General features: G+C 71.5%; 50 protein-coding genes and 3 pseudogenes. 36 read left to right on the top strand and 17 right to left on the bottom strand.

The window, feature by feature from the left end; translation table 11 throughout:
- Window positions 1-178 precede the first annotated feature (178 nt).
- Entirely contained in the window at window positions 179-943 is a 765-nt protein-coding gene (locus P3L51_RS09640) for a hypothetical protein (protein ID WP_354604693.1), read from the top strand.
- Entirely contained in the window at window positions 940-2,181 is a 1,242-nt protein-coding gene (gene mycP, locus P3L51_RS09635; RefSeq protein WP_354604688.1) for a type VII secretion-associated serine protease mycosin, read from the top strand. Before P3L51_RS09640 ends, mycP begins: the two co-directional genes overlap by 4 nt.
- On the opposite strand, the gene P3L51_RS09630 is transcribed toward mycP, so the two are convergent.
- The gene (locus P3L51_RS09630; RefSeq protein WP_354604687.1) at window positions 2,156-2,866 is read right to left on the bottom strand and encodes a serine hydrolase; all 711 of its coding nucleotides are present in this window, start codon (window positions 2,864-2,866) and stop codon (window positions 2,156-2,158) included. The genes mycP and P3L51_RS09630 overlap by 26 nt on opposite strands.
- Window positions 2,867-2,952: 86 nt before the next feature.
- Here P3L51_RS09630 and P3L51_RS09625 point away from each other — a divergent pair, with 86 nt between their 5' ends.
- Window positions 2,953-3,690, top strand: coding sequence for an SseB family protein (locus tag P3L51_RS09625; RefSeq protein WP_354604686.1), 738 nt, complete (start codon window positions 2,953-2,955; stop codon window positions 3,688-3,690).
- 53 nt (window positions 3,691-3,743) lie between these two features.
- Here P3L51_RS09625 and P3L51_RS09620 read toward each other — a convergent pair whose 3' ends face one another.
- Complete coding sequence (locus P3L51_RS09620; protein WP_354604685.1) at window positions 3,744-4,109, bottom strand: DUF1844 domain-containing protein; 366 nt, start codon at window positions 4,107-4,109, stop codon at window positions 3,744-3,746.
- 380 nt (window positions 4,110-4,489) lie between these two features.
- On the opposite strand from P3L51_RS09620, the gene infC reads away from it, so the two are divergent.
- The 9 genes from infC to P3L51_RS09575 all read left to right on the top strand — a co-directional run bounded on the left by infC (window position 4,490) and on the right by P3L51_RS09575 (window position 14,636).
- Window positions 4,490-5,197, top strand: a complete 708-nt coding sequence (gene infC / locus P3L51_RS09615) for a translation initiation factor IF-3 (protein WP_354604692.1) — start codon at window positions 4,490-4,492, stop codon at window positions 5,195-5,197.
- 121 nt (window positions 5,198-5,318) lie between these two features.
- The gene (rpmI, locus tag P3L51_RS09610; RefSeq protein WP_354604684.1) at window positions 5,319-5,513 is read left to right on the top strand and encodes a 50S ribosomal protein L35; all 195 of its coding nucleotides are present in this window, start codon (window positions 5,319-5,321) and stop codon (window positions 5,511-5,513) included.
- 117 nt (window positions 5,514-5,630) lie between these two features.
- Window positions 5,631-6,017, top strand: a complete 387-nt coding sequence (rplT, locus tag P3L51_RS09605; RefSeq protein ID WP_023542860.1) for a 50S ribosomal protein L20 — start codon at window positions 5,631-5,633, stop codon at window positions 6,015-6,017.
- 169 nt (window positions 6,018-6,186) lie between these two features.
- Window positions 6,187-7,026 carry a TrmH family RNA methyltransferase gene (locus P3L51_RS09600; RefSeq protein ID WP_354604683.1) on the top strand — a complete coding sequence of 280 codons (840 nt, stop codon included), beginning with the start codon at window positions 6,187-6,189 and terminating at the stop codon, window positions 7,024-7,026.
- 95 nt (window positions 7,027-7,121) lie between these two features.
- Window positions 7,122-8,336 (top strand): sensor histidine kinase, encoded by a 1,215-nt coding sequence (locus P3L51_RS09595; RefSeq protein WP_354604682.1) that lies wholly within the window; start codon window positions 7,122-7,124, stop codon window positions 8,334-8,336.
- A 233-nt stretch (window positions 8,337-8,569) separates the two neighbouring features.
- Window positions 8,570-9,700, top strand: coding sequence for a phenylalanine--tRNA ligase subunit alpha (gene pheS, locus P3L51_RS09590; protein ID WP_354604681.1), 1,131 nt, complete (start codon window positions 8,570-8,572; stop codon window positions 9,698-9,700).
- Complete coding sequence (gene pheT / locus P3L51_RS09585) at window positions 9,700-12,249, top strand: phenylalanine--tRNA ligase subunit beta (RefSeq protein WP_354604680.1); 2,550 nt, start codon at window positions 9,700-9,702, stop codon at window positions 12,247-12,249. The genes pheS and pheT overlap by 1 nt, the downstream gene beginning before the upstream one ends.
- 458 nt (window positions 12,250-12,707) lie before the next feature.
- Window positions 12,708-14,045, top strand: a complete 1,338-nt coding sequence (locus tag P3L51_RS09580) for an NsdA family TPR-like regulatory protein (protein WP_354604679.1) — start codon at window positions 12,708-12,710, stop codon at window positions 14,043-14,045.
- Window positions 14,046-14,096: 51 nt separating this feature from the next.
- A complete protein-coding gene (locus P3L51_RS09575) occupies window positions 14,097-14,636 on the top strand; it encodes an NUDIX hydrolase (protein WP_354604678.1) in 540 nt (179 codons plus the stop codon).
- Between the two features lie 27 nt (window positions 14,637-14,663).
- On the opposite strand, the gene P3L51_RS09570 is transcribed toward P3L51_RS09575, so the two are convergent.
- Window positions 14,664-15,524 carry a 3-hydroxybutyryl-CoA dehydrogenase gene (locus P3L51_RS09570; RefSeq protein ID WP_354604677.1) on the bottom strand — a complete coding sequence of 287 codons (861 nt, stop codon included), beginning with the start codon at window positions 15,522-15,524 and terminating at the stop codon, window positions 14,664-14,666.
- A 158-nt stretch (window positions 15,525-15,682) separates the two neighbouring features.
- Between P3L51_RS09570 and P3L51_RS09565 the strand changes: the two genes are divergently transcribed.
- Entirely contained in the window at window positions 15,683-16,996 is a 1,314-nt protein-coding gene (locus tag P3L51_RS09565) for a glycoside hydrolase family 10-like protein (RefSeq protein ID WP_354604676.1), read from the top strand.
- Window positions 16,997-17,112: 116 nt separating this feature from the next.
- Here the strand turns inward: P3L51_RS09565 and P3L51_RS09560 are convergent, their stop codons facing one another.
- Complete coding sequence (locus P3L51_RS09560; RefSeq protein ID WP_354604675.1) at window positions 17,113-18,009, bottom strand: DMT family transporter; 897 nt, start codon at window positions 18,007-18,009, stop codon at window positions 17,113-17,115.
- Here P3L51_RS09560 and P3L51_RS09555 point away from each other — a divergent pair.
- Window positions 18,008-19,474: an aminotransferase-like domain-containing protein gene (locus P3L51_RS09555; protein ID WP_354604674.1), complete on the top strand. Its 1,467-nt coding sequence runs from the start codon at window positions 18,008-18,010 to the stop codon at window positions 19,472-19,474. The genes P3L51_RS09560 and P3L51_RS09555 overlap by 2 nt on opposite strands.
- Here the strand turns inward: P3L51_RS09555 and P3L51_RS09550 are convergent.
- Window positions 19,462-20,574 (bottom strand): ABC transporter substrate-binding protein, encoded by a 1,113-nt coding sequence (locus P3L51_RS09550; RefSeq protein WP_354604673.1) that lies wholly within the window; start codon window positions 20,572-20,574, stop codon window positions 19,462-19,464. The two genes, P3L51_RS09555 and P3L51_RS09550, sit on opposite strands and share 13 nt — an antisense overlap.
- Before the next feature lie 274 nt (window positions 20,575-20,848).
- Between P3L51_RS09550 and P3L51_RS09545 the strand changes: the two genes are divergently transcribed.
- Both P3L51_RS09545 and P3L51_RS09540 read left to right on the top strand, forming a co-directional pair.
- The gene (locus P3L51_RS09545) at window positions 20,849-21,292 is read left to right on the top strand and encodes a GNAT family N-acetyltransferase (RefSeq protein ID WP_354604672.1); all 444 of its coding nucleotides are present in this window, start codon (window positions 20,849-20,851) and stop codon (window positions 21,290-21,292) included.
- 31 nt (window positions 21,293-21,323) lie between these two features.
- Window positions 21,324-21,899 (top strand): histidine phosphatase family protein, encoded by a 576-nt coding sequence (locus tag P3L51_RS09540; protein WP_354604671.1) that lies wholly within the window; start codon window positions 21,324-21,326, stop codon window positions 21,897-21,899.
- A gap of 376 nt (window positions 21,900-22,275) precedes the next feature.
- On the opposite strand, the gene P3L51_RS09535 is transcribed toward P3L51_RS09540, so the two are convergent.
- The 3 genes and pseudogenes from P3L51_RS09535 to P3L51_RS09525 all read right to left on the bottom strand — a co-directional run bounded on the left by P3L51_RS09535 (window position 22,276) and on the right by P3L51_RS09525 (window position 24,190).
- Window positions 22,276-23,253, bottom strand: coding sequence for an SDR family NAD(P)-dependent oxidoreductase (locus tag P3L51_RS09535; RefSeq protein ID WP_354604670.1), 978 nt, complete (start codon window positions 23,251-23,253; stop codon window positions 22,276-22,278).
- A 119-nt stretch (window positions 23,254-23,372) separates the two neighbouring features.
- Window positions 23,373-23,837: pseudogene (locus P3L51_RS09530) on the bottom strand (sigma factor); the annotation flags it as partial.
- Complete coding sequence (locus P3L51_RS09525; RefSeq protein WP_354604669.1) at window positions 23,837-24,190, bottom strand: YciI family protein; 354 nt, start codon at window positions 24,188-24,190, stop codon at window positions 23,837-23,839. The gene P3L51_RS09525 and the pseudogene P3L51_RS09530, both read right to left, overlap by 1 nt.
- Before the next feature lie 285 nt (window positions 24,191-24,475).
- Between P3L51_RS09525 and P3L51_RS09520 the strand changes: the two genes are divergently transcribed.
- Together P3L51_RS09520 and P3L51_RS09515 are read left to right on the top strand one after the other, a co-directional pair.
- Window positions 24,476-25,123, top strand: coding sequence for an HD domain-containing protein (locus P3L51_RS09520; protein WP_354604691.1), 648 nt, complete (start codon window positions 24,476-24,478; stop codon window positions 25,121-25,123).
- Entirely contained in the window at window positions 25,120-26,148 is a 1,029-nt protein-coding gene (locus tag P3L51_RS09515) for a GlxA family transcriptional regulator (RefSeq protein ID WP_354604690.1), read from the top strand. Before P3L51_RS09520 ends, P3L51_RS09515 begins: the two co-directional genes overlap by 4 nt.
- Window positions 26,149-26,354: 206 nt before the next feature.
- Here P3L51_RS09515 and P3L51_RS09510 read toward each other — a convergent pair.
- From P3L51_RS09510 to P3L51_RS09500, 3 genes and pseudogenes are all read right to left on the bottom strand, one after another.
- A pseudogene (locus P3L51_RS09510) lies at window positions 26,355-26,556 on the bottom strand (SDR family NAD(P)-dependent oxidoreductase); the annotation flags it as partial.
- Between the two features lie 193 nt (window positions 26,557-26,749).
- Window positions 26,750-28,132, bottom strand: a complete 1,383-nt coding sequence (locus P3L51_RS09505) for a hypothetical protein (protein WP_354604667.1) — start codon at window positions 28,130-28,132, stop codon at window positions 26,750-26,752.
- Window positions 28,133-28,364: 232 nt separating this feature from the next.
- Window positions 28,365-29,474 (bottom strand): DUF6183 family protein, encoded by a 1,110-nt coding sequence (locus tag P3L51_RS09500; protein ID WP_354604666.1) that lies wholly within the window; start codon window positions 29,472-29,474, stop codon window positions 28,365-28,367.
- A gap of 352 nt (window positions 29,475-29,826) precedes the next feature.
- On the opposite strand from P3L51_RS09500, the gene argC reads away from it, so the two are divergent.
- From argC to P3L51_RS09475, 5 genes are all read left to right on the top strand, one after another.
- Entirely contained in the window at window positions 29,827-30,855 is a 1,029-nt protein-coding gene (gene argC, locus P3L51_RS09495; RefSeq protein ID WP_354604665.1) for an N-acetyl-gamma-glutamyl-phosphate reductase, read from the top strand.
- Window positions 30,856-30,916: 61 nt separating this feature from the next.
- Window positions 30,917-32,098, top strand: a complete 1,182-nt coding sequence (gene argJ, locus P3L51_RS09490; RefSeq protein ID WP_354604664.1) for a bifunctional glutamate N-acetyltransferase/amino-acid acetyltransferase ArgJ — start codon at window positions 30,917-30,919, stop codon at window positions 32,096-32,098.
- Window positions 32,095-33,021 (top strand): acetylglutamate kinase, encoded by a 927-nt coding sequence (gene argB, locus P3L51_RS09485; protein ID WP_354604663.1) that lies wholly within the window; start codon window positions 32,095-32,097, stop codon window positions 33,019-33,021. Before argJ ends, argB begins: the two co-directional genes overlap by 4 nt.
- The gene (locus tag P3L51_RS09480) at window positions 33,018-34,232 is read left to right on the top strand and encodes an acetylornithine transaminase (RefSeq protein WP_354604662.1); all 1,215 of its coding nucleotides are present in this window, start codon (window positions 33,018-33,020) and stop codon (window positions 34,230-34,232) included. Before argB ends, P3L51_RS09480 begins: the two co-directional genes overlap by 4 nt.
- Before the next feature lie 7 nt (window positions 34,233-34,239).
- The gene (locus tag P3L51_RS09475) at window positions 34,240-34,827 is read left to right on the top strand and encodes an arginine repressor (RefSeq protein WP_354604661.1); all 588 of its coding nucleotides are present in this window, start codon (window positions 34,240-34,242) and stop codon (window positions 34,825-34,827) included.
- A gap of 20 nt (window positions 34,828-34,847) precedes the next feature.
- On the opposite strand, the gene P3L51_RS09470 is transcribed toward P3L51_RS09475, so the two are convergent.
- A complete protein-coding gene (locus P3L51_RS09470; protein ID WP_354604660.1) occupies window positions 34,848-35,561 on the bottom strand; it encodes a L,D-transpeptidase family protein in 714 nt (237 codons plus the stop codon).
- A 75-nt stretch (window positions 35,562-35,636) separates the two neighbouring features.
- Window positions 35,637-36,245: a pyridoxamine 5'-phosphate oxidase family protein gene (locus P3L51_RS09465; protein WP_354604659.1), complete on the bottom strand. Its 609-nt coding sequence runs from the start codon at window positions 36,243-36,245 to the stop codon at window positions 35,637-35,639.
- Window positions 36,246-36,305: 60 nt separating this feature from the next.
- Here P3L51_RS09465 and P3L51_RS09460 point away from each other — a divergent pair, with 60 nt between their 5' ends.
- From P3L51_RS09460 to argH, 3 genes are all read left to right on the top strand, one after another.
- Window positions 36,306-36,716: a DUF488 domain-containing protein gene (locus P3L51_RS09460; protein ID WP_354604658.1), complete on the top strand. Its 411-nt coding sequence runs from the start codon at window positions 36,306-36,308 to the stop codon at window positions 36,714-36,716.
- Between the two features lie 61 nt (window positions 36,717-36,777).
- Complete coding sequence (locus P3L51_RS09455) at window positions 36,778-37,971, top strand: argininosuccinate synthase (protein WP_354604657.1); 1,194 nt, start codon at window positions 36,778-36,780, stop codon at window positions 37,969-37,971.
- 88 nt (window positions 37,972-38,059) lie between these two features.
- Complete coding sequence (argH, locus tag P3L51_RS09450; protein ID WP_354604656.1) at window positions 38,060-39,487, top strand: argininosuccinate lyase; 1,428 nt, start codon at window positions 38,060-38,062, stop codon at window positions 39,485-39,487.
- 63 nt (window positions 39,488-39,550) lie between these two features.
- Here argH and P3L51_RS09445 read toward each other — a convergent pair whose 3' ends face one another.
- Window positions 39,551-41,770: an NADP-dependent isocitrate dehydrogenase gene (locus tag P3L51_RS09445; RefSeq protein ID WP_354604655.1), complete on the bottom strand. Its 2,220-nt coding sequence runs from the start codon at window positions 41,768-41,770 to the stop codon at window positions 39,551-39,553.
- A 138-nt stretch (window positions 41,771-41,908) separates the two neighbouring features.
- On the opposite strand from P3L51_RS09445, the gene P3L51_RS09440 reads away from it, so the two are divergent.
- Both P3L51_RS09440 and P3L51_RS09435 read left to right on the top strand, forming a co-directional pair.
- The gene (locus tag P3L51_RS09440) at window positions 41,909-42,457 is read left to right on the top strand and encodes a TetR/AcrR family transcriptional regulator (RefSeq protein WP_354604654.1); all 549 of its coding nucleotides are present in this window, start codon (window positions 41,909-41,911) and stop codon (window positions 42,455-42,457) included.
- Window positions 42,454-44,037, top strand: a complete 1,584-nt coding sequence (locus P3L51_RS09435; protein ID WP_354604653.1) for an MFS transporter — start codon at window positions 42,454-42,456, stop codon at window positions 44,035-44,037. Before P3L51_RS09440 ends, P3L51_RS09435 begins: the two co-directional genes overlap by 4 nt.
- 104 nt (window positions 44,038-44,141) lie before the next feature.
- Here the strand turns inward: P3L51_RS09435 and P3L51_RS09430 are convergent, their stop codons facing one another.
- A complete protein-coding gene (locus P3L51_RS09430) occupies window positions 44,142-44,765 on the bottom strand; it encodes a lysophospholipid acyltransferase family protein (RefSeq protein ID WP_435594415.1) in 624 nt (207 codons plus the stop codon).
- A 288-nt stretch (window positions 44,766-45,053) separates the two neighbouring features.
- Here P3L51_RS09430 and P3L51_RS09425 point away from each other — a divergent pair, with 288 nt between their 5' ends.
- Both P3L51_RS09425 and P3L51_RS09420 read left to right on the top strand, forming a co-directional pair.
- Complete coding sequence (locus tag P3L51_RS09425; RefSeq protein ID WP_354604651.1) at window positions 45,054-46,223, top strand: glycerophosphodiester phosphodiesterase; 1,170 nt, start codon at window positions 45,054-45,056, stop codon at window positions 46,221-46,223.
- Between the two features lie 331 nt (window positions 46,224-46,554).
- Window positions 46,555-47,058, top strand: coding sequence for a GNAT family N-acetyltransferase (locus P3L51_RS09420; RefSeq protein WP_354604650.1), 504 nt, complete (start codon window positions 46,555-46,557; stop codon window positions 47,056-47,058).
- 64 nt (window positions 47,059-47,122) lie between these two features.
- On the opposite strand, the gene P3L51_RS09415 is transcribed toward P3L51_RS09420, so the two are convergent.
- Both P3L51_RS09415 and P3L51_RS09410 read right to left on the bottom strand, forming a co-directional pair.
- Window positions 47,123-47,506 carry a hypothetical protein gene (locus P3L51_RS09415; protein WP_354604689.1) on the bottom strand — a complete coding sequence of 128 codons (384 nt, stop codon included), beginning with the start codon at window positions 47,504-47,506 and terminating at the stop codon, window positions 47,123-47,125.
- 80 nt (window positions 47,507-47,586) lie between these two features.
- On the bottom strand, window positions 47,587-47,946 hold the full coding sequence (locus P3L51_RS09410; protein WP_354604649.1) for a hypothetical protein: 360 nt from the start codon (window positions 47,944-47,946) through the stop codon (window positions 47,587-47,589).
- Between the two features lie 631 nt (window positions 47,947-48,577).
- Between P3L51_RS09410 and P3L51_RS09405 the strand changes: the two genes are divergently transcribed.
- The 6 genes and pseudogenes from P3L51_RS09405 to P3L51_RS09380 form a co-directional block, all read left to right on the top strand.
- Window positions 48,578-49,693 carry a methionine ABC transporter ATP-binding protein gene (locus P3L51_RS09405; protein ID WP_354604648.1) on the top strand — a complete coding sequence of 372 codons (1,116 nt, stop codon included), beginning with the start codon at window positions 48,578-48,580 and terminating at the stop codon, window positions 49,691-49,693.
- Complete coding sequence (locus P3L51_RS09400; RefSeq protein ID WP_354604647.1) at window positions 49,690-50,358, top strand: methionine ABC transporter permease; 669 nt, start codon at window positions 49,690-49,692, stop codon at window positions 50,356-50,358. Before P3L51_RS09405 ends, P3L51_RS09400 begins: the two co-directional genes overlap by 4 nt.
- Window positions 50,359-50,445: 87 nt before the next feature.
- Window positions 50,446-51,306 (top strand): MetQ/NlpA family ABC transporter substrate-binding protein, encoded by an 861-nt coding sequence (locus tag P3L51_RS09395; protein ID WP_354604646.1) that lies wholly within the window; start codon window positions 50,446-50,448, stop codon window positions 51,304-51,306.
- A 118-nt stretch (window positions 51,307-51,424) separates the two neighbouring features.
- Window positions 51,425-52,063 carry a GNAT family N-acetyltransferase gene (locus P3L51_RS09390; RefSeq protein WP_354604645.1) on the top strand — a complete coding sequence of 213 codons (639 nt, stop codon included), beginning with the start codon at window positions 51,425-51,427 and terminating at the stop codon, window positions 52,061-52,063.
- A 207-nt stretch (window positions 52,064-52,270) separates the two neighbouring features.
- On the top strand, window positions 52,271-53,491 hold the full coding sequence (gene cbiE / locus P3L51_RS09385; RefSeq protein WP_354604644.1) for a precorrin-6y C5,15-methyltransferase (decarboxylating) subunit CbiE: 1,221 nt from the start codon (window positions 52,271-52,273) through the stop codon (window positions 53,489-53,491).
- 336 nt (window positions 53,492-53,827) lie between these two features.
- A pseudogene (locus P3L51_RS09380) lies at window positions 53,828-55,517 on the top strand (hypothetical protein); the annotation flags it as partial.

Below are 55,517 nucleotides of genomic sequence, written 5' to 3'. Positions count from 1 at the left end.
GCGCGAGACCCCGCGGCACCCGGACGAGCCGTCCGCCCGGACCCACTTCAGGCCGGTCGGCTCCGTCGACCTCACCCGTCCGCCGGGCAGCGGCCGGCCGACTCTCCCGCCGCCGCCCTACCGCTGGCCGGTCGAGCCTCCCCTCACCCCCGCCGAGACGACCACCCGGCTTCGGCCCGTGCCCGCCCGCCACCCCGGCAGGACGGCAGCCGCGATCACCTGCGTGGTCCTCGGCCTCGGCCTCATCGGCGGCGCCGTCACCGGCAGCTGGCTGACCGGCGACTCGTCCGCCGACCCCGCGTCGGGCGCCGGCTACGCACCGCTCCGTACGCTCTGGCACAGCACCCCCGTCGACACCTTCTTCCCGCCCACCCTCAAGGGCGACGGCGCGGGTCCCGGCGGCGCCGACCGGACCTGGACCAGGGTCGCCGTGGCACCCGACGGCGGCTGCGCCGGAGCCCTCGATCCCCTCCTCCTCAAGACGCTGCGCACGGTCGGCTGCGAGCGGGTCCTGCGGGCGACCTACACGGATGCCACCGGCACCGGCGTCGTCACCGTCGGCATGGTCTTCACGGAGGCCGATCCGGCGGCCATGAAGGCACTGGGCGCCCGGTTCACCGACGAGAAGCTCACGGAGCGCACCGACCTGATGCCCCGCACCTTCCCGGTGAAGGGCACCGTCGCCGCCGGCTTCGGCGCCGGGCAGCGCGCGAGCTGGACGGTCGACGTCCTCACCGAGGCGCCCGTCGTCGTCTACGCCGTCTCCGGCTTCGCCGACGGACGCCCGGTCCCCGACCCTCAGCCGGTCGACAAGGCCACCGCCGACGGCGCGAAGACGGCAGCCGCCCAGTCCGGGCTCGGTCACGACGCCAAGGGCATCGCGGACCGGGTCGAAGACGGTCTGCGTGAATCAGTCAGCACGGCAACGGAGCCCCCCGGATGACGACGCCCCCGCCGGCCACCCGAACGACACCGGCAGCGACCGCACGGACAACGACGTCGCGGCGCCGCGTCGCGGCCACCCTCGCCGCCGCCTCCTTCCTGCTCGCCGTCCCCGCGACACCCGCCCACGCGGACGTCATCCGCGCCCAGCAGTGGGCCCTCGAAGCGATGCACACCGACGAGGCCTGGCGCACCACCAAGGGCGACGGCATCACCGTCGCCGTGCTCGACACCGGCGTCGACCCCACGCACCCCGACCTCGCCGGGCAGGTTCTGACCGGCAAGGACCTCATCGGATTCGGCGCCAAGAGCGGCGACCGCGCCTGGGCCCGCCACGGCACCGCCATGGCGGGCATCATCGCGGGCCGGGGGCACGGCCCCGGCCGCGAGGCCGGCATCCTCGGGATCGCCCCCGAGGCGAAGATCCTGCCGGTCCGCGTGATCCTCGAAGGCACCGACCCGGACCGGTCCAAGGCCCGTAAATCCCGCGGTGGTTCACTCGCCGACGGCATCCGCTGGGCCGCCGACAACGGCGCCGACGTCATCAACCTCTCCCTCGGTGACGACAGCGAGTCGGCCCACCCGGAGCCCGGCGAGGACGCCGCCGTCCAGTACGCGCTGGCCAAGGGAGCCGCTGTCGTCGCCTCGGCGGGCAACGGCGGCGAGAAGGGCGACCGCATCTCGTATCCGGCCGCGTACCCCGGCGTGATCGCCGTGACGGCCGTCGACCGCTACGGCACCCACGCCGCGTTCTCCACCCGCCGCTGGTACGCCACCGTCAGCGCGCCCGGCGTCGACGTCGTCATAGCGGACCCCGACCGCCGCTACTACGAAGGCTGGGGCACCAGCGCCGCCGCCGCCTTCGTCTCCGGCGCCGTCGCCCTCGTACGTGCCGCGCACCCCGAACTCCGCCCGGCCCAGATCAAGAAGCTGCTGGCCGACACCACGCGCGATGCCCCGAACAGTGGCCGCGACGACTCCACCGGCTACGGCATCGTCGATCCGGCCGCCGCGATCGAGGCGGCCGGGAAGCTCGGCCCCGCCACCGCCGACGCGCAGAAGAAAGCGACCGGCTATACGAAGCGGTACTTCGGCCGCGGCCCCGACGACGCCTCCGGGGAGTCCGAGCCGGCCGCCTGGCTCGCCCCGCTCGCGGGTGGCCTCGGCGCGCTGCTGCTGGCCGGCGCGGTGGTGCTCTGGCGCGGCGGACCGGTCAGCGGACGCCGAGGGCGGCGCTGACGGCGGCCCGCGCCGCCGCCTCGACCACCGCGATGCCCGCGTCCTTCGTAGGATGCCCGCCCGACAGGACGGCCACGAGTACGTCGCGGTCTCCCGCGGTGACGCGGCCGACCGAGTTGACGACCCACAGCCCGGTGGCGCTCAGCGGCATCCAGCCGTTCTTGAGCGCCGGCGCGCTCCCCGCCGCCGAGACGCCCCACGCCTGGTCCGGCACCACATGGGTCATCAGGTCCGCCACGAAGGCGCGCGACCGCTCGCCGAGCGGGGTCGGACCACCGCCGAACACGGCTTCCAGCAGAGCCAGTTGATCCGCCGCCGTGGTACGTGTGAGGCCCCAGCTCGCCGCCGCCACCGACTCGCGCAGACCGAGCCGGCGGTGGGCCGCGTCCAGTTCGCCGACGCCGCCGACCACCGTCAACAGCGCGGTGGCTGCCTCGTTGTCGCTGCGTTCGATCATGTCGGCGGCCGACGCGCGTTCTTGGGAGGTCGGCTCGCGGTCCGTGTCCTGGGCGCGCAGCAGCAGCGCGGCGAGGATGCCGAGCTTGACGACGCTGGCGGTCGGGTGAGTGGGATCCGGTCCCCGGCGGTACGCCGCGGTGCGGCCGGTGACCGTGTCGCGTACGGCGATGTCGTACGTGACGTTCTCGCCGACCGCCTCGCCGAGCGGCTCACCGGGAGCGCCCATGCCGTCCCCCTCCGTCGCCACCGCTTCCGCCGCTGATTCTGCCCTCCGTCGCCGGGCGGCGACAGCACGCCGACTACGCTCGACCCGTGGCCCTCAAGAACATTCCCGATTCCGGTTTCTCCACCGACGACGGCACCGCCGACCCCGTCCTCGTGGAGGCCCTCGCCGCCTGGTCCGGTGACCGGACGGCCGAGCCGCGCGTGCTCGCCGCCCTCAAGGGCGCCCGGCTGCTCGTCCCCGTCGTCGCCGTTCTCGGCGAGACCGAGGAGGACGAGCGCGGACTGCGGCGCGAGAAGAACAGCGACATGGCCGTCCCCACGCTCCGGGCCGGCGGCCGGCGCGCCCTGCCCGCCTTCACCTCGACCGCCTCGCTGGCCCGCTGGGACCCGGCCGCGCGCCCCGTCGCCGTACCGCTGCACCAGGCACTGAGCGCGGCGGCGCACGAGAAGGCCGACGCGGTGGTCATCGACCTGGCGGGACCGGTGCCGTACGAACTCTCCGGACCGGCCCTGTTCGCGCTCGCCGAGGGCCGCACCAGCACCGACCCGCTCGACGACCCCGCCGTCGTGGCCGCGGTGAAAGAGGTGGTCGCCGCCGAGACCTCCGTACTGAGGGCGCATCTCGGTCCGGGGGACGCCGACGGCACCCTGGCGCTCGTGCTGCTCCCGGACGCCGCTCCTGCGGACGCGGTACGGCGGGTCGCGGGCGCGCTGGCGGCGGACGACGTGCTGAGGGCCCGCCTGGTGCGCGGTCTCGACCTGGCACTGCTGCCGGCCGGTGCCTCACCCCCGGGCGAGCCCCTGTTCGTGCGCGATCAGCCGTAGACCGGCCACGGATCCGCCGTGGATCCGCCGCGGACCGGCCCTGGAGCGGTGGATCAGCCGTAGACCGGCCCCGTGTACTTCTCACCGGGGCCCTGGCCCGGCTCGTCCGGGACCAGCGATGCCTCGCGGAAGGCCAGCTGGAGCGACTTGAGCCCGTCCCGCAGCGGCGCCGCGTGGAAGGAGCTGATCTCCGTCGCGCTCGCGTCCATCAGCCCGGCCAGCGCGTGCACCAGCTTGCGGGCCTCGTCCAGGTCCTTGTGCGCGTCGCCGTCCTCCGTGAGACCGAGCTTCACCGCGGCGGCGCTCATCAGATTCACGGCGATCGTCACGATCACCTCGACGGCCGGGACCTCCGCGATGTCGCGGGTCATGGCGTCGAAGTCGGGAGAAGAGTCCTGGGGAGAGGGCGTGTCGCTCATGCCGCACACGATAGGCCCAGGGGTGCGGGCCGCCGTCGTCGCGGTCACCGGTGGTCACGTGCGCCCGGTGCGTACCCGGCGGTTAGCACCATCCCCGCCGTACTGCTAACCTTGTGTTACGACCGGTCGGACACGCGTGTGTCCGGCCCACAAGTGGAGGCTCCGTTCTCCCACCTGGCTGCCCCTCGGGGCGGCGGGTCACCGGTCAGGTGGCGCCCATCGTTCCGTACGGACGATGGAGCCGCCCGATGCGCGCCCCGCGGTTCGACGCGGCGGTGTTCCGGTATCTATGGAGCTCCTGCCTGTGTCCCGTTCGGGGCTATTTTTCTCCCCGCGGTTGGTCTGAAAACAGACGTTACGCGGCTGTCTGCCAGACAGTCGTGTGGTGCTACCGAGGAGGATCCATCAGCGCTGAGCCCCGCATTAACGACCGGATTCGTGTTCCCGAGGTCCGCCTTGTCGGCCCCAGCGGCGAGCAGGTCGGCATCGTGCCGCTTGCGAAGGCCCTGGAGCTCGCGCAGGAGTACGACCTGGACCTGGTCGAGGTCGCGGCGACCGCCCGTCCGCCCGTGTGCAAGCTCATGGATTACGGGAAGTTCAAGTACGAGTCGGCCATGAAGGCCCGTGAGGCGCGCAAGAACCAGGCGCACACGGTCATCAAGGAGATGAAGCTCCGGCCGAAGATCGACCCGCACGACTACGACACCAAAAAGGGTCACGTCGTCCGGTTCCTCAAGCAGGGTGACAAGGTCAAGATCACGATCATGTTCCGTGGTCGTGAGCAGTCCCGCCCGGAACTGGGCTTCAGGCTGCTCCAGCGTCTGGCTTCGGACGTCGAGGAGCTCGGCTTCATCGAGTCGAACCCGAAGCAGGACGGCCGGAACATGATCATGGTTCTGGGCCCGCACAAGAAGAAGACCGAAGCCATGGCCGAGGCCCGCGAGGCCCAGGCGGCCCGCAAGGCGGAGCGCCAGGGTTACGCGCCGGACGACCACGTGGACGAGTCCCCGGACGCCACGCAGGCTCGTGCGAACGCCGAAGCCGAAGCCGAGGCCGAGGCTCCGGCCGAATCGTCCTCCGACGCGTGACCCACGGGGTGGCCATCCAGGCTCCCCCGGGTTCCGCCCGGATAGTCCAGACAGAGAACTGACGCTCCCAGGAGCCGGTCCGACCGGCCGGGAGAGCCACTGACGAGGAGAGAACGGCGCTATGCCGAAGAACAAGACGCACAGCGGTGCCAGCAAGCGCTTCAAGATCACCGGCTCCGGCAAGGTGATGCGTGAGCGTGCCGGCAAGCGCCACCTGCTCGAGCACAAGTCGTCGCGAGTGACCCGACGCCTGTCCGGCGTCGTCGAGCTGGCCCCGGGCGACGCCAAGAAGATCAAGAAGCTTCTCGGCAAGTGACGTCGCGGCCCCCGGTGACGGGGGTGCGACGCCAGGACCGGGACCCAATTCGTTTCCGGGCCGGGTGAGCGGTGACTTACTCCCGCTGAACCCAGCCCCGCTACAAGGAGTTAACAAGTGGCACGCGTCAAGCGGGCAGTCAATGCCCACAAGAAGCGCCGGGCGATTCTCGAGCAGGCCAAGGGTTACCGCGGCCAGCGTTCACGCCTGTACCGCAAGGCCAAGGAGCAGGTCACTCACTCCCTGGTCTACAACTACAACGACCGCAAGAAGCGCAAGGGCGACTTCCGCCGGCTGTGGATCCAGCGGATCAACGCCGCCGCCCGCCAGAACGGCATGACGTACAACCGCCTCATCCAGGGTCTGAACGCCGCCAACATCGAGGTGGACCGCAAGATCCTGGCCGAGCTCGCGGTCAACGACGCCAACGCGTTCGCCGCGCTGGTCGAGGTCGCTCAGAAGGCGCTCCCGAGCGACGTCAACGCCCCGAAGGCCGCTGCCTGATCCCCTGCCGGATCACGGTCACGGATCACCGATCACGGACCGCAGCACTTCCCGCCGGACCCGCAGGCACCTCGCCTGCGGGTCCGGCGCGTTCCACCCCCGTAACGGAGCACGTACGCCACACCCCGCCACGCGCGCGTACGTCCGCACGAGAAGCGAGCCGCCGCCCATGGGCACCCCCGAGCTGATCTCTCCGCGTTCCCCGCGTGTCACCGCCGCCCGGCGGCTCGTCAGACGGGCCTTCCGCGGCAAGGAGCGCCGGTTCATCGCCGAGGGCCCGCAGGCCGTACGCGAGGCGGTCGGGCACCGGGGCGACGACGGTGCCCCGACGCTGATCGAGCTGTTCACCACCGTCGAGGCCGCCGAGCGGTACGCCGACATCGTCGACGCCGCCCGCGCCGCCGGGGCGCAGGTGCACTACGCGGACGCCGACGTCGTCGCCGACGTCTCCCAGACCGTCACCCCGCAGGGCCTGCTCGGCGTCTGCCGCTTCCTGGACTCGCCGTTCGAGTCCATCCTGCGCGCGCGCCCCCGCCTCGTCGCCGTACTCGCGCACGTACGCGACCCCGGCAACGCGGGCACCGTGCTGCGCTGCGCCGACGCGGCGGGCGCCGACGCCGTCGTCCTCACCGACGCGTCCGTCGACCTCTACAACCCCAAGTCGGTCCGGGCGTCGGTCGGTTCGCTCTTCCATCTCCCCGTAGCCGTCGGCGTCCCCGTCGAAGAGGCCGTGGCGGGTCTGCGGGGTGCGGGTGTCCGGGTCCTGGCCGCCGACGGGGCGGGCGACGACGACCTCGACGACGAGCTGGACGCGGGCACCATGGGCGGCCCGACCGCCTGGATCTTCGGTAACGAGGCGTGGGGGCTGCCGGCCGAGACCAGGGCCCTGGCGGACGCCGTCGTACGTGTGCCGATCCACGGAAGGGCCGAGAGTCTGAACCTGGCGACCGCCGCGGCCGTATGTCTCTACGCCTCGGCTCGGGCGCAGCGTGTCCGCACTGCGAGCTGAGGGGGACCGCGCAGTCACCTTGAGCGATGAGAGCTAGTAGGGTGACGGACAAGTCGGGGGCCCACTGTGCTCTTCGGAAGAGGTGGGATGCGGGCATGACGGTCGGGGCGAGCGGGTCGGCCATCACACGGGGACCCGTCAGGCCGGATCCCGGCGAATCCGTCCCCGACGGTCCGGGTGGCCACGAATGGAACCTCGGACAGGACGTCGGGATCGATCCCGACGACCTCCCCGACGGTCTCGTCGTCGCCGACGAGACGGGCCGCGTGATCTGCTTCAACGCCGCCGCCGCCCGGATCACCGCCGTCGCGGCCACCGAGGCCGTCGGCAGCCCGCTGGAGCACGCGCTGCCCCTCGAAGACCTCGAAGGCCGCCGCTGGTGGGCGCTCACCGATCCCTACGGCGGTCTCCTCACCCGCTTCGGCCAGCCCGAGCGCAATCTGCTGCTGCCCGGCGGCCGTGAGGTCCTGGTCTCCGCCCGTTACGTGCGCGCGTACCCCCAGGGGCCCGTACGCAGGCTCGTCATCAGCATCCGCGGCACCGAGGCCCGGCGCCGTACCGAACGCAGCCACGCCGAGCTGATCGCGACCGTCGCGCACGAGCTGCGCTCCCCGCTCACGTCCGTGAAGGGCTTCACCGCGACGCTGCTCGCCAAGTGGGAACGGTTCACCGACGACCAGAAGCGGCTCATGCTGGAGACCGTCGACGCCGACGCCAACCGCGTCACCCGGCTGATCGCCGAGCTGCTCGACATCTCCCGCATCGACTCCGGCCGTCTTGAGGTGCGCCGCCAGCCGGTCGACATCGGCACCGCGGTCGGACGCCACATCCAGTCCATCACCGCGTCCGGCCAGTCACCCGACCGTTTCCTCGTACGGATCCAGCAGCCGCTGCCCGCCCTGTGGGCCGACCCCGACAAGATCGACCAGATACTCGGCAACCTGCTGGAAAACGCGGTGCGCCACGGCGAGGGAACCGTCACCATCGAGGTGGCACCCGCCCAGGTCAAACATGTCGAGTACGCGCACGCGGAACACGCGAACGCGGAGCACACCCACGCCGACGGCGGCGCGAAAGGAACAGCGGTCACCGTGAGCGACGAAGGTCCCGGCATCCCCGAGGAGTCGATGGGCCGCGTCTTCACCCGCTTCTGGCGGGGGAGCAAGCGCGGGGGCACGGGCCTGGGCCTGTACATCGTCAAGGGCATCGTGGAGGCGCACGGCGGGACGATCACCGTCGGCCGCGGACCCGGCGGCGGGGCACAGTTCCGATTCATCCTGCCCGTCGGCGCCCCGGCCTATCTGAAATAGGCTTCGTCACGAAGTGTGAGGCAGGCGGTGGTGGGTGACGGGCGGGCCTGACAGCCCACGGGCTCCTTCACTCCGTACGGCCTTTAGACTCGACCCTTGGCACCTTTGCGCCCTCGGCCATCGAGCGGGGTCGTTTTCGCCTAGGCCCCGTCCGGTCGATCAGCCGCAGGCCCGCGGCTGATGCGCGGGATACCGACCGGACAGGACCCAACCAACCGGAAGTACGGGAAGAGATGTCGGCACCCAACAAGTCGTACGACCCAGTCGAGGTCGAGGCGCTGAAACCGGAAGAGATCGAGCGCATGCGGGACGAGGCGCTCGCCGCCTTCGCCGCCGCGGGCGACCTCGACGCGCTCGCTCACGCGAAGACGGCGCACGCCGGCGGCACCTCGCCCCTCTCGCTCGCCAACCGCGAGATCGGCGCGCTGCCGCCGCAGGCCAAGGCCGAGGCGGGCAAGCGCGTGGGCCAGGCCCGCGGCGCCGTGAACAAGGCGTTCGCCGCCCGGCAGGTGGAGCTGGAGGCCGAGCGTGACACGCGGGTGCTGGTCGAGGAGGCGGTGGACGTCACACTGCCCTACGACCGCGTTCCCGCCGGCGCCCGGCACCCGCTCACCACCCTGATGGAGCGCATCGCCGACATCTTCACGGCCATGGGCTACGCCGTGGCGGACGGCCCCGAGGTCGAGGCGGAGTGGTTCAACTTCGACGCCCTGAACTTCGTGCCCGACCACCCGGCCCGCCAGATGCAGGACACCTTCTTCGTCCAGGGCCCGAAGGGCACGGCCGACGACGAGTCCGGAGTGGTGCTGCGCACGCACACCTCGCCGGTCCAGGCGCGCGCCCTGCTCGACCGTGAGCCGCCCGTCTATGTCATCTGTCCGGGGCGCGTCTACCGCACGGACGAACTGGACGCCACCCACACCCCGGTCTTCCACCAGGTCGAGCTGCTCGCCGTGGACGAGGGCCTCACCATGGCCGACCTCAAGGGCACCCTCGACCACATGGTCCAGGAGCTGTTCGGCGGCGAGGGCATGAAGACCCGGCTGCGGCCGAACTTCTTCCCCTTCACCGAGCCGTCCGCCGAGATGGACATGGTCTGTTACGTGTGCCGCGGCGAGTCCGTCGGCAACCCGGACCGGCCCTGCCGCACTTGCGGCAGCGAGGGCTGGATCGAGCTGGGCGGCTGCGGCATGGTCAACCCGAAGGTGCTCGTCGCCTGCGGTGTGGACCCCGAGAAGTACAGCGGATTCGCCTTCGGGTTCGGAATCGAGCGGATGCTGATGTTCCGCCACAACGTCGAGGACATGCGAGACATGGTCGAGGGTGACGTCCGGTTCACCCGGCCGTTCGGGATGGAGATCTGATGCGCGTCCCGCTTTCCTGGCTGCGGGAGTACGTCGACCTGCCGGCCACCGAGACAGGCCGCGACGTGCAGGCCAAGCTCGTCCCCGCCGGTCTCGAGGTCGAGACGGTCGAACAGCTCGGCGCGGGCCTCAAGGGCCCCCTCGTCGTCGGCAAGGTCCTCACGATCGAGGAACTGACCGAGTTCAAGAAGCCCATCCGTTTCTGCACGCTCGATGTCGGCGACGCCAACGGCACCGGTGAGCCGCAGGAAGTCATCTGCGGCGCGCGGAACTTCGCCGTCGGTGACAAGGTCGTCGTGGTCCTGCCCGGCGCCGTGCTGGCCGGCGGGTTCGAGATCTCCGCCCGCAAGACGTACGGCAGGACCTCGCACGGCATGATCTGCTCCAGCGGTGAGCTGGGCATGGGCGACGACGGCAGCGGCGGCATCGTCGTCCTGCCGCCGGAGTACGAGGTCGGCACCGACGCCGTCGAGCTGCTCCAGCTCGTCGACGAGGTCCTCGACATCGCCGTCACGCCCGACCGCGGCTACTGCCTGTCGATGCGCGGCGTCGCCCGCGAGACCGCCACCGCGTACGGGCTCCCGCTGCGCGACCCGGCGCTGCTCGACGTGCCCGCGCCGAACTCGTACGGCCACCGCGTGGAGATCGCCGACCCCGTCGGCTGCGACCACTTCACCGCGCGTACGGTCACCGGGCTCGACCCGGAGGCGCGCTCGCCGATCTGGCTCAAGCGCCGGCTCCAGAAGGCCGGGATGCGGCCGATCTCGCTGGCCGTCGACATCACCAACTACGTGATGCTGGAGATCGGCCAGCCGCTGCACGCGTACGACCGCAACCGGGTCAACGGCGCGATCGGCGTCCGGCGTGCCGAGCAGGGCGAGGAACTGACCACGCTCGACGGCGTCAAGCGCGTCCTGGACGCGGCCGACCTCGTCATCACCGACGACCGCGGGCCGATCGGCCTCGCCGGGGTGATGGGCGGCGCCGACACCGAGATCGCCGACGGCGAGATCGTGGCGAGCCCGCTGTCCACGTCCGCCGCCGAACGCGCGGCGCGCGGCACCACCGAGGTCGTCATCGAGGCGGCGCACTTCGACCCGATCTCGATCGCCCGCACCGCGCGCCGGCACAAGCTGCCCTCCGAGGCGTCCAGGCGCTTCGAGCGCGGTGTCGACCCGCACGCCTCGTCGGCCGCCGCGCAGCGGACCGTCGATCTGCTGGTGCTGCTCGCGGGCGGCTCGGCGGAGGCCGGCGTCACCGAGGTCGTCGCCCCGTCCGGGCCGCACACCATCACGATGGCCGCCGACCACCCCGACCGGGTGGCCGGTCTCGCGTACGGCAGGGAGACCGTCGTCCGCAGGCTCCAGCAGGTCGGCTGCGACGTCCGGGGACAGGACGAGCTGATCGTCACCGTCCCGAGCTGGCGCTCCGACCTGCGCGAGATCAACGACCTCGCCGAAGAGGTCATCCGGCTGGAGGGGTACGAGAATCTGCCCTCCACACTGCCCCGGCCGCCGGCCGGGCGCGGGCTCACGGAGCGGCAGCGGCTGCACCGCAGGGTCGGCCGCGCGCTGGCGGGCGCGGGCTATGTCGAGGTGCTGAACTACCCGTTCGTCGGTACGGCGCAGCTCGACCAGCTCCAACTGCCCGCCGACGACGACCGTCGCCGTACGGTCACGCTCGTCAACCCGCTCGCGGACACCGAGCCCGAGATGCGCACGACACTGCTGCCGGGTCTCTTCGGCGCGCTGCGCCGTAACGACGGCCGTGGCTCGCACGATCTGGCGCTCTACGAGACGGGCCTGGTCTTCCGGCCCACGGGCGAGGAGAAGGTGCCGCCCCGGCTGCCCGTCGACCGGCGTCCCTCGCCCGAGGAACTGGCGACGCTCGACGCCGCGCTGCCCCGGCAGCCGCGCCGCGCGGCCGTCGTCCTCGCCGGCGCGCGTGAGCGGGCCGGCTGGTGGGGCGCGGGCCGTCCCACCGACTGGGCGGACGCCGTCGAGGCGGCCCGTACGGTCGCCGCCGAGGCGGGCGTCGAGCTGACGGTCGAGGCCGATCAGCACGCGCCGTGGCACCCGGGCCGCTGCGCGGCGCTGTACGCCACGGTGGACGGGGAGCGCACCCTCGTCGGCCACGCCGGTGAGGTGCACCCGCGCGTCATCAAGGCGTACGGCCTGCCGGAGCGCGCCTGCGCCATGGAGCTCGAACTGGATCTCGTGGAGCGGGCCGGCACGGGCGCGCTGCGGGCGCCGCGGATCTCGACCTTCCCCGTCGCCACACAGGACGTGGCGCTGGTGGTGGCCGAGGACGTACCGGCCGCCGATGTGCAGCGGGCGCTCGGCGAGGGTGCGGGTGAACTGCTCGAATCGGTGCGGCTGTTCGACGTGTTCACCGGTGAGCAGCTGGGTGAGGGGCGGAAGTCCCTGGCGTACGCCCTGCGCTTCCGCGCCGCCGACCGGACGCTGACCGTGGACGAGGCGTCCGCCGCGCGTGACGCCGCGGTGGCGCTGGCGGCCGAGCGCACCGGGGCGGTGCTGCGCGGGGCGTGAGCCGCGCCCGTACGGGAGTGAACGGCCGTGGGGCGCTGCCGGACTCAGGTCCGGCGGCGCCCCACGGCCGATTCCGCCCTGTACGGGAGTCCCGACGATGTGGGTGGGGCGGATCGAGCACGCCGCCACGTCGCCGGTGGGAACCGTCGCGGATACCGGCGCAGGCCGGGGGGACGAACACTGCGCCGTATCCGCCTCGCAACTTCTACGCGGCCGGTGCGCCGCCCGCCCCGCCGCGGAGTGTCGGGCAGGTAGGCGGGACGGACGACGCCGGGTGGGCCGCCGTACCGCACGAGGGGGAGTGCGACGGCCTGGCCGCTCCTTGCGAGACGACCAAGTCAACAGCCACCCGGCCGGACGCGGCAGGGCGCACAACGGCCGGATCCGGGCATTACGTTCACACCCCGTGCGATGTCCCGCTCCACTACGCTGTGGCTGCCGAGCCCACGGAGGGCCACATGCAGCCCAACACACTGCTGGATTCACTGATCGACGAGGCGCGGATGTCCCACGCCGGGTTCGCCGCCCGGGTCAACAGGGCCGGACAGTCGCGCGGACTCGGCCTTCGGTACGAACACACCTCTGTGCTGCGGTGGTTGAGAGGCCAGCGACCGCGCGGCCAGGTGCCCGACCTGATCTGCCAGGTGCTGGGCGAACGGCTGGGACGCACCCTCACGCTCGACGACATCGGCCTCGGTGTGACCCCCGACGTGCCGAGCCGCGACGCCACCCTGTCGGTCTTCGTGGAGCGGGCCACCGCGCTGTGGCGCTCCGACCAGCAGCAGCGCGGCCATGTCGTGGCGGCGCCCGCCGTGACCGGTACCCATGCCGTGATGCCGGTCTGGGAGTGGGAGAACCCGCCGGAGGACGCGGACGTCTCGCGCAGCGGCCACAGCCGCGTCGGCCCGGCGGACATCGAACTGCTGCGGACGGCCAGGGCGCACTACGAGCTGATGTATCGCAGGGCGGGCGGCCTCGCCACCCACGCGCGGATCGTGGGGTTCCTCAACGCCGAGACGGCGCCCCTGCTGCGCGGCGGCTACAGCGACGCGACGGGGCGCCAACTGCACCGTGCCACGGGCGGATTGGTGGCGGTGGCCGGGATCTGCGCGTACGACTCCGACGCGCAGGGTCTCGCCCAGCGCTACTTCCACCAGGCGCTTCGGCTGGCGAAGGCCAGCGGGGACACGTGGCTCGGCGCGTACGCCATCGCGCTGCTCGTCAACCAGTCGCTGTTCATGGGGGAGTACCGGCAGGCCGTGGCCTTCGCCGAGGCGGCGCTGCGTACGGCGGGACGGGCGATCACCCCGGCGCTGGCCGCCGATCTGTACGCGATGCAGGCCAAGTCGTACGCCCTGCTCGGCGACGGGCGCGCGGCGCGGGAGTGCATCGGACGGGCGGAGACCGAGGCGGGCCGGATCAGGCCGGGCCAGGAGCCGGACGAGACGGGTTATGTCGAGCCGGGCCTGGTCAATGTGCAGGTGGCCGAGGCGCTGCTCAGCCTCGGTGAGCTTTCGGCCGCACGGACGCACGCCGCCGAGGCGGTGGGCGCCCCGGCGCACGACCGGGGGCGGGTGCACCGGCTCGCGATGCTCAGCCAGATCGAGCTGCGGCAGGGCGAGCCGGACCGGGCCGCCCGTACCGCGCGGGAGATGGCCGAGCGCGCCCGGGGGATGGAGTCGCTGCGGCTCAGGGACCGGATGGGTGTGGTGCGGCTGGGGCTGATGGAGTGCGGCAGTGCGGACGCTACGGAAGCGGCCGGATTCATCGCACGGGCCCTGCGCGTTCCCCTGTGAGGAGGCGCCTACTGCCATATTGCCAACTCCCGATCGGAAGGTGGCAAAACCGTGCAGTGGGCGAACTTAAGCGAACAGACCGTGTATGAGAATCCCTGGTTCCAGGTGAATCTGGCGGATGTCGAACTCCCCGACGGCCGGCATCTGGACCACTTCCTCATCCGGCTCCGTCCGGTGGCCGTGGCGACGGCGGTCAACGAGGCCAACGAGGTGCTGATGATCTTCAGGCACCGCTTCATCACCGACAGCTGGGGCTGGGAACTCGCCGCGGGAGTCGTCGAGGACGGCGAGTCCGTCGAGACGGCGGCGGCGCGGGAGATGGAGGAGGAGACCGGGTGGCGGCCCGGCCGCCTCCGGCATCTGCTCACCGTCGAGCCGTCCAACGGACTGACCGACGCCAGACACCATCTCTACTGGTCGGACACGGCCACCTACACCGGCTACCCGGCGGACGACTTCGAGTCCTCACGCCGGGAGTGGATACCCCTCAAGCTCGTTCCCGACATGATCGCGCGGGGCGAGGTGCCGGCCGCCAACATGGCGGCCGGACTGCTGATGCTCCATCACCTGCGTCTGGGCGGCGGCGGGTAGCCGCACCGGTGGCCCGGAGCCACCGGCTCAGCCGTACGGGTAGAAGCCCGAGCCCGTCTTACGGCCCAGGCGCCCCGCGTCCACCATGCGCTGGAGCAGCGGGGGAGCGGCGTACAGCGGCTCCTTGTACTCCGCGTACATCGAGTCGGCGACCGAGGCCACGGTGTCCAGGCCGATCAGATCGGCGAGCTTGAGCGGGCCCATCGGGTGGGCGCAGCCCATCTCCATGCCGTTGTCGATGTCCTCACGGCTCGCGATGCCTGACTCGAACATCCGGATCGCCGACAGCAGATAAGGAATGAGAAGGGCGTTCACCACGAAACCGGACCGGTCCTGGGCGCGGATCGCGTGCTTTCCCAGCACGTCCTGGACGACGGCCTCGGCGCGCTTGACCGTGTCGTCGGACGTCGTCAGTGCCGGGATCAGCTCGACCAGCTGCTGGACCGGTGCCGGGTTGAAGAAGTGGATGCCGATGACCTGGTCGGGACGGGACGTCGCGACGGCCAGCTTGACCAGGGGAATGGAGGAGGTGTTGGACGACAGGATCGCGTCGGTGCGCGTCACGACCTGATCGAGGACCTGGAAGATCTCCGTCTTGACCTGCTCGTTCTCGACGACGGCCTCGATCACCAGATCGCGGTCGGCGAACTCCCCGAGGTCGGTGGTGAAGCTGAGCCTGTCGAGCGTCGCGTCGCGCTCCTCCTCGGTGATCTTGCCGCGTTCGGCGGCCTTCGAGAGGGAGTTGAAGAGGCGGGTGCGCCCTATCTCCAGAGCCTCGCCGGTGGTCTCGGCGACCATCACCTCAAGGCCGCTGCGGGCGCACACCTCCGCGATGCCTGCGCCCATCTGGCCGCAGCCCACCACTCCGACGCGTTCGATGTCGGTCACATCGTGCCCTTTCGCTGGTCCCTGTCCTGCGGGCCCCGTGTGATTCCGGTGCCCGCTTCGGCCCCCGACGTTACTCCGCGCAGGTGTGTGCACGGCGGGCCGGGGCGGGCATGCTGTGCGGCAACGTCAGTCCGAGATAACCGACGAGGGGTCAGTAAATGCGGCAAATCGGTAGAAGAGGGTTCGTGGCGGTCACGACGGGTGCCCTCACATCACTGGCGATGGCGGGCGACGCCGTCGCCACCACCGGAGCGGCGGGAACGACCGGAGCGGCGGGAACGACCGGAGCGGCGGCGGGCGCGGAGGGCGCCGCCGGGTCCGGTGGCCGTCACAGCGCGCGCAGTGAGCTGCGCGGGATGTGGCTCGCCACGGTCGTGAACCGCGACTGGCCGTCGAAGCCCGGACTGCCGGTGGCCGAACAGCGCGCCGAACTGCTGAAGTTCCTGGACACCGCGGTCGACCGGAAGCTGAACACCGTCGTCTTCCAGGTCCGGCCGACCGCCGACGCGCTGTGGCCCTCGCCGTTCGAGCCGTGGGCCGAGTGTCTGACCGGCGTACAGGGCAAGGATCCGGGCTGGGACCCGCTGGGTACGGCCGTCAAGGAGGCCCACAAGCGCGGTCTCGAACTGCACGCCTGGTTCAACCCGTACCGTGTGGCCAATCACACGGACCCCTCCAGGCTCATCCCGAGCCACCCGGCGCGCAAGCACCCGGAGTGGATCCTGCCGTACGGCGGAAAGCTGTACTACAACCCGGGCATCCCGGAGGTCAGGAAGTTCGTCCAGGACGCGATGCTCGACGCCGTACGGCGCTACGACATCGACGCCGTGCACTGGGACGACTACTTCTATCCGTACCCGGTCGCCGGTCAGGTCTTCGACGACGACGCCCAGTACGCGCGGTACGGCGGAAGCTTCCCCGACAAGGCCTCCTGGCGGCGTGACAACACCGACCGGCTGGTGCGCGAGACGGCGGACCGGATCAAGCAGATCAAGAAGCATGTCGCCTTCGGCATCAGCCCGTTCGGGGTGTGGCGCAACATCGCCACCGACCCGACCGGCTCCGACACCAAGGCCGGCGTGCAGACCTACGACGACCTGTACGCCGATACCAGGAAGTGGGTCAAGGAGGGTTGGATCGACTACATCACCCCGCAGGTCTACTGGAACATCGGGTTCGCCGCGGCCGACTACGCGAAGCTCGTCCCCTGGTGGAGTGAGGTGGTGAAGGGGACGGACGTCGACCTCTACATCGGCGAGGCCCTCTACAAGGCGGGCGACCCGGCCCAGCCCGCGCCGTGGCAGGACGTGGCGGAGGTCTCCCGCCATCTGACCTTCGCGAAGCAGTACCCCGAGGTGCGCGGACACTGCTACTTCTCCGCGCTGGAGTGCGTCCACGACAAGAACGGCGCGTTCGCGAAGGCGGTGGCCGACCACTACACGTCGCGGGTGCGCCCGCCTCGGCAGGGCTGACACCGGCCGCGCGGAGGGCCGCTGGAGCCTTGTCGGGGCGCGCCCTACGTGCGGACAACGCCTTACGCGCGGACAACGCCCTACGCACGAGCAACGCCTTACACGCGGACAACGCCTTACGTGCGGGCGCGCTGGGTGACCGCGATGCACAGCAGTACGGCGACGGCCGCCAGGGGAGCGGCCGTCGCCGGCCGCTCCCCGAGCAGCAGCACCGACCAGACCAGCGTCAACAGCGGTTGCGCGAGCTGAAGCTGGCTGGCCTTCTCGACCCCGATCGCGGCCATGCCCCGGTACCAGACGTAGAGACCGAGGAAGGACGACCCCGCCGCAACCCACACCAGGCCGGTCACGCCCTGAGCCGTCAGGCGCACCGGCTCGAAGGACAGGGCGACGGCCGAGACCACCAGATTGAGCGGCAGACACGCGACCAGCGCCCAGCCGATCACGTGCCAGCCCGGCATCACCCGCGCCAGCCTGCCGCCCTCCGTATAGCCGGCCGCGCACACCAGCAGCGCGCCGAACAGATACAGATCACCGGTCGAGACGGTCCCGCCGCTCTGCTGGAGCGTGAAGGCGATCACGACGGCCGCGCCCGCGACGGCCGCGCACCAGAACAGGCCGGACGGGCGCCTGCCGGTACGCAGCGCCGAGAACGCGGCGGTACTCAGCGGCAGCAGCCCGACCACCACGGCGGCGTGCGCTGTGGTCGACGTCCCGAGGGCCAGTGTCGTCAGCATCGGGAAGCCCAGGACCACACCCGAGGCCACCACGGCGAACGCGCCCCAGTGCCGCCGCTCCGGGAGCGGCACGCGCAGCGCCAGCAGGAAGCCTCCCGCGATCAGCGCGGCGAGCACACCGCGCATCGCGACCAGCGACCAGGGACCGAAGCTCTCCAGCCCCCAGACCGTCGCCGGGAAGGTGAGCGAGAAGGCGAGGACGCCCGCCGCCGCGAGGAGGGTGCCGCCGGTGACCGCTACCGGGGCCGTACGAGTAGCGCTATCCTGTGCTGTCATGCAAGAGCGTAGCAGTGTGGCCGAGTTGGCGGGATCTCTACGAGCGGAGCTGAACCGCTACTCACCAGGTGGAAAGCTGCCGTCCAGCAGGGAGCTGGTCGAACGGCACCGGGTCTCCCCGGTCACCGTCTCCCGGGCGCTGGCCCAGCTCTCCGCCGAGGGCCTCGTCGTCACCCGTCCCGGCGCCGGATCCTTCCGCGCACAGGCGAGCCCCGGCACACCGCGGGCCGGGGACACCTCCTGGCAGGAGGTCGCCCTCAGCGCCGACGCCGCCACCGAACTCGTCCCGCGCAGCGTCGACTCCTCCGCCGTGCTGGCCACCCTCGCCGTGCCGCCGGCCGGAGTGATCGAGTTCAACGGCGGCTACCTCCACTCCTCCCTCCAGCCCGAACAGGCCATGGCCGCCGCCCTGGCGCGCGCCGGCCGCCGCCCCGGCGCGTGGAGCCGCCCGCCCGCCGACGGACTGCCCGAACTCCGCGAGTGGTTCGCCCGCGACATCGGCGACACCTGGACGGCCGCCGAGGTGCTCGTCACCTCCGGCGGCCAGAGCGCCCTCACCACCGCCCTGCGCGCACTCGCCCCGCCCTGCGCGCCCGTCCTCGTGGAATCACCCACCTATCCGGGCATGCTCGCCATCGCACGAGCCGCCGGACTGCGGCCCGTCCCCGTACCGGTGGACCCCGAGGGCGTGCGCCCCGAGCTCCTCGCCGCCGCCTTCCGCGCCACCGGCGCACGGGTCTTCGTCTGCCAGCCCCTCATCCAGAACCCCACCGGAGCGGTCCTCTCGGCGGCGCGCCGACCCGAGGTGCTGCGCATCGCACGCGAGGCCGGCGCCTTCGTCGTGGAGGACGACTTCGTACGCCGCCTCATCCACGAGGACGCGGGCCCGCTGCCCGGCCCCCTCGCCGCCGACGACCACGACGGAGTCGTCGTACACGTCTGCTCCCTCACCAAGGCGACCTCGCCCAGCTTCCGCGTCGGGGTGCTGGCCGCCCGGGGCCCGGTGCTCGAACGGCTCCGCGCCATCCACGTCGTCGACTGCTTCTTCGTCGCCCGCCCCCTCCAGGAAGCGGCACTCGAACTGGTCGGCTCACCCGCCTGGAACCGCCATCTGCGGTTCATCTCAAGGGAGTTGCGGGACCGCAGGACCGCCATGACCACCGCCGTCCGCCGACAGCTCCCCGAACTGGCCCTGCCGTACGTCCCGCCGGGCGGCTATCACCTCTGGCTGCGCCTGCCCGACGGCACCGACGAACAGGCCCTGGTCTCCGCCGCGCTGCGCGCGGGCGTCGCCGTCACGCCCGGCCGTCCCTACTTCTGCGCCGAACCCTCCGCGGGCCACCTGCGGTTGAGCTACGCGGCCGTCGCGGGACCGCAGGAGATCGCCGACGGCGTGCGGCGGCTCCGTACCGCCTGCGACGAGGTGCTGGGACGAGGCGCCGCGACGCGGTCTCAGCCGGCGTGAAGGATCCGGAAGCGATCAGGATCCGCCGGATCCCGGTCGACGACCTGGACCGGCGCCCAAGCCCATTGCCACCCGCTGACGCCCGGCGTGCGGGAGAACCGGATCTGCCCACGGGTGCCTTCGACCGCGACGCGCGACCAGGACGCGGCGATGCCCGCCCGGTCAGCGCCGTGGGAACGCAGCACATCGGCGAGGACGGCGATCGTGTCGTAGCCCTCGAAGGCGACGAAGGAGGGCGCTTCGGCCAGCCGGTCGCGGAGGGCCGTCCCGACCCGTACACCAAGCGGGCCGAGGCGCTCGGGCAGGTAGCGCAGGAACGGGATCGCGGCGCCGTCGCCGCCCAGCGCCGCCGCCCATTCGGCGAACTCCGGTTGCCCGGCCGGGGCACCGATCATGGTCTCGGAGAGGCGCGGGTCGCGGCGGACGGCCCTGACGATCGACACGGCCGGCTCCGGGTGGCCGATCAGAAGGAGGAGGGCGGTGGCGCGACCGCCGACGAGTTCGTCGCACACGGCCGTGGGGTCGAGGGCGCTCATGTCGAGTTCGACGACGGTGCCGCCGCGTGAGACGAGGTGGTCCCGCAGAATCCGGGTGCCGGACGCCCAATAGAGACTCGGCGCGATGGCCACGGCGATGCGGCGGTGGCCCGCGCCGAGGAGGAAGTCGGCGTAGATCCGCCAGCCGTGGGACTGCGGCGGGGGGAGACGCGCCACCCGGTCCGTCGGGTGCTCGGTGAGCGCGTCGAGAACCGCCGACGAGCAGAGGAACGGCAGTCCGAGGGCGTCGGCCCTGGTGGCGGCGGCGCGGGCGACGACGCTGTGATATTCCCCGGCCAGGGCTGCCACGCCCAGCCGGGCCAGTTCGTCCACGGCAGCCTCGGCCCTCCGCGGATCGGCCGCGGTGTCCCTGACCACCAGTTCGAGTGGTTTTCCGGCGATCCCGCCGGCGTCGTTGACTTCGCGAACGGCCAACTCCATCCCGGCGAGCAGGTGTCGGCCCGCCTCGGCCCAGCCGGGCCGGGTCAGCGGGACGAGAGCGCCGATCCGGACGGACGACCCGTCGGTCCGCGCCACCGGGGATGACGATGGTGGTGTACTCATGCGGCGGCGTCTCCCGTGTGACGATTCGGTCGCGGATTGCACGGATCGCCCGGATCGCGCAGTGGCGACGCACGGCGGGCGCACCTGGTGACCATGCCGGACATTGCATCCAGGGGCGTCACCGACGGGCAACCGAATATTGGTCGGCGTCGGTGTCTGCGTCGGTGTAGGTGTCTGCGGTTGGCGGTCGGCGGGGTCGGGTGGACACCGAGCCGATGTCCCGATGGTGGCACCCGCCACTGACAACGGGTCCGCCACCTGGCAGCCTTCAGCCATGACCGAGACGACGACCTCCGCCGCGTACGACATCTCGACCGACCCCGCACGCCTCGACGCGGAGCGGATCCACCGCTGGCTGTCGACGGACGCGTACTGGGCGCTCGGCCGGGGACGCGACGTCCAGGACAGGGCGATCGCCGGATCGCTCAACTTCGGCGTCTACGACACCGCCTCGGGCGAACAGGTCGCGTACGCCCGCGTCGTCACCGACCACGCCACCTTCGCCTGGCTCTGCGACGTGTACGTCGACCCCGTCGCCCGCGGCAAGGGACTCGGCACCGAACTGGTCGTCGCCGCACGCGACCACTTCGCCCCGCTGGGACTGCGCCGGATGATGCTGGCCACGGAGGATGCCCACGGCGTCTACGAGAAGGTGGGGTTCAAGTCGCTCGAAAACCCCTTGATGTGGATGACTCTGGACCTTCAGTCCCCCTCTTGACCTGTGCGGCTTTCGGGCTCACGATCCCGGCATGAGTGTTCGGGTCACGTTGGTCGCCGCCGCGCGCAGCTCAGCCCCACTTGCCGAGCGTTTCGACGACGACCGTCCCCTCGACCAGGCCGGCTGGCACGAGGTGCAGCTCGTCGCGCACGCGCTCGTGCCGCTGGCCGCCGCCGATCTGCGCTACTGCTCGCCCACCGCGCGCAGCCGCGCCACCGGGGCGGCTCTCGGCTACGCGCCCCTCGTCCAGCCGGCCCTCAGGGACTGCGACATGGGCCGCTGGCGCGGCTGCACCTTCGCGGACGTCGCCGCCCGTGAACCGGCCGCCGTGGACGCGTGGCTCGCCGACCCGCGCGCGGCCCCGCACGGCGGAGAGCCGTTGCTGGCGTTCATCTCCCGGATAGGGGGCTGGCTGGACACGCGGCCCGCCGACGACATCGGCGCCATCGTCGCCGTCGCCGAACCGGCGGTCATCAGGGCGGCGCTCGTCTACGCCCTGCACGCCCCAGCTCCGACCTTCTGGAACGTGGACGTCCGCCCGCTGTCCACGGTCACTCTGATGGGCGGCCCCGGCCGCTGGAGCCTGCGCCTCGACGCCCGCGTCTGACACCTGATCCCCGTGTGGGACCGCACGGATGACCAGGGGATGACCAGGCCCGGAGTCGGCAGGTCGACACTCCGCCGCGCCCTCGGCCGGCATGCCGCCGAATCGGGCGCGACCGTGGACCACTTCGAGGAAGCCGACATCCTCGGCCGGCCACCGAGTCCACCCGCGACCACGTCGCACGGTCCCGCGCCGAAGGCGTGGACGTACGCCGGGCGTGGACGTCGGATGTGGACGCCGGGCGGCGCGGCGCGGTGCGGGCGGAGCGGTACGTACGGGAGAACCTGCCCGGGCTGTGAGCCGCCCGGCCGCGTCCCCCGCCGTCTGTTCCGCCCGGCCGCGTGCCGCGCCGTCTGTTCCGCCCGCCCCGGCGAACCGCTCAGCCGGCCGTCGCGAACGCGTCCACGCCCGTGAGTTCGGCGGAGAGCGTCCAGAGCCGCGCCGCCTGCTCCGGGTCCGTCGCGTACGTGCGTACGCCGCCCTTGGAGTCGGCCTCGTCGGCGGTTTCGGCGATGTCGCAGTCCTCGCAGTACACACCGCCCGCGCCCGCCAACTGAGGCGAGGTCGCCGCCCACACCTGTGTGGCGGCGCCCTGCTCGGGGGTCTTGAACGAGGTGTTCAGCGGGTTGCCCTCCTCGTCGATCCACCCGAAGGCGACCATCTCCTCCTTGGGAAGGTGACGCTGGAGCGGCGTGAGGATGCCACCGGGGTGCAGCGAGAAGGCCCGTACGCCGGCGTCCTTGCCGAGCGCGTCGAGACGCACGGCGAACAGCACGTTGGCGGTCTTCGCCTGGCCGTACGCCTGCCACTTGTCGTAACCCCGCTCGAACCGCACGTCGTCCCAGCGAATGGGGGAGTGGCGGTGGCCGCCCGAGGACACCGAGACGACACGCGCGCCGCCGGGCTCGATCGCGGGCCAGAGGCGGTTGACGAGCGCGTAGTGGCCGAGGTGGTTCGTCGCGAACTGGGCCTCCCAGCCCGGTCCGACGCGGGTCTCCGGGCACGCCATGATCCCGGCGTTGTTGATCATGATGTCGATGCCGCGTCCGGAGGCGAGGAACCTCTCGGCGAAGGCCCGGACGCTGTCCAGGTCACCGAGGTCCAACTCGTCGACCTCGACCTTTCCCGCCGCTCCCTCGATCCCCGCGAGGGCTTCCTTTGCGACGGCGGGCCGCCTGGCGGGCACCACCACGTGGGCGCCCGCGTGAGCCAGCGCGCGTGTCGTCTCCAGCCCCAGGCCCGAGTAACCGCCCGTGACGACCGCGAGCTTCCCGCCGAGGTCCACACCCCGCAGAACCTCCTCGGCGGTGCTCGCCGCTCCGAAGCCTGAACCGATCTTGTGCTGAGGAGTAGTCATGATGCGACGGTACGTATTGGAGTGTTCTCGAAGTCAAGCGCTCACTCCTGGGGGTGCGCCGGACCGCCCGGGCGTTCGTCCATCGGGTGTTCGTTCGTCCGGCGGCGCAGGAAGTCGCGCTCGGCGGTGGTGAGCCCGCCCAGCAGCCGCAGGGTCAGGGCGACGCGGGCAGCGGGGGCGAGTGCGGGATGGCAGCAGGTGAAGATCAGCCGGAGCCGGTCGTCGCGCACGGGGCCCTCCTCGGCCGGTTCGTCGGGGGCGTGCAGGAGCGCGGCCTGCGCGTATCGGTCCGCGCGGGAGGCTTCCCTGCGGAGCCGGTCGACGGCCTTGTGACGCGCCGTGGTGATGATCCAGCCGGCCGGGCTCGGCGGAAGTCCGGTGGCGGGCCAGTGCTGGAGCGCCGCGGCGAACGCGTCCTGGACCGCCTCCTCGGCGACGTCGATGTCGCCGAAGACGCGGACCAGGACGGACACCGCCCGGCCGTACTCCGTACGGAAGGCGCGTCCGATCTCGGACCGGGAGAGCGCCTCCGTCGCCGACGCGGCCGGGGAGCCGTCCCGGGAGCCGTCCGGGGTATCGGGCATCAGCCGTCGGTCTCGCCGAAGAACGGCCGCACCTCGATGGGGAGCGTCGTCGCCCGCGTGGCCTTGGCGCCCCATGCGAGCGCCGCGTCCAGATCGGGCGCCCGCACGACGCAGATTCCGCCGAGGAACTCCTTGCTCTCGGTGTACGGCCCGTCGGTCATGAGCACGTCGCCGCCCTTGACCCGTACGACGGTGGCGGTGCTCGGTGAGTGCAGCCCGCCGGCGAAGACCCAGGCGCCCGCGGCCTTCAGCTCCTCGTGGAACGCTTCGAGGTCGCGGGTGATCTCGGCCAGCTTCTCGGGGGCGGGCGGCTCCCCGACGGGCTGGATCACGCTGAGCAGATACTGCTTCATTTCTGGTTCCTCCTCGGTGCGGGGGCGGTGCCGGTGCCGACGTGGGTGTCGGTTGTCGTGCCGGCCTCTCACCGTCCATACGAACGGGCCCCGCGCGGATCGACACGCGGAGGAGATCCGGCCGGATATTTCTCGGTTCCGGCCCCCCGGAGCGACGGACACGGGCCTCCCCCCGTCCGGGAGGTGTCCGTATCTGTGGGTCATCCGGCCCTGTGGCCATGGCACACCGGTCCGTGGCTCAGGAGACTGGAGAGGACCAGCGACCCGAAGGACCAGGTGATGACGATGACCGACGACCTCTCCGTACCGGCGGGCGTGCCCGTACCCGACACGAAGCTCGCGCGGGCGGCGACCGAGCTCGTACGCGACACCGTGAGCGAGCTGATCTACGACCACTCGCGCCGCGTCTACTTCTTCGGCAGCCTCCAGGGGCGCAACCGGGACCTCGGCTTCGACCCCGAACTCCTCTACATCGGGGCCATGTTCCACGATCTGGGCCTGGGCGAGCCCTTCCACGGCAGCGGGCGGCGCTTCGAGGTGGACAGCGCCGACGAGGCGCGCCGCTTCCTCCGGGCGCACCAGGTGCCCGAGGACAGCATCCGGCGGGTGTGGACCGCCATCGCCCTGCACACGACCCCGGGCGTGCCCGAGTTCATGGAGCCGGAGGTGGCGCTGGTGACGGCGGGCGTCGAGTACGACGTCCTCGGTATCGGCTACCACGACATCAGCGAGGACGACCGGGCCGACATCGTCGCTCTGCACCCGCGTCCCGGCTTCAAGCAGCGCATTCTGGGCGCGTTCACGGACGGAGTCCGGCACAAGCCGGAGACCACCTTCGGCAACGTCAAGGCCGATGTACTCGCCCACTACGTGCCCGGCTTCGAGCGCGGCGACTTCGTGCGTACGATCCTGAACTCTCCGTGGCCCGAATGACCGCCGCCGACTCCGCTTCCGCTTCCGCCCCCGGCCCCGTCCCCGCGCCCGCCGTCGTGGCCGTGGTCGCCTTCGACGGGGTGCAGCTCCTCGATGTGACGGGCCCCGCCGAGGTGTTCACCACGGCCAACATGTTCGGCGCGCGATACGACGTACGGATCGTTTCCCCGGACGGCGCGGACGTGACCACGTCCTCGGGGTTGCGGATCGGCGTGGACGGCGGCCTGCCGACGCTGCCCGCCCGGCTGCACACGCTTGTGGTGCCCGGCCGGAGCGACTGGCGGCGCGCGGTCGCCGACCGGCTGCTCATCGCGCTCGTCGGCGAACTGCTGGGCCGCGCACGGCGGATCACCTCGGTGTGCGCCGGCGCGTTCGTCCTGGCGGAGACGGGCACGCTGGACGGGCGGCGCGCCGCGACGCACTGGAGGCTGGCGGCGCAGCTCGCCACCGCGTACCCACGGGTGCGGGTCGAGACGGACCCGGTGTTCGTGCGGGACGGCGACGTCGTCACGTCCGCCGGCGTCACGGCCGGTATCGACCTCGCGCTCTCCCTGGTCGAGGACGACCACGGCGCCGGGGTGGCGCGCGATGTCGCCCGCGAACTGGTGGTCTTCATGGCCCGCCCCGGCGGGCAGTCGCAGTTCAGCGCACGCCTGGCACCGCGTACGGCGAAGCACCCGGTGATACGGCGGGTGATGGACGCCGTCGGCGCCGACCCCGCCGCCCCGCACAGCCTGGACTCCCTGGCGGACGGTGTCGGCGTCAGCGCCCGCCACCTCAGCAGGCTCTTTCGGGGCGAGACCGGCAGAACGCCCGGCCAGTACCTCGAATCCGTACGGCTGGAAGCCGCCCAGGTCCTCCTGGAGTCGGGCGACGACTCCGTGGACACGGTGGCGGAGGCGTCCGGCTTCGGCTCCTCCGAGACGATGCGGCGCGTCTTCCAGCAGGCTTTCGGCATCGCCCCGACCGCCTACCGGGCCCGATTCCGTACGACGACGCCCGCCGCGCCGGTCAGGAGTCCGTGAGCCCCGGCCCGGCGCACCGACAGAACCGGCCGCCCGGCGGCGGGCAGCTCTCCCGCGCCGCCGAGCGACACGACGGACGACCTGCTCACCCCGGCCGGGCCTCGGTCACCAGGGCTGCGGACCCGACACGTCGAAGTAGCCGCCCGTCGGCCCGTCCGGACCCAGCTGGGCCATCCTGACGATGATCTCCGCGCCCTCCTCGACCGTCACGGTCTTCGCCGCGGCGGCGACGGACGCTTCGTCGGTGACATCGAGGACGACCGGCAGCGCGCCCAGCCGCTCGGCGGCCCGGCGGCCCGGCTCCGGGTCCCGGCTGCCCACATGGACGGTGTGGCCTGCGGCGACGAGTCGCCGAGCGGTCTCGAAACCCAGCCCCTTGCTCGCTCCGGTGATCAGTGTCGTTGTCATGCCTCCACCTTCCGGCAGAGCGGCGTGGCCGGCCATCCGTCCGCTACTCCCGGGACTGCCGGCACCGAGGACGCCGAACGCCTCGCGCTGCTCGGCACCCGGACGCCGGTGGGCAGGCCCGGCGCGGGTCACGGCCGAGGGGCGGGCCCGCCCCGGACGTCGTACGGGCGCTGCGGGCAGCGCCGCCCCGGGTTCACCCCGGCACCCCGGCCCTGTCCAGAAGCGCCGTCATCTCCGCGACAGGCAGCACCGGATTGCAGGCCGCGGCCGACCCCAGGTCCGGATCCTCCAGCAGTTCCACCACGCGCTCCACCGACAGTCGCGCGTCCCGCGCCGCGGCCTCCCGCACTCTCATCTCCGGGGCCCGGCTCAGCCGTTCCACGAGTTCGGGCGTCGCCTCCGGATCACGCAGGGCCAGTGCGCGGGTCCGCGGGTCCGTCGCCTCCCCGAAACGCGCCGCGAGGCCGGTCAGGGGGAACTGCGGCTTGACGATCAGCATGGCGACGGCCCGGTGCGTACCGTGCAGATACAGATCGAGCAGCAGCTCCGGCGGAGCCTTCGGATGGCGCTCGGCGAGCAGCAGCCGGACGGCGAAGTCCTCGTCGCCCGCGAGCAGTTCGACGCAGTCCTCGGGCAACTCCCGGCACACGGCTGCGCTGCGCCGCAGCCACGTGTGCGTGGACGTCGCGCAGCGGCGCAGGACATCCGGCTCCGCACGGGCGTCCCAGACCCACCGCAGCGTGTCCAACCGGTCCTCGGGGCCGATCTCCCAGTCGACCGCCCCGCGTTCCTCCTCGGACAGTTCGGGACGGGCGGAGAACGCGAGCCGCACGGCGGGATCCTCGTGGTGGGCGAGCGGGGACGCGAGATCGGCGGGAAGGGTGGGGTTGCGCGCGAGCCACGGGAGCCCTACTTCCCCGGCCAGCAGCCGCTCGGCCACGGCCCGCCCGAGCTTGCCGCGCTCCACCACCTCCTGCGACTGCCAGGTGTCCGCGAGAGCTTCGACGAGTTCGGTCGTACACTCCTCGTCCTCGTGCATCACCCACAACGAGGCGGTTCGGCGTACCTCCGGGTCCGCGTCGTCGAGGAGTGAGGCGCGCACGTCGTCGGCGAGCGCGTGCCAGACACGGCGGCAGGCCGCCAGCCGGAACAGCCGGTCCGGGTGCCCGGCGAGCGGTATCAGAACGTGCTCGGGCACGCCGGCCGAGTTGAGCGTCTCGTACCGCACCATGTCGCGTTCATGGCTCAGCAGTCGCTCGTACGCCCGGTCCGGCAGCGGCGGCACCGCGATCCCGTACGGCATCGGGCCGCACGCCACCGCGAGGGCGTCCGACGCGGGGCCGTCGAGGAGCCGTGCGCGCAGCTCGGGGTCGACCGTCCAGCTCTCGGCGATGCTGTGGCGCACCCGGCGGTCGGGGTGGTTGAGCATGGCCTCGGCCACCTCGTCGGGCAGCTTCTCGCGCCACGAGAGCCGCTGCGCGATCCACTGGTCGTTCAGCGCCAGCAGCCGCAGCAGTACGCCGGCGGGCGCCGCCGGATTGCCGGCCAGCCCCTGGACCGCGTGATGGGTCGTCAATGTCCCTGCCTCCAACATGTCTGTCCTGCAAGCCCGATGGGGTCGATCGGCCACGGCCCCAGGTCCTGTCGTTCGGATCTTGCCGGGCTCGCGGTCCCTGGCACGCACGCCCGCCGCGTTGTCGTCGGTCGCCAACGCTCCGCGTTGTCCCCCTCCTCCGCCTTGCGATGCACCGCACCAGACGCCCCGGGCCCCGCCCTGCGGGCGGACGGCGCTACTTTGAAGACACGACCTAGTCGGTGTCCGTCGCCGCGAGCACGGCGATCCGCCGGCCGTCGGGAGAGAGCGCGGCTATCCCGAAGTCGGCGTGGATGTCGTTGCGGAACCACTCCGCGTCGGCCTCGAAGTGGTACCACGCGGTCTGCCGGGCCCGGCGTTCGACCTCCTCCCAACTGGCGTTCGCCGGGGCGCCGCAGAGGCCCGCCATCGACTTCCACGCCCACAACCGGCCGTAGGCGCCGTGAACTCCCGAGCCGCCCATGCCGCCCATCGACGCGACACCGAAGAGCAGCCGCCAGATCGCGTCCACCGGGCGGACGGCGATCTCGAAGCGGCCCGTGGGCCCCACGTCGACACAAGGCATCGGCAGCGTCGGCAGCAGAGCGGGCACCCGGTCGGGCGCGACCGGCTCGTCCGGCAGGAAGACCCAGGCCGCGCAGTCACCCCAGCCGCCCGCCTGCGCAGCGGCGACGATGGTCTCGTACACGTCGATGGTCGCGATGTCCCGAAGGGCGGACCGCTCGGCCGTACGAGGTGTCGGCGGGTCCATGCGGCCCTCGGCCGGCACTCCGGTCGACCCGCCGGAGGCGGAGTTGTCCATCCCGCGGGTGGGAAAGCCGACGCCCACCTCAAGGTCGCGGCGCCCCACCGGCAGCCAGGCGAGAGGATGCCAACCGGGTCGTCCGCGCAGCCAGGAGCGAACCTCGTGGAACGTGTCGACATCCACGCCACGCAGCACCAACTCGTGGACGAGACAGGCCCGCAGATCGTCCAGCCGGTCCCGCTCGCCGCGGTCGAAGACGACGGCCGCCAGGTCGGCGACCCGCTGGTGCTCCGCCATGAGTGAGGCGACGAACCGCGGCATGACGCCGCGCCCCGCCATGTTCCTCTCACCGAGGAGCCGGAGCAGTTGCTCCAGACTGTCGCGGCCGGGCGTGAGGGCGAGTATGCGCACCACCAGGGCCAACTGGCTCTCGTACGCGCGCATTCGCTCCCCCGCCGCCGCGTGCCGCTCGGCCAGCCGTACGCCCAGCTCACGCACGAAGAGAACGTCTCCGCGCGCGGCCCGCTGTTCGGCCTGGCCCCGTACGAGCCGGCCGAGGTCGTCCATGTCGTCGTCCACGGCCGTCACCCTATTTCCGCACGGTCGGCGCCAGGCCGCCGGACGGTACGGCCCCAGGGCCCCGCGCGGCATCGGGAGCGCGAGGGCCGCGCCGATCGCGACGAGGACGGCACGGGCGGCGGACCGCCGTCGTACCGCACACAGACGTACGCGCCCCGAGCCTGACGGGAGCCCGGCCCCCCCGCCCTGCCCGGCAGGGGGCTCCGTCGACCGGCCCCGGCCGACGGCACCCCACACCCGCCCACGGCGCGCCTCCCCACCTGCCGTAATCTCCCTGTTACGTGAAGGCGATACGTCATTGCATAAAGCTGCGATGCTACGTATAGTCATGCCATCGACGAGGAGGGCTTCGATGGCAGTACGTGCAGCGGTGGCGGGAGCCAGTGGATATGCCGGCGGGGAAGTGCTCCGGCTGCTCCTGGGGCACCCCGGCGTCGAGATCGGCGCCCTCACCGGGAACTCCAACGCGGGTCAGCTCCTCGGTGCGCTCCAGCCGCACCTCGGGCCCCTGGCCGATCGCGTCCTTGAGCCGACCACCCCCGACGTGCTCGCCGGGCACGACGTGGTCTTTCTCGCGTTGCCGCACGGGCAGTCCGCGGCCGTCGCCGAGCAGCTCGGGGACGACGTTCTCGTCGTCGACATGGGCGCGGACTTCCGGCTGAAGGATGCCGCCGACTGGGAGGCCTTCTACGGCTCCGCCCACGCCGGCACCTGGCCCTACGGCCTCCCCGAACTTCCGGGCAACCGCGCCGCGTTGGAGGGTTCCAGGCGTGTCGCGGTGCCCGGCTGCTACCCGACGGCCGTCTCGCTCGCGCTCTTCCCCGCGTACGGCGCGGGGCTCGTCGAGCCCGAGGCCGTCATCACCGCCGCCACCGGCACGTCCGGCGCGGGCAAGGCCGCCAAGCCGCATCTGCTCGGCTCCGAGGTCATGGGCTCGATGAGCCCGTACGGCGTCGGCGGCGGCCACCGGCACACCCCCGAGATGATCCAGAACCTCAGCGCGGCGGCGGGGGAGCGCGTCGGCGTCTCCTTCACCCCCACCCTCGCGCCCATGTCGCGCGGCATCCTCGCCACCTGCTCCGCCAAGGCGCGGCCGGACGTCACCGCGGCGGACGTACGCGACGCGTACGAGAAGGCCTTCGCCGACGAGCCGTTCCTCCAGCTGCTGCCCGAGGGCCAGTGGCCGGCGACCGCGTCCGTGTACGGCTCCAACGCCGTACAGGTCCAGGTCGTCCTCGACGAGAACGCCCGCCGCGTCATCGCCATCAGCGCCATCGACAACCTCACCAAGGGCACGGCCGGCGGCGCCGTCCAGAGCATGAACATCGCCCTCGGGCTGCCCGAGGAGACCGGGCTCCCCACCACCGGCGTCGCACCGTGAGCCGGCCCCCGCACGGACACGGGACGAACGAGACCACGACCGAGCCGACCAAGGAGATGCAGTGAGCGTCACGGCAGCAGGCGGATTCACGGCGGCGGGCATCACCGCCGGGATCAAGGACAGCGGCACCCCGGACCTGGCCCTCGTGGTCAACACCGGTCCGCGCCGCGCCGCCGCGGGCGTCTTCACCTCCAACCGCGTCAAGGCCGCCCCCGTCCTCTGGTCGGAGCAGGTCGTCAAGGGCGGCCGGATCTCCGCCGTCGTCCTCAACTCCGGTGGCGCCAACGCCTGTACGGGCCCCAAGGGCTTCCAGGACACCCATGCCACCGCCGAGAAGGTCGCGGAGGTCCTCAACTCCACGGCCCCCGGCGCACCGGAAGACGGCCACAGCTCCGGCGAGGTCGCCGTCGCCTCCACCGGGCTCATCGGCATCAACCTCCCGATGGACAAACTCCTGCCCGGCATCGAGAAGGCAGCGGCCGAACTCTCCCCGCACGGCGGCGAGAAGGCCGCCATCGCCATCAAGACCACCGACAGCGTGCACAAGACGGCCGTCGCGGGCGGCGACGGCTGGACCGTCGGCGGTATGGCCAAGGGCGCGGGCATGCTCGCCCCCGGCCTCGCCACCATGCTCGTCGTACTCACCACCGACGCCGACGTCGACAGCGCCGCCCTCGACTCGGCCCTGCGCGCCGCCACCCGCACCACCTTCGACCGGGTCGACTCCGACGGCTGCATGTCCACCAACGACACCGTGCTGCTGCTCGCCTCCGGCGCCTCCCGAGTGACGCCCGGATACGAGGAGTTCGCGGAAGCCGTCCGCACCGTCTGCGACGACCTCGGCCGCCAGCTCATCGGCGACGCCGAAGGCGCCAGCAAGGACATCCGCGTCGAGGTGATCAACGCGGTGACCGAGGACGACGCCGTCGAGGTGGGCCGCTCCATCGCCCGCAACAACCTCCTCAAGTGCGCACTGCACGGCGAGGACCCCAATTGGGGCCGGGTGCTCTCCGCCATCGGCACCACCTCCGCCGCCTTCGACCCCGACCGGCTCAACGTCGCCATCAACGACATCTGGGTCTGCGAGAACGGCTCCGTCGGCGAGGACCGCGACCTCGTCGACATGCGCTTCCGGGAGGTCCGCATCACCGCCGACCTCGCCGCCGGCACCGAGTCGGCCGTCATCTGGACCAACGACCTCACCGCCGACTACGTCCACGAGAACAGCGCGTACAGCTCATGAGCGCGCGCAAGCACACCGCGCTGCCCAAGGCGCAGATCCTCATCGAGGCGCTGCCCTGGCTGACCCGCCACAACGGCAAGGTTGTCGTCATCAAGTTCGGCGGCAACGCCATGGTGGACGAGGACCTCAAGGCCGCCTTCGCCCAGGACGTCGTCTTCCTGCGCCAGGCCGGCCTCAAGCCGGTCGTCGTGCACGGCGGCGGCCCCCAGATCAGCGCGCAGCTCGACCGGCACGGGCTGGTCAGCGAGTTCAAGGCCGGACTGCGGGTCACCACGCCCGAGGCGATGGACGTCGTACGGATGGTGCTCGCCGGCCAGGTCCAGCGCGAGCTCGTCGGGCTGCTCAACCAGCACGGCCCGCTCGCCGTCGGCATGACCGGCGAGGACGCGCACACCATCTCGGCGACCCGGCACCGGCCGCGTATCGACGGCGAGTTGGTCGACATCGGCCGCGTCGGCGAGATCACCGCGATCGACCCGGGTGCCATCGAGGCGCTGCTCGCCGACGGCCGTATCCCGGTCATCTCCTCCATCGCGCGCAGCGCCGACGACGGACACGTCTACAACGTCAACGCCGACACCGCGGCGGCCGCCCTCGCCGCGGCGCTCGGGGCCGAGACCCTGATGGTCCTCACCGACGTCGAGGGCCTGTACGAGGACTGGCCGAACAACGACGACGTGATCAGCAGGCTCACGGCGACCGAGCTGGAGAAGCTTCTGCCCGAGCTGTCCAGCGGCATGGTGCCGAAGATGGAGGGCTGTCTGTTCGCCGTCCGCAACGGGGTCAACACCGCCCGTGTGCTCGACGGCCGCGTACAACACTCGATCCTGCTGGAGATCTTCACCGACGAGGGCATCGGCACGATGGTCGTCCCCGACGGGACCGCAGGCACACCGCAGACCACGGCAGGGGGAGCAGCATGACCGACGACGGCAACCAGGAGCTCACGCGGCGCTGGCAGCACGTGATGGCCGACAACTACGGCACCCCGAAGCTCTCCCTCGTACGCGGCGCCGGCGCCACCGTCTGGGACGCCGACGGCACCGCGTACATCGACTTCGTCGCCGGCATCGCCGTGAACGCCCTCGGCCACGCGCACCCCGCCGTGATCGAGGCGGTCTCCCGGCAGGTCGCCTCCCTCGGGCACGTGTCGAACCTGTACGTGGCCCAGCCGCCCGTCGCCCTCGCCGAACGGCTCATCGACCTCGCCGACCGCCCCGGCCGCGTCTTCTTCTGCAACTCGGGCGCCGAGGCGAACGAAGCCGCGTTCAAGATCGGCCGGCTCACCGGCCGCGGCCACATGGTCGCCACCGACGGCGGCTTCCACGGCCGCACGATGGGCGCGCTCGCGCTCACCGGACAGCAGGCCAAGCGGGAGCCCTTCCTGCCGCTGCCCGGCGATGTCACGCATGTTCCGTACGGAGACGTCGACGCGCTCAGGGCCGCCGTCACCGAGGAGACCGCGCTGCTGATCATCGAGCCGATCCAGGGGGAGAACGGCGTGGTCGTCCCGCCCCGGGGCTATCTCGAAGCGGCCAGGGAGATCACCCGCGCGACGGGCACCCTCCTGGTGCTCGACGAGGTCCAGACGGGGATCGGGCGGACCGGGCACTGGTTCGAGTACCAGGCGCACCAGAGCGTCGAGCCCGACGTCGTCACCCTCGCCAAGGGTCTCGGCGGCGGCCTGCCGCTCGCCGCGACGCTCGCGTTCGGCCCGGCGGCGGACCTGCTCAAGCCCGGTCAGCACGGTACGACCTTCGGCGGCAACCCGGTCGCCTGCGCCGCCGGGCTCGCGGTCCTGGACACGCTCGGCGCGGACGGCGCGCTCGACACGGTGAAGCGGCTGGGGGAGAAGCTGCGCGGCGGAATCGAGGCGCTCGGACACCCGCTGGTCTCCCACGTCCGTGGCGCGGGGCTGCTGCTGGGTATCGTGCTCACCGAGTCGCTCGCGCCACAGGTGCAGCAGGCGGCTCAGGATGCCGGTCTCCTGGTGAACGCGCCCGCTCCCGATGTCGTACGGCTCATGCCACCGCTGATCATCGGCGACGACGATGTGGAAACGTTCCTCCGGGCCCTGCCCGGCATCCTCGACACCGCCCACGGGACCAACGGGGACGGACGAACCGGGGAATGAGACGACGATGACCGAGGCGCAGGCACCCGAGCACAACGGGATCGACACGGACGGCGCGAACGGGACGAGCGGCGCGGCCGAGCACATCGGCCCCTCCGTCCCGCAGACGCGCACGGCGCGGCACCGCCGGATCGTGGACATCCTCAACCGGTTGCCGGTCCGCAGCCAGAGCCAGCTCGCCAAGCTCCTCGCCGACGACGGTCTGAACGTCACCCAGGCGACGCTCTCGCGCGACCTGGACGAACTGGGCGCCGTGAAGATCCGTAACACCGGCGGCGAGCTGATCTACGCGGTCCCCAGCGAGGGCGGCTACCGCACCCCGCACGCCCCGCTCGGCGAGTCGGCGAAGGAGGAGCGGATGCGGCGCCTCTCCGGCGAACTGCTCATCTCCGCCGAGGCCTCCGCCAACCTCGTGGTGCTCCGTACGCCGCCGGGCGCCGCCCAGTTCCTCGCCTCGGCCATCGACCAGGCCGAACTCCGGCCGATCCTCGGCACCATCGCCGGTGACGACACGCTGCTGCTGATCAGCCGCGACCCGGCGGGCGGGCAGGCGCTGGCGGACCATCTGCTGCGGCTGGCCCAGAAGGACAGCTGACCGCGAGGCAGCGCGCCGTCTCAGTAGTTGGTGATCGCCGTACGCCCCGAGGCCGTGCCCACCGCGATGTGCGGTGAGCGCCCGGGGTCGGCCCACGCCAGGATGCGGCTCATCGCGCCCTCCGGCACGGAGACACAACCGGCCGTCGCGCCCTTGCCGTTGACGTGCAGGAAGATTCCGGCGCCCGTGCCGCGCACGGGCCGGTCGTAGTTGAAGCCGATGACCAGGGCGCGGGCGTACTGCGCCCCGTACTCGGTCAGATGCTCGGCCTCCGCCGCGCGGCAGTCGGCGGGTAGGCCCTCGACCCAGCGGTTGTACGCGCGCGAGTCGTTGTCCTGGCACCACCAGGACCGGTCGGTCACGGGGCGGTAGGCGAAACGGGTCCCCGCCGGGGCGGGGAGGATGCCGAAGGCGTACGGCAGGTCGTACAGCCCCGTCGGCGTGGTCGAGGTGCCCTGCTTCCGCTCGGTGCCCCCGACCAGCCCGCCGGCGCCGAACCGCGCGTCCGCCGACCCGGCCGCCACCCAGCGGTCCCCGCGCCGGTCCCACCAGGTGACGCGGCCCGTGGTCGCGCCGGTGTCCGCGGCCTCGGCGGTGATCAGCTGACTGCCGCCACCGGTGTCGGCCATCCGCTCGGGGAGGGGCGCGGAGGTGTCGGCGGTCGCGACGGGGCCCGCCGCGACCGTGGCGACGACGGCGAGGAGGACGGAGCCGAGCGAGAGAAGGGTGCGCATGCTCGGACCGTATGCCGACCGCCGGGCGACGGCCTCTCAAATCCGCCCCCCGCGGCCCCGTCCGCCGGACACGACCTAGACCGAACGAGTGACCTCCGCGGGCTGGTCCGTGCGCGCGGGCAGCGGCAGAGGCAGCGCGGGCAGCCCGTCCAGGCTCACGCCCACGTGCTCCTTCTTCTCGCAGTACGCCGCGAACTCCTCGTCCGACTTCCTGGCGAAGTGGCGCGCGTGCTGGGTGCGCTCCTCCCGGTACTCCAGGAAGGGGACGGCGAATCCGCAGGAGTCGCTGATCCGTACCGCGCCGACCAGGATGATCGCCCGCGCGCTCGGCCCGTCCGCGTCCGCGAAGCGTGCGATGTACTCCGCCCAGCGCGGGTCGTCCCGGAACACCGGCTCCCCGCGCCCGTGCACCCGCAGGATCTTCGGCGGGCCGTCGAACGCGCACCACATCAGGGTGATGCGGCCGTTCTCGCGCAGGTGCGCGATGGTCTCCGCGCCGCTGCCGCCGAAGTCGAGATAGGCGAGCGTCGACTCGTCCAGCACGACGAGACTGCCCGCGCGGCCCTTGGGCGAGACATTGACATGACCGTCGTCGGCGCGTGGGGCCGTTGCGGTGAAGAAGACGGGCTGTTCCTCGATGAACGTACGTATGCGGCTGTCGATCCGTTCGTAGAGCTTTCCCATGACATCTATTGTCGGCGCCGACAATCGCGCGCGTCGAGATGTTTCCGAGGGACGGGACGCATGACGGAGAAGACGAAGCCCCCGCACGAGGTACGGGTCCGACGGGTCTACGAGGCGGCCGGGCCGGACGACGGGACGCGGCTGCTGGTCGACCGGCTCTGGCCGCGCGGGCTCGCCAAGACCGACGCCGTGTTCGACGACTGGCTGAAGGACGCGGCCCCCTCGGCCGCGCTGCGGAAGTGGTACGGGCACGATCCGGGGAAATACGCGGAGTTCGGGGACCGCTACCGCGTCGAGCTGGCGGAACCCGGATCGCCCGCCGCGGCGGCCCTCGAACGCCTGCGGGCACTGGCCGCCGAGGACACGCTCACCCTGCTCACGGCCACCAGGGATCTGGAGCACAGCCACCCCCTGGTGCTGGCGGCGGAGGTCACGGAGAGCGCCGGGGGGACCACTCAGGGGCCGCATTGACAAAACATACGGTGCACTGCATAGTTATACCCATCAGCGTATGCACCGTAAGGAGAAACCCGTGACCGAGCGCGTCGTACTCGCCTACTCGGGAGGCCTGGACACCTCCGTCGCCATCGGCTGGATCGCCGAGGAGACGGGCGCCGAGGTCATCGCCGTCGCCGTGGATGTCGGTCAGGGCGGCGAGGACCTGGACGTCATCCGCAAGCGCGCTCTCGCCTGCGGTGCCGTCGAGGCCGAGGTCGCCGACGCCAAGGACGAGTTCGCCGACGAGTACTGCCTCCCGGCGATCAAGGCCAACGCGCTGTACATGGACCGCTACCCGCTGGTCTCGGCGCTCTCCCGGCCGACGATCGTCAAGCACCTCGTGGCCGCCGCCAGGAAGCACGGCGCCGACACCGTCGCCCACGGCTGCACCGGCAAGGGCAACGACCAGGTCCGCTTCGAGGCCGGCATCGTCGCCCTCGCCCCCGAGCTGAAGTGCATCGCCCCGGTCCGCGACTACGCGATGACCCGTGACAAGGCGATCGCCTTCTGCGAGGAGAAGGACCTCCCGATCGCGACCACCAAGAAGTCCCCGTACTCCATCGACCAGAACGTCTTCGGACGGGCCGTCGAGACGGGCTTCCTGGAGGACATCTGGAACGGTCCGATCGAGGACATCTACGAGTACACCTCCAACCCGGCGGAGCACCGCGAGGCCGACGAGGTCGTCATCTCCTTCAAGGAGGGCGTCCCGGTCGCCATCGACGGCAAGCCGGTCTCGGTCCTCCAGGCGATCCAGCAGCTCAACGAGCGGGCCGGCGGCCAGGGCATCGGCCGGATCGACATGGTCGAGGACCGGCTCGTGGGCATCAAGTCCCGTGAGGTGTACGAGGCCCCGGGCGCGATCGCGCTGATCACCGCCCACCAGGAGCTGGAGAACGTCACCGTCGAGCGCGAACTGGCCCGCTACAAGCGGCAGGTCGAGCAGCGGTGGGGCGAGATGGTCTACGACGGTCTGTGGTTCTCCCCGCTGAAGCGGGCCCTGGACGGCTTCATCAACGAGGCCAACCAGCACGTCACCGGCGACATCCGGATGACGCTGCACGGCGGCCGCGCCGTCGTCACCGGCCGACGCTCGGACGAGTCGCTGTACGACTTCAACCTGGCGACGTACGACTCGGGCGACACGTTCGACCAGTCCAAGGCGCAGGGCTTCATCGAGCTGTTCGGCCTCTCGGCGAAGATCGCGGCGAAGCGCGACCAGGCGTAGTCTCCCCGTTTCGCACCTTCCCGAAAGTCCTCAATCGCGGGACGGGCTCGACACGAGCCCGTCCCGCGAACTCAAGGAGCAACCCAGCGTGAGCAGCAACACCGGTGACGTCCGGCTCTGGGGCGGCCGTTTCGCCGACGGCCCCGCCGAGGCCCTGGCCAAGCTGTCGGCGTCCGTGCACTTCGACTGGCGCCTCGCGCCGTACGACATCGCGGGCTCCCGCGCGCACGCGCGCGTGCTCAGCAAGGCCGGCCTCCTCGACGAGGAGGAGCTGGACCGGATGCTCGCCGGTCTCGACCGACTGGAGGCCGCCGTCACCGACGGTTCCTTCACCGGGACCGTCGCCGACGAGGACGTCCACACCGCCCTGGAACGCGGCCTCCTCGAACAGCTCGGCGCGGACCTCGGCGGCAAGCTGCGCGCCGGCCGGTCCCGTAACGACCAGGTCGCCACCCTCTTCAAGATGTATCTGCGGGACCACGCACGGATCATCGGCGCTCTGATCGCCGAACTCCAGGACGCGCTCGTCGGACTCGCCGAGGCGCACCCGGACGTGGCCATGCCGGGCCGTACGCATCTCCAGCACGCCCAGCCGGTGCTCTTCGCCCACCATGTGCTGGCGCACGTGCAGTCCCTGTCGCGGGACGCGGAGCGCCTGCGGCAGTGGGACGAGCGGACGGCGGTCTCGCCGTACGGCTCCGGCGCGCTGGCCGGCTCGTCGCTGGGTCTCGACCCGGAGGCGGTCGCGGCGGACCTCGGCTTCGAGCACGGCTCGGCCGCCAACTCGATCGACGGCACGGCCGCACGGGACTTCGCCGCCGAGTTCGCCTTCATCACCGCGATGATCGGGGTGAATCTCTCGCGGATCGCCGAAGAGATCATCATCTGGAACACGAAGGAGTTCTCCTTCGTCACGCTGCACGACGCGTTCTCCACCGGCTCGTCGATCATGCCGCAGAAGAAGAACCCGGACATCGCCGAGCTGGCGCGCGGCAAGTCGGGCCGGCTGATCGGCAATCTGACGGGGCTGATGGCCACGCTCAAGGCGCTGCCGCTCGCGTACAACCGCGATCTCCAGGAGGACAAGGAGCCGGTCTTCGACTCCTGCGACCAACTGGAGGTCCTGCTCCCCGCGTTCACCGGCATGATGGCGACGCTCACGGTCAACCGGGAGCGGATGGCGGAGCTGGCCCCCGCCGGGTTCTCGCTCGCCACCGACATCGCCGAGTGGCTGGTCAGGCAGGGTGTGCCGTTCCGTGTCGCGCACGAGGTCGCGGGCGAGTGCGTGAAGGTGTGCGAGAAGCAGGGGATCGAGCTGGACGAGCTGACGGACGACCAGTTCGCCTCGATCTCCGGGCATCTGACGCCGGAGGTCCGCACCGTCCTCGATGTCTCCGGCGCGCTGGCGTCCCGTGACGGGCGCGGCGGTACGGCGCCTTCGGCGGTCGCCGTCCAGCTCGCCGAGGTGAAGACGGACCTGGCGCTCCAGCACGCGTGGGCGACGGCGAAGAAGTAGCCGGAACGAAAATGCCGGGCGACCGCGGAAGCGGACGCCCGGCACTTTCATGACCGGATGGGATCAACCCAGCGACGAGATCGCCTGGTTGAACGTCTTCGACGGCCGCATCACGGCCTCCGCCTTGGCCGGGTCGGGCTGGTAGTAGCCGCCGATGTCGACCGGCGCCCCCTGCACGGCGAGCAGTTCGGCCACGATCGTCTGCTCCTGCTCGGCCAGCGTCCCGGCGAGCGCCGCGAACGCGCCGGCGAGCTGCGCGTCCTCGGTCTGCCCGGCCAGCTCCTGCGCCCAGTAGAGCGCCAGGTAGAAGTGGCTGCCGCGGTTGTCGATGCCGCCGACCTTGCGGCTGGGCGACTTGTTCTCGCTCAGGAACGACCCGGTGGCGCGGTCGAGCGTGTCGGCGAGCACCTGGGCGCGCGCGTTGCCCGTCGTGGTCGCCAGGTGCTCGAAGCTGACGGCCAGCGCGAGGAACTCGCCCAGGCTGTCCCAGCGGAGGTAGTCCTCCTTGACGAGCTGCTGCACGTGCTTCGGCGCCGAGCCGCCCGCGCCCGTCTCGAAGAGCCCGCCGCCGTTGATGAGCGGCACGACCGAGAGCATCTTGGCGCTCGTGCCGAGCTCCAGGATCGGGAAGAGGTCGGTCAGGTAGTCACGCAGGACGTTGCCGGTCACCGAGATGGTGTCCTCGCCGCGCCGGATGCGCTCCAGCGAGAACGCGATCGCCTCGACGGGCGTCATGATCTCGATCCGCAGACCGTCGGTGTCGTGCTCGGGCAGGTACGCGTTCACCTTGGCGATCAGGTTGGCGTCGTGCGCGCGGCCCTCGTCCAGCCAGAACACGGCCGGGTCCCCGGTGGCGCGGGCGCGGCTGACGGCCAGCTTGACCCAGTCCCGGATCGGCACGTCCTTGGTCTGGCACATGCGGAAGACGTCGCCGGCGCTGACCGTCTGCTCCAGTACGGCGTTGCCCGCCGTGTCCACGACGCGCACCGTGCCGGTGGCGGCGATCTCGAAGGTCTTGTCGTGGCTGCCGTACTCCTCGGCCGCCTGCGCCATCAGACCGACGTTGGACACCGAGCCCATGGTCGACGGGTCGTAGGCGCCGTGGGCGCGACAGTCGTCGATGACGACCTGGTAGATGCCCGCGTAGCTGCTGTCGGGGATGACCGCGAGCGTGTCGGCCTCGCCGCCGTCCGGGCCCCACATGTGGCCGGAGGTGCGGATCATGGCCGGCATGGACGCGTCGACGATGACATCGCTCGGCACGTGCAGGTTGGTGACGCCCTTGTCGGAGTCGACCATCGCCAGCGCCGGACCCTCGGCCAGCTCGGCCGTGAAGGACTGGGCGATCTTCGATCCCTCGGGCAGCGACTGAAGGCCCTTGAGGATGCCGCCGAGACCGTCGTTCGGGCTCAGACCGGCCGCGGCGAGCGCGTGGCCGTGCTCCGCGAACGTCTTGGGGAAGAAGGCGCGCACCGTGTGACCGAAGATGATCGGGTCGGAGACCTTCATCATCGTGGCCTTGAGGTGCACCGAGAACAGCACGTCCTCGGCCTTGGCACGGGCGATCTGCGCCGTGAGGAACTCACGCAGCGCGGCGACGCGCATCGCCGACACGTCCACGACCTCGCCGGCCAGCACGGGCACCGACTCGCGCAGGACGGTGGTGTTCCCGTCGTCGCCCACCAGCTCGATCCGCAGTGAGCCGTCCTCGGCGATCACGGCGGACTTCTCGGTGGAGCGGAAGTCGTCGGCGTCCATGTGCGCGACGTTCGTCTTCGAGTCGGCCGTCCAGGCGCCCATCCGGTGCGGGTGCGCCTTGGCGTAGTTCTTCACCGAGGCGGGGGCGCGGCGGTCCGAGTTGCCCTCGCGCAGCACCGGGTTCACGGCGCTGCCCTTGACCTTGTCGTAGCGCGCCCGTACGTCCTTGTCCTCGTCGGACTTCGGGTCGTCCGGGTAGTCGGGCAGCGCGTAACCCTGCTGCTGAAGCTCCGTGATCGCCGCCTTGAGCTGCGGGATCGACGCCGAGATGTTCGGCAGCTTGATGATGTTCGCCTCGGGCGTCTTGGCCAGGGCGCCGAGCTCCGCGAGCGCGTCATCGATCCGCTGTTCCGCTTCGAGGCGGTCGGCGAAACCGGCGATGATCCGTCCCGCCAGCGAGATGTCACGGCGCTCCACCGTGACCCCGGCCGTCGAGGCATAGGCCTCGACCACAGGCAGGAATGAGTAGGTGGCCAAGGCCGGGGCCTCGTCGGTGTGCGTGTAAATGATGGTCGAGTCTGTCACCGGGTGCTCCGCTCCACGTCTGCAACATTGCTCGACATCAAGATATCTCGTTGCCGGGCCACGCTCGACAGTGGCCCGTGGTGAGTGCCACTCGTATCGGATGAGACATCAACGTCTCATTTGGGCTACGGTTGTCTCATGACAGTCGATCGTGACCAGGTGCTGCGTACGGCCGCGGCACTCCTCACCCGCAAGGCCACCGCCACCATGGACGAGGTCGCCCGGGCCTCCGGCATCGGCCGGGCCACCCTGCACCGGCACTTCGCGGGACGTGACGCTCTGGTCAAGGCGCTGGAGGAGCTGGGTATCCGGGAGTTCGAGGCGGCGCTCGACGCGGCCCGTACGGACGAGGGCCCCGCGAGCGACGCGCTGCGCAGACTCGTCACCGAGGTCGAGCCCGCCGCCGGGCTCCTGGCCTTCCTCGTCACGGAGAACCAGCTCTTCGAGGGCGAGGTGAACGAGGGCTGGGACCGGCTCGACGCCCGGGTCGCCGGACTCTTCCGGCGCGGACAGGAGCAGGGCGAGTTCCGCATCGACCTGCCCCCCGCCTGGCTCACCGAGGCGTTCTACGGACTCGTCGGCGCATGCGCGTGGTCCGTCCAGGACGGACGGGTCGCCGCGAAGGACTTCCAGTACATGATCGCCGAGTTGCTGCTCGGCGGAGCACGACGGAGCGTGGAGCGATGATCGGCACCGACCTGCGGGCGACGGAGACGGACCCCCGGCGCAGCCCGGGGCGCTGGCTCGCCCTGTCCGTACTCGTCCTGGCCGTGCTGCTGGTGGCGGTCGACGCCACGGTCCTCGGGCTCGCCACACCGTTCCTGAGTGAGAACCTCAAGCCGTCCGGCACCCAACTGCTGTGGATCGGTGACATCTACTCGTTCGTCATCGCCGGCCTGCTCGTCTCCATGGGCAGTCTCGGCGACCGGATCGGCCGGAAGAAGCTGCTGCTGACGGGCGCCGTCGCCTTCGGTGCCGTCTCCGTACTCAACGCGTACGCGACCAGCCCGGAGATGATGATCGTCGCGCGGGCGCTGCTGGGTGTCGCCGGCGCGACGCTGATGCCCTCCACGCTGGCCCTGATCCGCAACATCTTCCACGACCCCAAGGAGCGCAGCCTCGCCATCGGCATCTGGGGCGCCGCGGCGTCGGCGGGCGCGGCCATGGGCCCGGTCGTCGGCGGATTCCTGCTGGAGCACTTCTGGTGGGGCTCGGTCTTCCTGATCAACCTGCCCGTCATGGCGGTCCTCGTCGTCGTCGGCGTGAAACTCCTGCCCGAGTCGAAGAACCCCGCGCCCGGCCCCTGGGACCTGCAGAGCGTGCTGCTGTCCCTCGTCGGGATCGTCGGTGTCGTGTACGCCATCAAGGAAGCCGCCGCGCACGGGCTGCGCTGGGACATCGCCGCCGCGGCGGTGCTCGGCGTCGCCGCGCTCGTGCGCTTCGTCCGCCGGCAGCTCAGGATCCGCCATCCGCTGCTCGACATGCGGCTGTTCAGGAACCGCGGCTTCTCCGGAGCCGTACTCGCCGACCTGCTGACCATCCTCGGCCTGTCCGGGCTCATCTTCTTCCTGTCGCAGTATCTGCAACTCGTCCAGGGACGCGGGCCGTTGGAGGCGGGAGTGGCCGAACTGCCCGCCGCCGTGGGCGCCGTGACGGCGGGCCTGCTCGCCGGCCGGGCGGCCCGGCGGTTCTCGGTACGGCTGGTGGTGGCGGGCGGCCTCGCCGGTGTCGGCCTGGCGACCGCCTCACTCGTCGTCCTGACCGAGAACACCGGCTACCCGATGCTCGGCGCCGTGCTGCTGGTCGTCGGCGTCGGCGCGGGATTCTCCTTCACGGTGACGGCCGACGTGATCCTCTCCGGCGTCCCCAAGGAACAGGCGGGCGCGGCGTCGGCGGTGTCGGAGACGGCGTACGAGCTGGGCGCCGCGCTCGGCATCGCGCTCCTCGGCTCGATCGTCACGGGCGTCTACCGGGGCTTCCCCACCCCGGCGGAGGTACCCGCCGAGACGGCGGCCGCCGCACACGAGTCACTGGGCGGCGCGGTGGAGGCGGCACGCGTCATCCCCGGTCAGCAGAGCGCGGAACTGGTCGCCGCGGCACAGGAGGCCTTCGTCGACGGCCTGCGCATCGCGGCGGGCGCGGGGGCGGCGGTGCTGCTCGCGGCATCGGTGGTGGCGTGGTTCCTGCTCCGAGGCCAGAAGCTGGAGGACGGCTCGGAGGACGGCTCGGAGGACGAACTGAAGCAGCTGGTGGACGCCGGGCACTAGGTCGTGTCTTCGAAGTCTCGCCTGGCCCGTTTCCACCGGACAGGCCCAGTGCCGACGCCCGCACTCCCCGGACGGGGGCGTGGGCTCGGCCGGTGCCGACGGGCTCAGGCCGCCTTCGCCTTGGTGGCGTACATGTCCACGTACTCCTGCCCGCCGAGCCGCATGACCTCCGTCATCACGGAGTCGGTCACCGCCCGCAGCACATAGCGGTCGCGGCCCATGCCGTCGTACCGCGAGAACTCCATCGGCGCGCCGAAGCGGACCGTCACCTTGCTCGGCCGCGGCATGCCCGCCCCGTTCGGCTGGATCTTGTCCGTGCCGATCATCGCGAAGGGGATCACCGGCGCGCCGGTCATCAGCGTGAGCCGCGCGATGCCCGTACGGCCCCGGTACAGCCGGCCGTCGGGGGAGCGCGTGCCCTCCGGGTAGATGCCGAACATATGACCGTCCTCCAGCACCCGGCGGCCGGTCATCAGCGCCGCGACACCGCCGCGCCCGCCGTCACGGTCCACCGGGATCATGCCGCAGCCGGTGAAGAACCAGGCCATCAGCCGGCCCTTGAGCCCCTTGCCGGTGACGTACTCGTCCTTGCCGATGAAGAAGACCTGACGGCTGCCGCAGACGAGCGGCAGGATCATCGAGTCGATGAACGTCAGGTGATTGCCGGCGAGGATCACCGGTCCGGTCCCCGGAATGTTCTCGGCGCCCTCCACCCGTGGCCGGAACATCAGACGCAAGATCGGTCCGAGCACTGCCTTGACGAGCGCAAAGCGGGACAACGGGGTCCTCCGGTTGGTGAGCGATCGTATCGAGCCGACTAACTCGTCGCAGGTGAGGACGATACTCGCGGGTCGGGCCCTCGCGCACATCGGGTTCATCGATCCGATACGCAGTGTTGACACGAGTTTCCGGTGTGTTCGCGCCAGGTCTGCCCCGCGTAAGAGGTGACTGCCTACGATCAAGCCCTCGCTTGACAGGTGCGGGACAGCACATGGACATCACATGAAGGAGCGTTCATGACACAGGGTGCGCGGAACATCCCGGGACGACGGACCGTGCTGGGAGCGGCGGTGCTCGGCTCGGCCGCACTCGGTCTTTCCGCAGGCGCGGCCGGTACGGCGCAGGCGGCGCAGGCCGACGCGCGCGGGGGCCACCACCGCCCGCCGCACAAGGGCCTGCCGGTGCCGACGATCGTCGGACACCGCGGCGCCAGTGGCTACCGGCCCGAGCACACCCTCGGTTCGTACCAGCTCGCGCTCGACCTCGGCGCCCACGTGATCGAGCAGGACCTCGTGCCGACCAAGGACGGTCATCTCGTCTGCCGTCACGAGAACGACATCACGGCGACCACGGACGTCGCCGACCACCCGGAGTTCGCCGGGCGCAAGGCGACCAAGAGTGTCGACGGGGTCAGCCTCACCGGCTGGTTCACCGAGGACTTCACCCTCGCCGAGCTGAAGACGCTGCGCGCCAAGGAGCGCATCCCGCAGCAGCGTCAGCACAGCACCCTCTACAACGGCCGCTGGGAGATCCCCACCTTCGAAGAGGTGCTGCGCTGGGCCGACGAGGAGGGCCGCCGCCGGGGCGAGCCCGTATGGCTGTACGTCGAGACGAAGCACCCCACCTACTTCCGGGGTCTGGGCCTCGGCCTGGAGGAGCGGCTCGCGAAGCTGCTGCGCCGGTACGGCAGGGACCGTCGCGACTCGCCGCTCTTCCTCCAGTCCTTCGAGCCCACCAGCATGCAGCGCATGGCCAAGCTGGTCTCGACCCCGCGCGTCGTGCTGTTCGACGCCGCGAACACGCAGCCGTGGGACTTCAAGCAGTCCGGCGACCCGCGTTTCGTCGCCGACCTGATCACGCCCGAGGGGCTGAAGTGGATCGCGTCCTTCGCGCAGGGCATCGGCCCCTGGGTGGACCTGATCATTCCGAAGGACAAGACCGGCAAGCTGGGTGAGCCGACCACGCTGGTGCGTGACGCCCACGCCAAGGGCCTGATCCTGCACCCGTACACGATGCGCAACGAGAACAGCTTCCTGCCAGCCGACTTCCGGATCGGTACGGATCCCAACGCGTACGGCGACGCCTTCGGCGCCTTCAAGGCCTACTTCGCGCAGGGCATCGACGGCATCTTCACCGACAACCCGGACACGGGTCTGCTGGCGGCCGCCGACTTCAACAAGGACTGAGTCCGGCAGCGAGACATCGGTCCGTGCCCCGGTCGGCAGGTCGCCCGCCGGGGCACAACCGGTCGCCGGGGTCGCCGGGTTGGGCATCGGACCGCGGAACGTACACCTGGCCCCCGCCCGGCCCCGCGGCTGGGATGTTGTCGCCCGACCACCCCAATCTCCGCGAAATCACAGGAGAGTCGGGTATCTCACAGGGTGGTTTGGAGCCATGGCGTTCCCCGAGCCTGTGATGCCTGGGCAAAATGCTCACCACAGAGGTTGCAGCTCCTGAACTCCGGGGAAAGGAGCGGTAGACAACCGGCGGCAGCAGGTGAGCGGGAGGCATGCACACATGGGCATGAGCGTGACCATCTCAGCAGCGAACGCGCAGGACGCGGAACACATCCTCAAGCTGCAGTACCTGTGTTACCAGAGCGAGGCCGAGCTCTACGGTGACTACACCATCGAACCGCTGACCCAGACCCTCGACGACCTCAAGGACGAGATCGCCCGCGGCCACGCTCTGGTGGCCAGGCTCGGCGGCGAAGTCGTGGCCTCCGTGCGGGGCGTCATCGACACCGAGGGCACGGCCAGGATCGGCAAGCTCATCGTCCATCCGCGGATGCGGCACCACGGTCTCGGCGGCCGGCTGCTCGACGCGATAGAGGGGAGCTTCGCCGGAGCCGAGGCGGCCAAGCGCTTCCAACTCTTCACCGGCCATCGCAGCGAGGGCAATCTGCGGCTGTACAGGAGCAAGGGGTACGTGCCGGTGGCGAGGGAGACGGCCGGACCCGGTCTCACGCTCGTGACGCTGGAGAAGGAAGCGGCCACCGAGGCGTTCGCCGCCAGCGCCTGACGGTCAACCCGCCCCAGAGCTCAAACCCTCAACCCAACCCTCGGCCGACCGACCCGCCGACCGCTCAACTCCGTCGGGACCTGCGCAGCCACAACATCCCCGTGATCGGCAGCAACACGGGAATGAAGAGATACCCCCAGCCGAATCCGGACCAGACCGTCGCGTCGGGAAAGGCGGAGGGGTCCACGATCGTCCAGGTCCCGACGGTGAGCACGCCGAGAAGTTCGCCGCCGCAGCACACCAGCGCCGCCTTCCGGGCCGTCTCGCCGCCGCGTACGAGCGTGTAGGTGATGAACACGTACACGACGGCGGCGACGCCCGAGAGCGCGTACGCCAGCGGTGCCCGGTCGAATTTGGTGGAGATCTCGAAGGCGGTCCGCGACACCGCGCCGACCGACATCACCCCGTACAGCCAGACGAGCAGCAGTCCGGGCCCCTGGACCAGCATGGTCCGCCCGGCGGGCCGCTCGGCGGTGCCCGCGTCCGCCCCGGTGCCCGCGTCCGCCCCTGTCCCGGTCTCCACCACGGTCAGCCTCCCCAGATGTCGTACAGACGCACTTCGAGTACGGCGAGGACGACGGCGCCCGCGGCGACCGTCGCCGAGCCCCAGCGGGTCCGCTCGGCCAGGGACAGGAATCCGGCCGCCGGTACGGAGGCGAACGCGCCGATCAGATACGAGACGAAGATCACCGAACTCTCGGCCGGGTCCTCGCCACGCGCCAACTGAACGATCCCGACGACCAGTTGGGCGAACGCCAGCACCGTGACCACGGCCATGCCGACGAAGTGCCAGTCCTTGGTGGGCTGGTCCCGGTACGCGGCGAGACCGCACCAGGCGGCGAGGACGAGAGAGGCCACGGAGACCACGACCGTCAGGGCGACAAGCATGACGACGAGAGTATTACGGCCCGAAAAGCCCGGTGCGATCGCCCCTGTGGGCGGCGGCCCGCCGACCGCGGCACCAGGACCGCCCCGACCGTGGCCTTGGCCACAGCCCGCGACCGCGTCCGACCGTGCCCGACCGCGCCCGGCCGGGCGCCGACATCCCCGCCGACGCCCTCACGCCCGCATTCATGCAGGTCAGAGAGGTGAATCCGGAGATCGATGTCGTCTTCCGATCCCGCCACCGCCGCTCCCGGCGGGCCCGGGAGGTGTATCCGCTATTCGGACAACCGACCGAAGCGTGGATATACGTCTGCTTTACTTACCGACATGACCACGACGAGCAGCCGCATCCTTGCGACCGAGGCGATCACGACGCCCGGTGCTCGCTGTCTGTGTCGAATGTGCGCCCACTGAGGGCCCCTGCCTGAGTCTCGCGCCCCGAAGCGAGGCCCGACAGAAGCGACGCCACATCCGTGGTCACGTCTCGTAGCTCCCGTACGTCCCTGACACACGCCCGGCCATGAGGCCGCAGTGAGTCGACGTGCCGCGCCGCGCCGCGCCCTGTCGGACCGCCCGAATCCCCGTGTCCCGCCCGGCCGCCGCGCCGCGCACCCGACAGTGACGGAAACCCCCTGTGATCACCACTACGGGCCTGACCAAGGTCTACCGGTCCGGCCGGTCGCGCGGCCATGAGATCACCGCGCTGGACGGCGTCGACCTGCACGTACGCGAGGGCGAGGTCTTCGGAGTCGTCGGCCGCAGCGGCGCCGGGAAGTCCTCGCTCATCCGCTGCGTCAACCTCCTCGAACGGCCCACCGCCGGCACCGTGACCGTTGACGGGACCGACCTGACCGCGCTCGCCGGGCGCGGCCGACGGGCCGGCAAGGAGTTGCGCCGCGCGCGCAGCTCCATCGGCATGGTCTTCCAGCACTTCAACCTGCTGTCGTCGCGCACCGTCCAGGACAACATCGAACTGCCGCTGGAGATCCTCGGCCACTCCGGCCAGGAACGCTCCCGCCGGGCACTCGAACTGCTCGACCTCGTCGGCCTCGCCGACAAAGCCAAGGTCTACCCGGCCCAGCTCTCCGGCGGCCAGAAGCAGCGCGTCGGTATCGCCCGCGCCCTCGCGGGCGAGCCGAAGGTGCTGCTCTCGGACGAGGCGACCAGCGCGCTCGACCCCGAGACCACCCGCTCGATCCTGCGACTTCTGCGCGACATCAACCAGCAGCTCGGCCTCACCATCCTGCTGATCACGCACGAGATGGAGGTCGTCAAGACGATCTGCGACTCCGCCGCGCTCATGGAGAACGGCCGGATCACCGAGTCCGGCACGGTCGGCGGGCTGCTCGCCACCCCCGGCTCCCTGCTGGCGCGCGAGCTGTTCCCGGTGGACGGCGCCGGAACCGGACCCGGCAGCACGGTCGTCGACGTGACGTTCCACGGCGACGCGGCCACCCGGCCGGTCATCTCCCAGCTGTCGCGCACCTACAACATCGACATCTCGATCCTCGGCGCGGCGATGGACACCGTCGGGGGCCGCCAGATCGGCCGGATGCGCATCGAACTGCCGGGCCCCTTCGAGGAGAACGTCGTGCCCGTCGGCTTCCTGCGCGAGCAAGGGCTCCAGGTCGAGGTCGTGGAAGCGGTAGAAGACCCCGACGGCCCCGACGGCCCCGACGGCCCCGAAGGCACCGAAGGCGCCGACGCCGCCGGGCAGCCCGCCGCGCTCACCAAGGAAGGTGCGAAGTGACCTGGTCCGAAATGCAGCCGCTGCTCAGCCAGGGGACGCTCGACACCCTCTACATGGTGCTGTGGTCGGCGCTGGTCACCGTCGTCGGCGGACTGCCGCTCGGCGTCCTCCTCGTCCTCACCGACAAGGGCGGCCTGCTCCAGAACGCCCCTGTCAACAAGGTCGTGGGCGTGATCGTGAACATCGGCCGCTCGCTGCCCTTCATCATCCTGCTGATCGCGCTGATCCCCTTCACCACCTTCGTCGTCGGCACCTTCATCGGCCCCACCGCGATGATCGTGCCGCTCGCCATCGGCGCGATCCCCTTCTTCGCCCGGCTCGTCGAGACGGCGATACGGGAGGTCGACCACGGCCTGGTCGAAGCCGTCCAGTCCATGGGCGGCTCCATCCCCACCATCGTCCGCAAGGTGCTGCTCCCGCAGGCCCTGCCGTCGATCGTCTCGGGCACGACCACCACCGTCATCGCGCTCATCGGCTACTCGGCCATGGCGGGCGCGGTCGGCGGCGAAGGTCTCGGCTCCAAGGCCGTCACGTACGGATTCCAGCGGTTCGAGAACGGCTTCATGATCGCCACGGTCGTCGTGCTGATCCTCATCGTCACCGTGATCCAGCTGATCGGCGACCTCGCCGTACGGCTGCTGACCCGCCGGACCCGAACGGCCTAGGCCCCGTCCGCCGGCCACCCAGATGTCCCACCGGCCCGCACTCCTTGTCCGGGCCCGACCACCGAACACCGGAAAGAGGCACTCTTCGTGCGCACTCACCTCAAGATCGCGGCCGCCGCCGCCACCACCGCCCTCGCCATCGGCCTGAGCGCCTGCGGCACCTCGTCCGACCCCGCCGAGAAGTCCGCGGGCGGCGCCAAGGCCGACGAGTCCAAGCCCCTGCTCGTCGCCGCGTCCCCGACGCCGCACGCCGACATCCTGAACTTCATCAAGGACGAACTGGCGGCGGACGCCGGACTCAAGCTCGACGTCAAGGAGTTCACGGACTACGTCCTGCCGAACACCGCCACCGAGAGCGGCGAGGTCGACGCCAACTACTTCCAGAACAAGCCGTACCTCGATGATTTCAACAAGAAGAACGACACCCACATCGTTCCGGTCATCAATGTCCACCTGGAGCCGCTCGCCCTCTACTCCAAGACGGTCAAGGACCTGAGCGCGCTCAATTCCGGTCAGACCGTGGCGATTCCCAACGACACCGTCAACGAGGGCCGGGCCCTGAAGCTCCTCGCCGACAACGATGTGATCACCCTCGCGGACGGCGTCGAGGGCACCGGCACCCTGGCCGACATCAAGGACGCCAAGGGCCTGAAGTTCAAGGAGCTGGAGGCCGCCACCCTGCCCCGCGCCCTGAACGACGTGGACGCCGCCGTCATCAACGGCAACTACGCCATCGAGGCCGACCTCAACCCGGCCGCCGACTCCCTGGCCCTGGAGAAGACCGAGGGCAACCCGTACGCCAACTTCCTCGCCGTCAAGGAGGGCAACGAGAAGGACCCGCGCGTGCTGAAGCTCGCGAAGCTCCTCAACTCGCCCGAGGTGGAGAAGTACATCAAGGACACCTACAAGAACGGCGCGGTCCTGCCCGCCTTCGGCCCGCCCGCGTAATTTGTCCGCGCAACCCGGCCGTCGATCCGGTACGAGCCCCGCACACCCCGGCCGTGTGCGGGGCTCCCCCGATGCTGCATGCTGTGCATTTACGACGGACTGAGGCATGGAGCTGAGCATGACTACCACCTTTCCGGACGTCTCCATCAGCACCGAGCGGCTGGTGCTGCGCCCGTTCGAGGCCGCGGACATCCCGGCGCACATCGAGATGATGAACGACGAACCGGTCATCGCGTGGACGTCGGCACCGCACCCGTACACCACCCAGGACGCCGAGGAGTGGGTGAGCAGAATCGCTCCCGCGGAACGCACCGAGGGGCGCGGACTGGTCCTCGCCGTCACCGAGTTCCTGACCCAGCGCCTCGTCGGCCTCGCGCGTCTCCAGCACATCAACTGGCGCGCCCGCTCGACGGAGATCTCCTACGTCACCGCCCCCTGGGCGCGCGGCGAGGGCTACGCCACCGAGTCGGTGCTCGCCGTCGCGCAGTGGCTGTTCCGCGACCAGAGCTTCGAACGCATCGAGTTGCGCACCGCCGCCGACAACACGGCCGCCCAGCAGGTCGCGCAGAAGGCCGGCTGTATCAGCGAGGGTGTCCTGCGCAACGCGTGGATAGCGCGAACGCAGACGGAGACCGGCGGCTGGATCGACATCCGCACCGACCTCATCGTCTGGAGCCTGCTGCCCGAAGACCTCGAAGGCGTCGCCGAGCAGATGGCGGACGCGGGCGGCTACGCGTCCTTCACCGACTGGAACTGAACCCCGGCGGTCCCGTGGCCCCCGGAGCGCCGGAACCCCAGGCCCCCCGGCCCGCCCTCGGCAGACGGCGCGGCGGCCGACGGGTACCCTCACACGCACCGCCCCGGTGCGGCCCCCTCACGGCACAACCGATCCGCCGCCGCTCCGGCCTGCGACGAATCAATCCGCGCCCATACGACCTGACGACCTCTGGGGAGACTGACGACGATGGCCGACCGCGTCACGGTGATCGGCTGGGACGGCTCGCCCCTCGCGCCCGCGGCCACGTCCGCCCTCGCCGCCGCCACCCTGGTGGCCGGTGCCGCCCACCATCTCGCCCTGCCGGAAATACCGCCGGACGCCGAACGAATCCGCCTCGGCAGCGTCGACCTCGCCGCCCGCAGGATCGCCGGACACCGGGGCAGCGCCGTCGTACTCGCCGACGGCGACCCGGGCTTCTTCGGCGTCGTACGCACCCTGCGCGCCCCCGAGCACGGCCTTGAGGTCGAGGTCGTACCCGCGGTCTCCGCCGTGGCCGCCGCCTTCGCCCGCGCCGGAATGCCCTGGGACGACGCGCAGGTGGTGGTCGCCCAGCAGCGCACACTGCGTCGCGCCGTCAACGTGTGCCGGGCGCACACCAAAGTCGCCGTCCTCACCTCCCCGGGCGCCGGGCCCGCCGAACTCGCCCTGCTGCTCCAGGGAGTGCACCGCACCTTCGTCATCTGCGAGGAGCTGGGCACCGACCGCGAACAGGTCACCGTCCTCACCTCCGACAAGGCCGCCGACCACGTCTGGCGCGACCCCAACGTCGTCATCGTCGTCGGCGGCATCGGCACCGCGCCCGCCCGCACCGGCGGCTGGATCGCGGGCCACGACCCCGAGTACCCGCCCGCCGTGCGGGGTTGGGCACTGCCCTCCGAGGAGTACGGCATCGACCTCGACGAGGGCGAGTCGACCTGGCTGCGCGCGGCCCAACTCGCCCGGCTGGGCGCCCGTACCGGCGACCTCGTCTGGGACATCGGTTCCGGCAGCGGCGCACTCGCCGCCGAGGCGGGGCGCTTCGGCGCGGCCGTGATCGCCGTCGACGCCGAACCGGGGGCCTGCGCGAGCACGGCCGCCGCCGCCCGTCGCGCCGGCGTACAACTGGAAGTCGTGGAAGGCCGTGCGCCCCACGTGCTGGAAAACCTGCCCGAGCCCGACGTCGTACGCATCGGCGGCGGGGGAGTGGACGTCGTCATCGCCTGCGCCGACCGCAGGCCCGCGCGCATCGTGACCCACGCGGCGACACGGGACGAGGCCGAGGTCATCTGCACCGCGCTCCGCGAGGGCGGCTACGTCGTGGAATGCGTCCTGCTCCAGTCCGTCGAGATGGACACCGGGGCCTGGTCGGAGCGCGAACGCTCCGTGGTTTTCCTCGTCTCGGGGAGCCGGCCGGACCGCGCCCCCTGACCCCGTTGTCAGAGGCGCGGGGTAGGCTGACCGATCGTTGTACCGCAGCCGGTCGTTCGTCGCTTCGTTCGTCAATGTCCGGAAAAGGGGGTCGTTTTGGACCCTCATGTGGTACGGCTGCACCGGGGGACGCGCAACGTGGCGCAGCCCACAGTTGGCCGCCGCAGATCACCGCGTGTTGGCCGCGAACGGCCGCGAGAATACGTGAGGGTCGCGGCTCGGTTCGTGCCGCGCGGCGCCCACGCTCGTTGACACTGACGGGCGCCGGACGCGCCGTCGAATCGGGCGCCCCGGTCGAAGGGCCGAAGGAGCACAACCAATGGGCGAGGGGTACGCATGACTGACACCGGCCAGGTCCCGGGCGAGGGACAGCCGGAGAACGCAGGCATGGCGGAGCAGCCGGGCGACCCCGCTGCCGGCTCCTACGCCTACCTGGGCCCCTCCGACAGTGCTCCCGAGGACGACGACCTTCTGCTGATGCCGAGTTCACAGGGCGCGTGGGGCGATCCGCAGCCGGCGCCGCCGGAGCCGCTCGCGCCCGTCGCTCATTCAGTGCCCGTGCCCGAGCCTGTCGCCGCGGCCCAGATCCCGCAGCAGATGGGCCAGGCCGAATTCGCGCCGCAGCAGCCGCAGTCGCAGCTCGCGACGTACTCGCAGCCGGAGGCGCGGCCCGCGCCGGGGTCCGACTCGCTCGGGCACGGCCAGGTGTCGTACCAGACCCAGGCGCCCCCGGAGTTCCAGCCGGTGCCCGGCCCCGAGGGTCTGCCTGAGTATCCGGCGCCGGACGTGGCCCACATGCAGATGCAGATGCGGCCGATGGAGCCGACGCCGTCCGCGCCGCCCGTGGCGCAGCAGGCCGAGTTCGCGGTGGCGCCGGAGGCGTACGCCCCGGTGGAGACCCCGGCTTCGGAGGCCGTGGCGCAACCGGCCCCGGAGTTGTCCCAGGAGGCCGTCCGAGAGGCACCGCGGGAAGTGCCGCAGGGAGTCGCCGAGGCGACCGCGCCGCCGGCGGCGGAAGCGCCCGCGCCCGTGACCGAACCGGGCGCGCACGAAACCGGTGGCCGCGACTCGGGCTCGGTCGACCTCGGGGCCGTACGGGTCCCGACCGCCACGCCCACACCGACGCCGCCTCCCGCGCGCCGACCGCTGCACCTGGGCCCGCCGATGCCCGACTCCACGGGTGGCGTGGTGCGTTCGCTCGCCGACCGTGGTCCCACGAGTACGCCGCCGACCCCGGTTCGCGTACGGACACAGGGGCCGCCCACGGTCGGCCCCGAGTATCTGGACATCCCGCGCGAGGAGGCCGCGGCGCTGCCGGGGCCGCAGCTCGGCGCGATTCCCGTGCGGGGCGCGGACCCGTGGGCGTCGCTGCCGCCGCAGTCCGAGACGCCGGTGACGGAGGCCGCGGTCGCGGTCGCCGTTGCCGTTGCTGTTGCCGAGGTGGCGGAACCGCAGGTGGTGGCGGAGGAAGCCGTCCCCGAGCCCTCCGCGGAAACGGTCGTCCCTGATTTCGGACCGGAGTTCGCCCCTGAGCCGGTGGTGGAGCCCGAGCCCGAGCCGGAGCCCGTGCCGGTTCAGGAAGCCGCGGCGGAGCCGGAGCCCGAACCGGCGCCCGACCCTGTGCTCGACGCGGTGGCCGAGCCGACTCCCGAGCCGACTCCCGAGCCGGTCGCCGAGGAACTCGTGGCGGAGCCCACGCCTGAGCCCGTGCCCGAATCCGTGCCCGAATCCGTCGTGGTCGCGGCCGAGTCCCCGGTCATCGAGCCGGTCGAGGCCGAGGAGAAGCGCGAGCCGATAGCGCTGCCCGGCGCGGACCCCGCACCGTCCGCCCCGGCCGAGCCGTCGCCGACCGCCGAGGCCCAGCCCGAGCCCGAGCCGGTACACGCGGAGCCCGAGCCGGTACACGCGGAGCCCGAGCCCGTACCGGTCGCGGCGGCGGCGGAGGAGCACGAGCCGGAGCCCGCCCCAGAACCCGCACCGGCCCCCGCACCCGAACCGGTAGCCGCAGCGGTCCCCGTCGCGGCCC

The organism is Streptomyces panacea (assembly GCF_040560175.1).
GTDB classification, from domain to species: domain Bacteria; phylum Actinomycetota; class Actinomycetes; order Streptomycetales; family Streptomycetaceae; genus Streptomyces; species Streptomyces panacea.
This window is presented reverse-complemented; position numbering and strand designations above follow the sequence as displayed.

Excerpts from the sequence above, each read along its gene's own strand:
- pheS (WP_354604681.1), top strand. The coding sequence starts at position 8,570 with ATGTCGGCACCCAACAAGTCGTACGACCCAGTCGAGGTCGAGGCGCTG.
- P3L51_RS09525 (WP_354604669.1), bottom strand. The coding sequence starts at position 24,190 with ATGAAGCAGTATCTGCTCAGCGTGATCCAGCCCGTCGGGGAGCCGCCC.
- P3L51_RS09415 (WP_354604689.1), bottom strand. The coding sequence starts at position 47,506 with ATGCTGGTCCAGGGGCCCGGACTGCTGCTCGTCTGGCTGTACGGGGTG.
- P3L51_RS09440 (WP_354604654.1), top strand. The coding sequence starts at position 41,909 with ATGACAGTCGATCGTGACCAGGTGCTGCGTACGGCCGCGGCACTCCTC.
- argC (WP_354604665.1), top strand. The coding sequence starts at position 29,827 with ATGGCAGTACGTGCAGCGGTGGCGGGAGCCAGTGGATATGCCGGCGGG.
- P3L51_RS09425 (WP_354604651.1), top strand. The coding sequence starts at position 45,054 with ATGACACAGGGTGCGCGGAACATCCCGGGACGACGGACCGTGCTGGGA.
- P3L51_RS09420 (WP_354604650.1), top strand. The coding sequence starts at position 46,555 with ATGGGCATGAGCGTGACCATCTCAGCAGCGAACGCGCAGGACGCGGAA.
- P3L51_RS09630 (WP_354604687.1), bottom strand. The coding sequence starts at position 2,866 with ATGGGCGCTCCCGGTGAGCCGCTCGGCGAGGCGGTCGGCGAGAACGTC.
- P3L51_RS09540 (WP_354604671.1), top strand. The coding sequence starts at position 21,324 with ATGAGTGTTCGGGTCACGTTGGTCGCCGCCGCGCGCAGCTCAGCCCCA.
- argB (WP_354604663.1), top strand. The coding sequence starts at position 32,095 with ATGAGCGCGCGCAAGCACACCGCGCTGCCCAAGGCGCAGATCCTCATC.
- P3L51_RS09515 (WP_354604690.1), top strand. The coding sequence starts at position 25,120 with ATGACCGCCGCCGACTCCGCTTCCGCTTCCGCCCCCGGCCCCGTCCCC.
- P3L51_RS09560 (WP_354604675.1), bottom strand. The coding sequence starts at position 18,009 with ATGACAGCACAGGATAGCGCTACTCGTACGGCCCCGGTAGCGGTCACC.
- rpmI (WP_354604684.1), top strand. The coding sequence starts at position 5,319 with ATGCCGAAGAACAAGACGCACAGCGGTGCCAGCAAGCGCTTCAAGATC.
- P3L51_RS09545 (WP_354604672.1), top strand. The coding sequence starts at position 20,849 with ATGACCGAGACGACGACCTCCGCCGCGTACGACATCTCGACCGACCCC.
- P3L51_RS09410 (WP_354604649.1), bottom strand. The coding sequence starts at position 47,946 with ATGCTTGTCGCCCTGACGGTCGTGGTCTCCGTGGCCTCTCTCGTCCTC.
- pheT (WP_354604680.1), top strand. The coding sequence starts at position 9,700 with ATGCGCGTCCCGCTTTCCTGGCTGCGGGAGTACGTCGACCTGCCGGCC.
- cbiE (WP_354604644.1), top strand. The coding sequence starts at position 52,271 with ATGGCCGACCGCGTCACGGTGATCGGCTGGGACGGCTCGCCCCTCGCG.
- P3L51_RS09470 (WP_354604660.1), bottom strand. The coding sequence starts at position 35,561 with ATGCGCACCCTTCTCTCGCTCGGCTCCGTCCTCCTCGCCGTCGTCGCC.
- P3L51_RS09580 (WP_354604679.1), top strand. The coding sequence starts at position 12,708 with ATGCAGCCCAACACACTGCTGGATTCACTGATCGACGAGGCGCGGATG.
- P3L51_RS09555 (WP_354604674.1), top strand. The coding sequence starts at position 18,008 with ATGCAAGAGCGTAGCAGTGTGGCCGAGTTGGCGGGATCTCTACGAGCG.
- P3L51_RS09435 (WP_354604653.1), top strand. The coding sequence starts at position 42,454 with ATGATCGGCACCGACCTGCGGGCGACGGAGACGGACCCCCGGCGCAGC.
- P3L51_RS09430 (WP_435594415.1), bottom strand. The coding sequence starts at position 44,765 with ATGTTCCGGCCACGGGTGGAGGGCGCCGAGAACATTCCGGGGACCGGA.
- P3L51_RS09520 (WP_354604691.1), top strand. The coding sequence starts at position 24,476 with ATGACCGACGACCTCTCCGTACCGGCGGGCGTGCCCGTACCCGACACG.
- P3L51_RS09460 (WP_354604658.1), top strand. The coding sequence starts at position 36,306 with ATGACGGAGAAGACGAAGCCCCCGCACGAGGTACGGGTCCGACGGGTC.
- P3L51_RS09620 (WP_354604685.1), bottom strand. The coding sequence starts at position 4,109 with ATGAGCGACACGCCCTCTCCCCAGGACTCTTCTCCCGACTTCGACGCC.
- P3L51_RS09390 (WP_354604645.1), top strand. The coding sequence starts at position 51,425 with ATGACTACCACCTTTCCGGACGTCTCCATCAGCACCGAGCGGCTGGTG.
- P3L51_RS09550 (WP_354604673.1), bottom strand. The coding sequence starts at position 20,574 with ATGAGTACACCACCATCGTCATCCCCGGTGGCGCGGACCGACGGGTCG.
- P3L51_RS09465 (WP_354604659.1), bottom strand. The coding sequence starts at position 36,245 with ATGGGAAAGCTCTACGAACGGATCGACAGCCGCATACGTACGTTCATC.
- P3L51_RS09595 (WP_354604682.1), top strand. The coding sequence starts at position 7,122 with ATGACGGTCGGGGCGAGCGGGTCGGCCATCACACGGGGACCCGTCAGG.
- mycP (WP_354604688.1), top strand. The coding sequence starts at position 940 with ATGACGACGCCCCCGCCGGCCACCCGAACGACACCGGCAGCGACCGCA.
- P3L51_RS09600 (WP_354604683.1), top strand. The coding sequence starts at position 6,187 with ATGGGCACCCCCGAGCTGATCTCTCCGCGTTCCCCGCGTGTCACCGCC.
- P3L51_RS09475 (WP_354604661.1), top strand. The coding sequence starts at position 34,240 with ATGACCGAGGCGCAGGCACCCGAGCACAACGGGATCGACACGGACGGC.
- P3L51_RS09565 (WP_354604676.1), top strand. The coding sequence starts at position 15,683 with ATGCGGCAAATCGGTAGAAGAGGGTTCGTGGCGGTCACGACGGGTGCC.
- P3L51_RS09535 (WP_354604670.1), bottom strand. The coding sequence starts at position 23,253 with ATGACTACTCCTCAGCACAAGATCGGTTCAGGCTTCGGAGCGGCGAGC.
- P3L51_RS09480 (WP_354604662.1), top strand. The coding sequence starts at position 33,018 with ATGACCGACGACGGCAACCAGGAGCTCACGCGGCGCTGGCAGCACGTG.